The sequence below is a fragment of the Kitasatospora sp. NPDC058048 genome (assembly GCF_042885555.1).
GTDB classification, from domain to species: domain Bacteria; phylum Actinomycetota; class Actinomycetes; order Streptomycetales; family Streptomycetaceae; genus Kitasatospora; species Kitasatospora lactacystinica.
The window spans coordinates 55,781-110,890 of record NZ_JBHVRT010000026.1 but is presented as its reverse complement, the minus strand read 5'-3'; the positions used below and the strand labels follow the sequence as shown (position 1 = coordinate 110,890).

The following is a 55,110-nucleotide window of genomic DNA, read 5'->3' as shown; positions in this document are numbered from 1 at the left end:
GGGAAACGGGTGAGCTCCAAGGCGCCCCACGGGGTGGCCAAGGCGGTGTCCGGCGGGGTCGCGGCGGGCGTGGTCTGGGGATTCATCGTGTTCTCAGGCTATCCGACGGCCCCCGGGAGCGATTACGGACGGATACTGGAAGAGCCCGACCGAGAGGGGTGAGGGCGATGGAGTGGAAACTCGAAGTCGTGGTGGTCCCGGTGTCGGACGTGGACCGCTCGAAGCTCTTCTACGAGGAGCAGGCCGGGTTCACCGTCGACCACGACACCCTGCTGCGGGACGGGATCCGGGTGGTCCAGCTGACGCCCCCCGGCTCGCCCTGCTCCATCGTGGTGGGCAAGGGGGTGATCGACTCCCCGCCCGGATCGGTCAAGGGGCTCCAGCTGGTGGTGCCGGACATCGAGAAGGCGCACGCCGAACTGGCGGCACGGGGCGTGGCGGTCAGCCCGGTCCAGCACTTCGTGGCGGGGGGCCGGGTGGACGGGCACGGCGAGGCGTGGAACAACTTCGTGTTCTTCAACGACCCGGACGGGAACGGCTGGGCGGTCCAGGAGGCGCCGGGCGCCGCCCGGGGCTGACCGGCGGCCGGCCTTGGGTAGGCTCCGGGGATGGCTGAACACGAGGGAAGCGTGCGGCTGGACAGCTGGATCTGGTCGGTCCGGCTGGTCAAGACGCGGGCGCTGGCGGCGGCCGCCTGCCGGGCCGGGCACGTCAAGGTGAACGGCGAGCGGGCCAAGCCGGCCCAGGCGCTGAAGCCCGGGGACGAGGTGCGGGTCCGCGAGGAGGGCCACGAACGGGTCGTGGTGGTGCAGAAGCTGATCCGCAAGCGGGTCGGCGCCGAGGTCGCGGCGCAGTGCCTGGTCGACAACAGCCCGCCGCGGCCGCCGCGCGAGTTCGTCGCGGCGGCCGGGACGAGGGACCGGGGGGCCGGGCGGCCGACCAAGCGGGAGCGCCGCGAGCTGGACCAGCTGCGCGGGACCTGAGCCGCGCGGGCACCGAACCGTACGGGCACCGAACCGTACGGGCGCCGAGCCCCGCGGACACGGAGAGGTGCGGGCACGGACAGGCCCGGAGCCGTTACACGGCAGCGGTGGCGAGCACCTTGGCGAGGAAGCCGCCGAGGTTGCCCACCGTCCGGTCGATCTGCAGCTCCAGCGGCAGCGACTCGTCGGGCCGGGTGACCAGGGTGGACTTCTTCAGCCCGCGCACGTAGAGGGAGCAGGCGAGGTCGGCGCAGATGTAGGTGCCGACCGTGTTGCCCTCGCGCCCGGCCGCCCCGGCCCGGCGGGCGGCGAGCAGCGCGACCCCGGACCCGGCGTGCGCGGTGATGCACAGCGAGCACACGTTGGTCTTGGTCAGGCTGCGCCGGATCACCGGCGAGCGCAGCGTCAGGCCGACCGGCTCGCCCTGGTACGGCGCCACCAGGTACGCCCGGTCGGGCGCGCCCTGGTCCCGCCAGCCGAGGAAGTCCAGGTGGTCCCAGGGCAGCTCCGCCAGGCCCCGGGGCAGGTTGAGCCGGCGGGCCTCGCCCTTGGAGCAGTTGACGAAGGACGCGCGGATCTCGTTCTCGCTCAGGGGTTCCATGTCGCGGAAGCTAACACCGGCCCGCCCGTCGTGTCGCGCCGATTTTCACCCGGTCCGCACCGGGTGGGCGGCCTGGACGGCGAGCCGCCGCGGGGCGTCCTCGCCGATCCGGGTGAGCAGGTCGTCCAGGGCGAGGAAGGCTTCCCAGCGTTCCTGTCCTCCGGCGGCGGCGAGCCGCTCGACCACCAGGTCCTCCAGGTCCGGGACCCGCTTGTTCTTCCAGGCCTTGTCGGCCAGGCTGACCAGCAGTGACTCGACGGTGACGCCGGGTCCGTCCCAGCTCGCGTGGCCGCGGGCGAAGCGGGCGAGGTGCTCGGGGACGCCGCGGGCGAGCAGCAGGGCGTACCCGGCGGGCTCGTGCAGGGAGCCGGGGGCGGAGAGCTCCTCGGGGTGGACGGTCTTGCCGATGTCGTGGGTGGCGGCGCCGTACAGGACGGCCTCGTGGTCGAAGGCCAGGCCCGCGCGGGCACAGAAGCCGACGATCTCCCCGGCCACTTCGTGCACCAGGGCGAGGTGGGCGACCAGGCGGGGCGGGGCGTCGACGGCCCGCAGCAGTTCGGCGACGCCGGGGGGCAGCGGGGGCAGGTCGGTGGTGGTCACGCCGCAGGGTACCCGCGGCGGTGAGGGGCTGTCAGTGGTGAACCCCAGGCTTCGACGGTCCGGTCCCGGCGCAGGAGGGAGGCGCCGGGACCGGACCCCGACGGACGCTCGGGGCTACTTCTTGAAGGCGACACCGGCGTACGCCGAGACGTCCTGCCAGCCCTCGGGGAGTTCGGAGGTGGGCACGTGGCCCGCGACGGGGCGCCAGAGCGGGAGCTGGACGAGTCCGGGGCCGGCGAACTCGAAGTCGCCGAAGAAGGGTTCGACGCCGGACCGCGGGCGCAGCACGAGCGGGGCGCTGGCGCTGCGGTAGATGCGGGTGCCCTCGGAGGCGCTCTCGCGGGAGGCGAAGTCGGGGCTGCCGTGGGAGAGGATCAGCGCGCTGCCCGGGGCGAGCGCGTCGCGCAGGGTGCGGACGATCTGCTGCGCACCCTCCTCATCGCGGATGAAGTGCAGCACGGCGACCAGCATCAGCGCGACCGGCCGGGAGAGGTCGACGGCGGCGGCCAGCGCGGGGTGGCCGAGGATGGCGGCCGGGTCGCGCAGGTCGGCCTCGATCACCGAGGTGTGCCCGGCGGGGTGGCCGGCCAGCAGGGCGCGGGCGTGGGTGGCGACGATCGGGTCGTTGTCCACGTACACCACCCGGGCGTCCGGGGCGACCCGCTGGGCGACCTCGTTGGTGGAGCCGACCGCCGGGATGCCGGTGCCGATGTCGACGAACTGGCGCACGCCCCGGCTCGCGACGAACTCCACGGCGCGGCCGAGGAACTGCCGGTTGGTGCGGGCCAGCAGCGGCAGCGCGGGGTAGGCGGATATCGCGGCCTGGGCGGCCTTGCGGTCGGCCTCGAAGTTGTCCTTGCCGCCGAGGTAGTAGTCGTACATCCGGGCGGTGTGCGGGACGCCGGTGTCCAGCTCGCTCGGGGGCTGCCAGTCCTCGGCTCTGGCCCAGTCCCACTCGGTGTCCGTGCTCCGGCCGGTCGCCGCGCCGTCCTCGTACATCCTGTCCGCCCCCAATGCGCAATGCCGGAAGAGTTTGGCCACCGCCGGTCAACTCGCGGTGCGCGGTGATCGTATCCAAGGACACACCGCGGAAACAGCGGGAGTTCAGGTTTACGCAACACCCGGTCACAGAGTGTGTGCACGTCAAAGCCGGTGCGGGCCCGGTCGGGTCGGATCGCCGGGCGGAGCCGTCCTCTCTATGCTGGCTGCCGATGACTGCCGACCGCCGCACCGTACTGCGCGCCACCGCCCGGATCGCCGCCCTCGCCGCCACCGGCGGCCTGCTTGCCGCCTGCGGCACCGGAACGCTCCGCCGGGCCGACCCGGGGGCACTCGCCGCGCACCCCGGGACCGTGGACCCGCAGCACACCACCGACCCGGCCTGGAACGGCGCGGAGGGCCCGGCCTCCCCCGCGCCCACCACCCCGGCGGAGCCCGGGCCCGACGGTGGGCCGACCGCCGCCGCGGCCGCCGCCCAGCCCTCCGCCCCGCCGGCCCCGCCCGTGCTGCCGCCGCTCGCGCCCGGCACCCCGGCCGAGGTCGCGTACGGGCCGCGCACCGGGAGGAACGTGGCGCTCACCTTCCACGGCAGCGGCGACCCGAAGCTGGCCACCGCCCTGCTGGAGGCCGCCGAGCAGCGCGGCGCCAAGGTGACCGTGATGGTCGTCGGCAGCTGGCTCGACCAGCAGCCGCAGATGGCCCGTCGGATCCTGGACGGCGGCCACGAGCTGGGCAACCACACCCAGAACCACCTCAACATCTCGGCGATGGCACCCGACCAGGCGCGCGCCGAGATCGCCCAGTGCGCCGAGCGCCTGCAGCGGCTCACCGGCTCGATCGGCCGCTGGTTCCGCCCCTCCGCCGCGCAGTACGCCACCCCGATGGTGCGCGAGCAGGCCAGGGCGGTCGGGTACGAGCACGTGCTGTCCTTCGACGTCGACCCGCGCGACTACAACGACCCCTCGGCCGCCGAGCTGCAGCGCCGGGTGCTGAACTCGGTGCGCGGCGGCTCGGTGGTGGCGCTGCACATGGGGCACCAGTGCACGGTGGACGCGCTGCCCGGCATCCTGGACGGCCTGGCCAAGGCGGGGCTGAAGCCGGTGACCGCGAGCCAGCTCTGCGCCTGAACGACCCGGTCAGAGCATCGGGTCGTCGTCCTTGTACGGGCGCAGCCGCAGCGTGCGGGCGTCCGCGGCGCGGATCGCGTCGGCCCGGTTGACCAGTTCCTCCAGGTCGTCCCGGCCGGCGTGGATGAAGCGCCCGTGCAGCCCGTCGAAGCGGCCGCGGGCCGCGTCCACGGTGACCGCGACCATGTACGGGATGGAGCCCCAGTCCGTGGTGCCCTTGAACATCGGCATCCCGGCGGTCATGTCGGTGGCCACCGCGCCCGGGCTGATGTCGAGGACGACGATGCCGTTGCGGGCCAGCGAGTCCGCCATGTTGTCCGAGAGCTGGAGCAGCGCGCCCTTGGAGGTGGCGTACGCGGTGTAGTCGCCGTCCGGGCGCAGCGCGAAGCCGGAGTTGAGGTTGATCACCCGGCCGCGCCGGCGGGCGACCATGCCGGGGAGCACGCAGCGCAGCAGGTTGTAGGGGCCGCGCAGGTTGGTCTCGATCACCTGCCACCACTGGTTGGCGTCGGTCTCCCAGAGCGGCACCTCGGCGCGGTCGACCAGGCCGGCGTTGTTGACCAGCAGGTCGATCGGCCCGAGGTCGCGCTCGACCAGCCGGACCGCCTCGCGCACCGAGCCGGGGCGGGTGACGTCGGCGGTCACGGCGACGCCCCGGGAGCCGCGCCTGACGCACTCCTTGAGGGTGTCGGTCAGTGTCTCGTGGGTGCGGCCGACCAGGCCGACGGACATCCCCTCGGCGGCCAGGCCGATGGCAAGTTCCCGGCCGATGCCCCGGCCGGCCCCGGTGATCAGGGCGACCTGTCCTGCGAGCGATCCCGTCGACACCCCGTACTCCCTTCGCGTGCCCGGCCCTGTCCTCTTCCGCCCCCGGCCCCCGTCTGCGGCATTCTGTCGGGCGCCGGGCGGAGCCGGGCCCGGGCACACGGGTCCGGGGTCGCCGCCTCACTCGTTCGGGGGACTCCCGGCCGTGGCACCCTGCCGGGGAGGGGGTGACCTACTGGCCGGTACGGAGTAGTAACGTCGTCGGGGCGGTGACCGGTGCACCCATTCCGGCACACCGGCCCGTTGTCCAGCAGCTCGCTGGGCCACCCGCTGGCTGGGCGACCCCCAGCACCGTCGAAGGGCAACTGAGTGAGTGACATCGCGCGCGTCGGAGTGATCGGCTGCGGCCTGATGGGGTCGGGAATCGCCGAGGTCTTCGCCCGGGCCGGGCTGGACGTCCTGGTGTCGGAGGCCAGCGGTGAGGCGCTGGAGTTCGGCCGCACCCGGCTGACCAACTCCCTGGAGACGGCCGTCAAGCGGGGCAAGCTGACGCCCGAGGAGCGGGACGAGGCGCTGGCCCGGCTGTCCTTCACCGTCGAGCTGTCCGACTTCGCCGACCGCGACCTGGTGGTCGAGGCCGTCGCCGAGCGCGAGGACATCAAGGTCCGGATCTTCGAGACCCTGGACCGGGTGGTCGAGCGCCGCGACGCGATCCTCGCCTCCAACACCTCCTCGATCCCGATCGTGAAGCTGGCCGCCGCCACCAGCCGCCCGGAGCAGGTGATCGGCCTGCACTTCTTCAACCCGGCGCCGGTGCAGAAGCTGGTCGAGGTCATCCCGACCCTGACCACCTCGGCGACCACCACCGAGCGGGTCGAGGCGTTCGCCTCCCAGGTGCTCGGCAAGGAGCCGATCCGCGCCCGTGACCGGGCCGGCTTCGTGGTCAACGCGCTGCTGGTGCCGTACCTGCTGTCCGCGGTGCGGATGTTCGAGACGGGCGTGGCCACCGCTTCGGACATCGACAAGGGCATGGAGGCCGGCTGCGCCCACCCGATGGGCCCGCTGCGGCTGTGCGACCTGATCGGCCTGGACACCATCGTCTCGATCGCCGAGTCGATGTACGACGAGTACAAGGAGCCGCTGTACGCCGCTCCCCCGCTGCTCTCCCGGATGGTCGACGCCGGCCTGCTGGGCCGCAAGTCCGGCCGGGGCTTCTACGACTACACCGCGAGCGCCTGACACCCGCGGCGGGACGGACGGCGGGGCCCGGCGGCCGGTTCACGGCCGCCGGGCCCTTTCGCCTGCCGGGGCGTCAGCTGTTGATGGCGTAGCTGTCGCCGTAGACCTTCCACTTCAGCGGCGGGTTGAGGTCGAAGTTCTTGGCGTTGAGGAAGACCAGCTGCTCGGTGTCGACCCGGCTGGTGTCCGAGTGCGCCTCCTCCTTCTTCATGACCACCTTGCGGGCGTCCAGGAAGGCCTTGAGGTAGGTGGCCTCGTCGCCGCCCTGGGCGGGCGTCCTGGCCTTCTTCATGGCGGCGGCGCGGATGCCGCCGAAGCTGTCCGAGCTGTTGCCCGGGCCGTGCATGACGATGGCGTCGTAGTAGGCGAACTGGCCGAGCGCGCGCAGGCCGTCGCTCTTCGCCTGGTTGACGGCGGGGTTGAAGTACACCCGGTCGCGCTCGTCGTTCTGGGCCTGCTGGAAGACGGTGTCCTTGGCGGCGGTGGCCCAGTCCTTCTCGAAGGCGGAGCCGAGGCCGGCGTGCGATTCGCTGCCGTTGACCTTCTTCAGGGCCGGCAGGTACTTGGCCAGGATGTTGCCGGGCTTGAGGTCGGTGTAGTGCTGGACCAGGTCCAGCATGTCACCGGTGCCGGAGCAGAAGCCGATGATGCCGGCGGTGTAGCCGCGGCCGTCCTTGATGTCCTCGATGTACTTGTACTGGGCCTTCCAGTCCAGCGACGAGTTCTCCGCGCTGGACACCAGCTGCATGGCGATGTCCTTCTTGTGCGGGTCGTCCAGCCCGACCCCCTTGAACTGGACGGCGGCGGCCGGCGACGGGGCGGCCTGGGCCGCCGAGGTGGCCGCGACGGTCAGCGGCGCGGCCACCAGGGCGGCGGCGAGGGCGATGCGGAGGGCACGACGGGGCTGAGGGCGCATGGGACGCTCCGATTCCTCGTGGGTTAGGAAACTTTCCTAACGAGAAAAAGGAAAAGCCCTGACGCCGCACTCCCGCAAGGGTTTTGACGGAACCTCTTCAAGAGATCTTGACGACCGGGGCTCAGAACGCCCGGCGCCGCACCCACCAGACCGCCGCCGCGCACAGCGCCACCGCGAGCAGGAGCGTCCAGCCGAACTCGATGAACTGGAACGGCCAGAACCTGCTCGCCGGCTGGTACACCTCGTGCGCGGTGTAGCCGCCGTCGCGCACCAGCTCCTGGAGGTGGGCGAAGTCCCCGCCGATGTCGTAGAAGGCGCCGGTCGGGATCCGCTTCCCGGCCGGGTCGGAGAACCAGACGTTCAGCACCCAGCGGTCGTCCAGCGCCATGGGCTTCATGGAGTGCACCGCGTCCTCCAGCGGAGGCAGGTAGTGCGCGCGCACGGAGTGGGCGAGGAACGGCAGCGCGACCGAGGCCGCCAGGCCGGCCCCCACCGCGACCACCGTCCGGCGGAGCACCGCACCGGCCAGCACCGCGGCCCCGAAGGCCACCAGCACCCGTCCGACCAGCACCGGCGGCGTCTGCACGAAGACCTCCGGACTGAACTCCCCGACCCGGAGCGTCAGCGGCCCGCTCCACCAGCGCAGCAGCAGTCCGAACAGCACCGCCACGACGGCCAGCACCGCGCCGCCCATGACCAGGCCGCCCACCGTCCAGCGGGTCCGCCCGGCGCCCTGGGTCCAGGCGAAACGCACCGTGCCGTGCTCGAACTCCCGTGCCAGCAGCGGGCCTCCGAGGAAGGCCCCGAAAGCCCCGCCGAGGACGTAGAACACGGAGTCGAGCGCCAGCAGGCCGTCGCCGTACTCGCGCAGGAACTGCTTGTACATGGCCATGCAGGCGTCGGTGGCCGGGTCGCAGGAGGCGGCGCCGCTGCGGGCCAGGCCGTCGTGCAGGTACCAGCCGTGGACCAGCAGCCCGAGGGAGATCGCGGCCATCACCGTCAGCAGGGTCAGCAGCGCGGGCCGGTGCCGCAGCCCGGCCGCCCGCAGGACGGCGGAGCGGGGCGGGGCGAGGGACAGGGAGCTCACGGCAACAGCACCTTCTCGTTCGGGGGAACGGCCCCGCGCGGGCCGGGGAGGGCGGAGGCGGCCGGCTCGCGCAGATAGGCGAGCACCAACTCCGCCAGCCCGACGCGCTGTTGGTGCCAGGAGCCGGAGACCGGGGCGTCCACGCCGCCGGTGCGGACCAGCAGGTGGGACTGGGCGCCGGCCCGGCGGTCGCGGACCACCGGCAACTGCCCGGCCACCCGGTCGGCCTCGGCGGTCGGGCCGGTGAGCATCCGGTGGCCGGCCAGCAGGTCGTCCACCTCCCCCGCGACCTGGACCCGGCCGGCGCCGAGCACCACCAGGTAGTCGCAGCTCTGCTCCAGTTCGTTGACGGCGTGCGAGGAGAACACCACCGACATCCCGTCCTCGGCCACCGCGGTCAGCAGCACGGCCATGAAGTCGTGCCGGGCGAGCGGGTCGAGAGCGGCCAGGGGCTCGTCCAGCAGCAGGAGTTCGGGACGCTTGGCGAGCGCCAGCGCGAGCGAGACCTGGGCCTGCTGACCGCCGGAGAGGCGGCCGTACTTGCGGTCCAGCGGGATGCCCAGGCCGTCCAGGTGGGTACGGGCCCGGGCGTCGTCCCAGCGGCGGTTGAGGTGACGGCCCATCGCCAGCAGGTCGCGCACGGGCACGCCGGGGTAGAGCGCGGCGTTCTGGGCGACGAAGCCGATCCGGTCCAACGCGCGCGGGGAGCCGGGCAGCTGGTCGCCGAGGACGGTCAGCGCACCCTCGCTCGGCAGGGTCAGTCCGGCGGCCAGGCCGAGCAGCGTGGTCTTGCCGGCGCCGTTGGGGCCGACCAGGGCCACCACGTGCCCGGCGGGGACGGCGAGCCGGCAGTCCCGCAGCGCCCAGGAGCGCCGGTAGCGCTTGCCGAGCCCGGCGCAGTCGATCACCGTGTCCACGGCCATCAGGCCACCACCCCGCCCCGGTCCTCGCGCAGGTCGCGCAGCGCGTCCTCGAACACCGCGGCCATCCCCTCCTCGTCCAGCCCGGCGGTCCGCGCCGAGCGCATCCAGTCCAGCAGCCCGCGGCGCAGCGCGGCCCGCTCGCGCAGCGGCACCACCCCGGCGGGCAGGCCCCGCACGAAGGTGCCCTGGCCCCGGCGGCCGGCCGCGAGGCCGCGGTGCTCCAGTTCGCGGTACGCCTTGAGCACGGTGTTCGGGTTGATCGCCAGCCCGGCCACCACCTCGCGCACCCGGGGCAGCCGGTCCCCCTCGGTCAACCAGCCCATCCGCAGCGCCTGTTCGACCTGCTGCACGAGCTGCAGGTAGGTCGGGACGCCGGAGGCCGGGTCCAGGCGGAACTCGATCGGGGAGGGCTGGCCGGCATCGTCTTTATCTACTTCCATAGGTAAAGAGATAAACGATGGACCGACGCACCGTCAACCCGGGGCAGCGTCAACCCCGGGCAGCGTCAACCCGGGGAAGCGGAAAGGGCCCCGCCCCGGACTCGTGGTCCGGGGCGGGGCCCTCCTGGGTACTACGGTCGCGTCAGACGCCGCGCAGCACCGCGCCGGTGCGGGCGACGGCCTCGGCGACGGCCGCCTCGCGGGCGGCGGTCGCCTCGTCGGCGGTCAGGGTGCGGTCGGTCGCGCGGAAGCGCAGCGCGTACGCCAGCGACTTCTTGCCCTCGCCGACCTGCTCACCGGTGAACACGTCGAACAGCCGGATGGCCTCCAGCAGTTCGCCCGCGCCGGAGCGCAGCGCGGCCTCGACCTCGGCGGCCGGGACAGCGGTGTCGACGATCAGCGCGACGTCCTGGGTCGCCACCGGGAAACCGGAGACGGTCGGGCCGCTGACCCGCTCGGCACCGTCGGCGGTGAGCAGGTCGATGTCGATCTCCATCGCGGCGGTGCGGGCCGGCAGCCCGAGCGCCTTGACCACCCGCGGGTGCAGCTCACCGGCGTGGCCGACCACCCGGTCGGTGCCGGCCACCAGCAGCTCGGCACAACGGCCCGGGTGCCACGGGGCCAGCTGGCCCTGCCGGACGGTCAGCTCGATGCCGGCCGCCCGGGCCACCGTGCGGGCCGCCTCGACGGCGTCCGCCCAGAAGGCCTGGGCGCCCTTGCCCCACCAGCCCGACGGCAGCCGCTCACCCGCGAGGGCGACGGCGATCCGGCGCGGCTGGTCCGGCAGCGCGGCGTCCAGCGCGGCCAGCTCCTCGTCGCTGGGCCGGTGGTCGACCGCCGGACGCGGGGCCACGCTCAGCTCGTCCTTGGGCAGGAAGACGGTGCCGGTCTCGAAGATCGCCAGGTCGGTGTTGCCCCGGCCGACGTTGCGGCGCAGCGCGCCGAGCAGGCCCGGCAGCAGCGTGGTGCGCAGCGCCGGCTCCTCGTCGTTCAGCGGGTTGACCAGCTTCACCGTGCGGCGGCGCCGGTCGTCCGCCTCCAGGCCGAGCGCCTCGAAGGCGGTCTCGCCGAGGAACGGGTAGTTGTTGACCTCGACGTAGCCGGCCCCGGCCAGCGCGACGCCGATCCGGCGGTGCACCCGCTGGGCCTCGGTCAGGCCCTTGCCCGGGGGAACGTCGGGCATCCGGGCGGGGACGTTGTCGTAGCCCTCCAGCCGGATGACCTCCTCCGCGAGGTCGTACGGGTCGGTGAGGTCCGGGCGCCAGGTCGGCGGGGTGACCTCCAGGACGTCGGCGCCGGAGACCGAGCAGCCGATCTCCTGCAGGCGCCGGGTGACGGTCTCGCGGCCGTACCCGGTGCCGGCCACCCGGTCGGGCAGGTCGGCGGCGATGGTGATGGTGCGCACCGGGTGCGGGGCCGCGATGTCGGTGACCCCGGCCTCGGCGGTGCCACCGGCGATCAGGACCAGCAGGTCGACGGCGCGCTGCGCGGCGGCGCGGGCCGCCTCCGGGTCGACGCCGCGCTCGAAGCGCTTGGACGCCTCGGAGGGCAGCTTGTGCCGCTTGGCGCTGCGGGCGATGGCGACCGCGTCGAAGTGCGCCGCCTCGATGATCACCTCGGTGGTGCCCGGCCCCGCGGCCGGGTCGAGGATCTCGGTGGAGGCGCCGCCCATCACACCGGCCAGGCCGATCGGGCCGCTGTTGTCGCAGATCAGCAGGTCCTCGGCGGAGAGCTTGCGCTCGACCCCGTCGAGGGTGGTGAGGCTCTCGCCCTGCTCCGCCCGGCGGACCGTGATCGGGCCCGACACGCGCTGCTTGTCGTAGGCGTGCAGCGGCTGGCCGACCTCCAGCATCACGTAGTTGGTGATGTCGACGGTCAGCGAGATCGGGCGGATGCCCGACTTCTGGAGCCGGCGCTGCAGCCAGATCGGGGACTTGGCGTTCGGGTCGACGCCGACGACCGTACGGGCCACGAAGCGGTCGCAGCCGGTCTGGTCGTTGACCTTCACCAGGTAGCCGAAGGAGTTCGCCGGCGGCACGTCGAGCAGCGCCGGGTCGGCCAGCGGCAGCCCGTACGCGGCGGCGGCCTCACGGGCCACGCCGCGCATGGACAGGCAGTAGCCGCGGTCCGGGGTGACGGCGATGTCGAGCACCTCGTCGACGAGCTGGAGCAGCTCGATGGCGTCGGTGCCGGGCTCGAACTCCGGCGGGAGCACGATGATGCCGTCGTGGTCGTCGCCCATGCCCAGCTCGCGGGCGGAGCAGATCATGCCGGCCGAGGTGTGGCCGTACGTCTTGCGGGCCGCGATCGGGAACGGGCCGGGCAGCACGGCGCCCGGGAGCACGACCACGACCTTGTCGCCGACGGCGAAGTTGGTCGCGCCGCAGACGATCTCCTGCGGCTCGCCGGTGCCGTTGGCGTCGCCGACGTTCACGAAGCAGTGCCGGATCGGCTTCTTGAAGCCGGACAGCTCCTCGATGGAGAGCACCTCGCCGACCACCAGCGGACCCTTGAGGTCCGTGCCGATCTGCTCGACGGTCTCGACCTCCAGGCCGGCCCGGACCAGGCGCTCCGCGACGTCACGGCCGGTCTCGCCGGCCGGCAGGTCGACGTACTCGCGCAGCCAGGAAAGCGGGACGCGCATCAGATCTCCATCCCGAACGGGAGGGTGAAGCGGACGTCACCCTCGACCATGTCGCGCATGTCGGCGACGTTGTGACGATTCATCAGGATCCGCTCCAGGCCCAGGCCGAAGGCGAAGCCGCTGTAGCGGTTGGGGTCGACGCCGCAGGCGACCAGCACCCGCGGGTTGACCACGCCGCAGCCGCCGAGCTCGATCCAGCCCTCGGAGGAACAGGTCCGGCACGGCCGGTCCGGGTTGCCGACGCTCGCACCGCGGCACACGAAGCACTGGAGGTCGATCTCCGCGCTCGGCTCGGTGAACGGGAAGTAGGACGGGCGCCAGCGCAGCTCCAGGCCGCCACCGATCAGCTTCTCGACCAGCACCTCGATGGTGCCCTTGAGGTCGGCGAAGGTGATGCCCTCGTCCACCGCGAGGCCCTCGACCTGCCGGAAGACCGGGGTGTGGGTGGCGTCCAGCTCGTCGGTCCGGTAGACCCGGCCCGGGCAGACCACGTAGACGGGGGGCTCGCGGTCGAGCATGGTGCGGGCCTGGACCGGGGAGGTCTGGGTGCGCAGCACCACGCCGGAGTCGGCGGAGCCGTCCGGGGCCCGGACGAAGAAGGTGTCCTGCATCGAGCGGGCCGGGTGGTCCGGGCCCAGGTTGAGGGCGTCGAAGTTGAGCCACTCGGCCTCGACCTCGGGGCCCTCCGCGACCTGGTAGCCCATCGCGACGAAGGTGTCCTCGATGCGCTCGGCCATGGTGGTCAGCGGGTGCCGGGCGCCGCGCGGGGCGCGGTCGTACGGCAGCGTGACGTCCACCGCCTCCTCGACCAGCACGCGGGCGTCGCGCTCCGCCTCCAGCTCGGCCTGCCGCTTGGCGAGGGCCTGGTTGACCGCCCCGCGGGCCTGGCCGATCAGCTTTCCGGCCGCCGCCTTCGCGTGCGGGGGCAGAGCGCCGATCTCGCGATTGGCGAGCGAGAGCGCGGAGCGGTCGCCGGTGTGGGCGACCTTGGCCTGCTTCAGTTCGTCCAGGGAGCCGGCGGCGGCGAACGCGGCGATCGCCTCGTCCCGCGCCTGCTCCACCACCTCGGGCTTGAGGGCCTCGACCTCGACCGGGTCGTACGACTTGTTGGGTGCCGACATCTCTATCTTTCCCGTGCTCCTGCTCGTCCGTGCTCAAGGTCTTTGGGCCAACGCCAAAGGTCGAGTGTAGTCGCAGCGGGTATCACCGCTGCCGCGAAGCCCGTCCGGGGAGACGACGTCCGGCCTGCTCGGGAACTCCGAGCAGGCGGTGCGCCTGCCGTGCATGCTCCTTCAGAGCATGCCGTGCTCGTCGTTCATGCTCCTTCAGAGCATGCCGTGCTTGTCGTTCATGCTCCTTCAGAGCATGAAGTCGGGCACCCCGGCGGGCAGGATAAATCGGAACCGGGCGCCGCCGCCGGGCGCGCGGTCGACGCGGATCGAGCCGCCGTGGGCCTCCACGATGCCCTTGACGATGTAAAGGCCCAGGCCCGTGCCGCCGCGCTTGGAGCCGCGCCAGAAGCGGGTGAAGACGCGGGGCATCGACTCCTCGGGGATGCCGCTGCCTTCGTCGCTCACGGTGACCGCTGTGCCTTCCACGATGCGGGGCGGGGTGCCGCTGCGCTCCCAGACGGGCGCCTCGACGACCTCCTTGGCCGGTGCCACCTCGATGGTGACAGTTCCCTCGCCGTGCCGCACCGCGTTTTCCAGCAGGTTGGCCAGCACCTGGTCGACCTTGTCCGGGTCGGCCCACAGGACGGTCAGCGGCTCGCCGATCCGGATGTCGAAGCGGTCCTCGGGGATGCCGGTGGCGACCTTGCGCTCGACGTGCCGGCGCACCGCCGCGGCCAGGTCGACCACCTGCTTGCGCAGCTCCAGCCGGCCGGAGTCGATCCGGGAGATGTCCAGCAGCTCGGCGATCAGCCGGGTGACCCGGTCGGCGTCCGCGTCCACGGTCTCCAGCATCAGCCGCTTCTGCCCGTCGGTGAACCGCTCCCACTTGGCCAGCAGCGTCGCCGTGAAGCCCTTGACGCTGGTCAGCGGGGAGCGCAGCTCGTGCGCCACGGTGGCGATCAGCTCGGCGTGGCTGCGCTCGGTGCGGCGCCGGGCCTCGGTGCCGCGCAGGGCGATCACCAGGCGCTCCAGCGGCCCGCACGGCGCGCTGCGCACGTACCGGGCGGAGACCAGCACCTCGCGCCCCCCGGGCAGCAGCAGGTTGCGCTCCGGCTGGCGGGTGCGGGTGGCCAGACCGCCGTACGGGTCGGTCAGCGGCCACCAGCGGCGGCCGTCCAGGTCCTCCAGGGGGAGGACGTCCTCCAGTCCGCTGCCGAGCGCGGCCTGCGGGAGCACGCCGGTGAGCCGGGCCGCGGCCCGGTTGAAGCAGACCACCCGGCCCAGCGCGTCGGCGACCACCAGGCCGTCCGGCAGGTCGTCCGGGTCGAGCTCGGGTCCGCTGCCGACCATGGGTTGCCTCCCCGATTACCCACCGTGCCGTTCCCCCCACCGAGGCAGACCCTAGCGCCTCCCAGGCCCGTGCAGTAGGGCTTGCCGCGTGGATCCTGACGCGCCCCCGGGTGCGTCAGGCGTTCGAACGGCAGCCGCCGGGCGAGCGCTGGGCGCGCGCGGAGGCGTACAGGCAGACCGCCGCCGCGGTGGCCAGGTTGAGGCTCTCGGCGTGGCCGTGGATCGGGACGCGCACGACCTCGTCGGTGAGCGCGCGGGTCTCCTCCGGAAGCCCCCAGGCCTCGTTGCCGAACACCCATGCGCCGGGCGCCCCCAGGGTGCCCTCGTCGAGCTCCTGGTCCAGGTCGCGCTCCCCCGCGCCGTCCGCGGCGAGCACCCGGACGCCGGCCTCGCGCAGCCTGCCGACGGCCTCCTCGACCGGGACCCCGACCGCCACCGGCAGGTGGAACAGGCTGCCCACGGAGGCCCGGACGGCCTTCGGGTTGTAGAGGTCCACCGAGGCGTCGGTGAGCACCACGGCGTCCGCACCGGCCGCGTCGGCGGTGCGCAGCACCGTGCCGGCGTTCCCGGGGTCGCGCACGTGGGCGAGGATCGCGACCAGCTTCGGACGGGCCTTGAGCACCTCGGCGAACGGGGTGTCGATGAAGCGGCAGAGCGCCACGATGCCCTGCGGCGTCACCGTGTCGCAGATCTCGGCGATCACCTCGTCGGTGGCGGTCAGCACCGGCAGTCCCTCGACCAGGGCGGCCTCGACGATGCCGGCGTGCCGCTCGGCGGCCTCCGGGGTCGCGTAGACCTCGACCACGGCGTGCTCGCCGCTGCCCGGCAGCCTGCCGAAGGCGATGGCCTCCCGGACGGCCTGCGGGCCCTCGGCCAGGAAGCGGCGCTCCTTGGTGCGCTGGTTGCGCTTGGCCAGCCGGCGGGCGGCCACGACGCGCGGCGAGCGCAGGGAGGTCAGCAGGGGGGTGTCGGTGCTCGGCATGGTCTCGTTCTCCGGAGGCGCTGAAGGAGGGGGAAAAGCAGGACCGGACCCGCAGGCGAGCCTGCGGGTCCGGTCAGAGCTCAACCGATCTCGGAAGATCAGGCGGCGTCGGCGGCGGCCTTCGGGGCGTTCACGTCGGCCGGCAGCGCCTTCTGGGCGACCTCGACCAGGGAGGCGAACGCACCCGGGTCGTTGACGGCCAGGTCGGCCAGCATCTTGCGGTCGATCTCGACGCTGGCGGCCTTCAGGCCCTGCACGAAGCGGTTGTAGGTGATGCCGTTGGCACGGGCCGCAGCGTTGATGCGCTGGATCCACAGCTGACGGAAGTCGCCCTTGCGCTTCTTGCGGTCGTTGAAGTTGTAGACCAGCGAGTGGGTGACCTGCTCCTTGGCCTTGCGGTACAGGCGCGAACGCTGGCCACGGTAGCCGCTGGCGCGCTCCAGGATGACCCGGCGCTTCTTGTGGGCGTTGACTGCCCGCTTGACGCGTGCCACTTGATTACTCCTTGGATTGGACCACGGACTACTTCACGTGGTCCGTCATTCGAATGGGTCGGGAAGGATCAGCTGCCCCGCTCGCGGCTCGCGCCGGGCGGGAGGGCGATCACTTGCCGAGAAGCTTCTTGATCTTCTTGGCGTCAGCGGGGGCCAGCTCGACGGTCCCGGCCAGCTTGCGGGTCAGCGTCGAGGGCTTGTGCTCCAGGAGGTGGCGGCGGCCGGCGCGCTCGCGCAGCACCTTGCCAGAGCCACTGATCTTGAAGCGCTTGCTGGCGCCACTGTGCGTCTTCTGCTTCGGCATTTCGCCGTATCTCCTCGTCAGTCCCGTCCGCGCCCGCGCGACGTGCGCCGCGCGGGCGTGAACTGGATGGATCTGCGGTGACCGGGCGGGCCGCCCCGTCACCCTGGGGGCCGGTCTCCCGGGCCTCCTGGCCGGTGAGGGCTCAGGCGCCCTGGGAGGCGGCCGGCTGCTCGACCGGAGCGTCGGCCTCGACGGCCGGCGCCTCGGCCGGGGCGTCCTGCGCCTCGGTCGCGACGTCCTCGACCTCAGTCGCGACGTCCTCGACCTCGACGTCCTCGACCTCGACATCGAGGTCGGTCACGACGTCCTCGTCCTCGGTGTCCGCGGCGGCGTCGGAGCCGGCGGTGCGGCCCTGACGCTCGGCCTTGCGGGCGTCCGCGAGGGCGCGGGCCTCGGCCATCGCCTCGGTCTTCTTCTTGTGCGGACCAAGGACCATGATCATGTTGCGGCCGTCCTGCTTGGGCGAGGACTCCACGAAGCCCAGGTCCTGGACGTCGTCGGCGAGCCGCTGAAGCAGACGGAAGCCCAGCTCGGGGCGGGACTGCTCACGACCGCGGAACATGATCGTGATCTTGACCTTGTCGCCCTGCTTGAGGAACCGGACGACGTGACCCTTCTTGGTGTCATAGTCGTGCGGGTCGATCTTCGGCCGGAGCTTCATCTCCTTGATGACCGTGTGCGCCTGGTTCTTGCGCGCCTCACGGGCCTTCATGGCCGACTCGTACTTGAACTTGCCGTAGTCCATGAGCTTGCACACCGGCGGCCGGGCGGTCGCCGCGACCTCGACCAGGTCGAGGTCGTACTCCTGCGCGAGCTCCAGCGCCTTGGCAAGCGGCACGATGCCGACCTGCTCGCCGCTGGGACCGACGAGTCGCACCTCGGGGACGCGAATCCGGTCGTTGATGCGGGGCTCGGTGCTGATGGGGCCTCCTCGGTTGCACCTTCTGCGATGCGGCCGTCGGACGGCGGTCGCACGTAGTGGACTCGACCACTGGGCGGGGCTTCATTCGTGCTGCGCTGTCCGGTACGTACACCGCCACACGAAAAAAGCCCCGCTCGGTACAAGCGGGGCTCCACACAACCGGGGGCGACGCCCGGTGAGGGGCGCTGCGGCGACTCGGCGCCAGGGGCGCCCGTCGCGGACCGGGACCCGTCGACCCGAAGGCCGACCAGGTGGGAGACTTTCGCGGTTGCCCTCTCGGGCCTCCTCAGTGGAGCCTCCACTTGCTGGCCGAGTGCCCATACGGGATCCCGGCCGGTCAGTCTCGAAGCTTACAGCGTCGGGGGGGCGAACGCTATTCCGCCCCCTCGCGCGGCCTCCTCCCAGTGCGGGGAACGGCCGCCTCCCGGCGCGGATACGGCCGCGTCCTGGTACCGAAGGGGCCCTTGTACGCTCCATGGGTACGGACAGACCGACACGATGGAACGAGCCCACCTTGAGCAGCGAGCCCACCCAGAACCCCGGCGCGGACGACGACGCGATCGGCTTCGACGACCTCACCCGCGACATCGCCGAGGTCCCGGCCGTCGAGGTGATCACCACCGTCGCGGTGCACCTGATGAGCGCCGCCGCCGTCAAGTGCGGTCTCGCCGAGGGCGGCGACAAGGACAAGGACCTGGACGAGGCCCGCAAGCTGATCACCGCACTGGCCGGGCTGGTCACCGCCGGCGCCCCGGAGATCAGCAACTTCCACGCCGCGCCGCTGCGCGACGGGCTGCGCTCGCTCCAGCTCGCCTTCCGCGAGGCCTCGATCGTCCCGGACGCCCCGGGCGCGGGCCCGGGCGAGAAGTTCACCGGGCCGGTCTACTCCTGAGACCGCTCGCGGGAGGTCCGGCACGCGCGTGCCGGACCTCCCGCTCCGTCAACGCCTGTAGAGCGGCTCCCCCGGCAGCTCCGCACTCGCCGGCAGCACCGCGAGGTCCAGCCCCCGGTCCAGCCGCACCCGCAGCAGCGGGTCCGCGGCCACCGCCCGCCCGACCCGCTGCGCGGCCGCCTGCAGGCCCGCCTGGTCCAGCGCCGGGTCGAACACCACCGCGAGCAGCCCGTCCGAGCCCTCCGAGCCCGCCAGCAGCCCGGTGACCACCTGCGGCTCCGCCGCCAGCAGCCCGCGGACCGCCTCGCGCACCTCCGGGTCCAGGGCCGGCGGCAGGAACGGACGGTTCTCCGCCAGCGCCCGCAGCCGGGCGCCGCTCAGCTGGAACGGCACCGGCCCGGCCGGGTCGATCAGCAGCGTGTCGGCCCGCTCCGAGAAGGCGACCATCGCGGCCTGCGGGGCCGCCGTCGGCGCCGGACGGGCGTCGGCGCGCCAGCGGGCCAGCGCCTCCAGCGACGTGAAGGCCGGCAGCGCGCGGCGCCCGTCCGGGGCCTCCAGCACCGGGACGGCCATGTCGCTGGTCTTCTCGTGCCGGTGCCCGTGCGCGTCCACCTCGACCTCGCCGAGGATCGCGACGATCGGGACCATCAGCCGGGTGGGGGTCAGCGCCGCCAGCACCTCCGACTTGGCCGCGCCGTCCCGCGACCAGCGCGCGAGGGCCTCGGTGAGCGCCGGGTCGGCGGTGCCGTCGTCGTCGGAGAAGCCGGGATTCGGGATGCTCTTGCCGACGAACGCCGGGTTGGAGAAGTCTTTGCGGTCCACCCGCCCGACCCTATGCCACCGCGCGCGAGCGGCCCCATTTCCCTGCACGTTCCCCGTACGCGGGGCCTACCCACCGGTAGCGCGGTGTGGCACCCTGCGGCCATGGTGATCCTCGACGCACCCGCGACCGCGCCCGCCCCGGTCTCCGACCGCCTCCGGTACGACCGCGCCACCGCCCACCTGGACGGGCCGGTGGCCGTCGTGGACCTCGCCGCGTTCGACGCGAACGCCGCCGACCTGGTCCGCCGGGCGGGCGGCAAGCCGATCCGGCTGGCCAGCAAGTCGATCCGCTGCCGGGCGCTGCTGGAGCGGGCGCTGGCCGTGGACGGCTTCCTCGGGGTGATGAGCTTCACCCTGGACGAGTCGCTCTGGCTGGCCCGCACCGGCGTCCGCGACATCCTGCTCGCCTACCCCTCCGCCGACCGGGCCGGCTTCGCCGAACTCACCGCCGACCCCGGGGCCGCCCGCGAGATCACCGTGGTCCTGGACGACCCCGCCCAACTGGACCTGATCGACCGGGCCCGCGGCGGCGACGCCGAGGTGCGGGTCTGCCTGGAGCTGGACACCTCGCTGCACCTGCTCGGCGGCCGGGTCAGGGTGGGCGCCCGGCGCTCCCCGCTGCGCACCCCCGAGGACCTCGGTGCCTTCGCCGAGCTCGTCCAGCGCCGCCGGGGCTTCCGGGTGGTCGGCCTGATGGCGTACGAGGGGCACGTCGCCGGGGTGGGCGACCGGGTGCCCGGCCGGCCGGTGCGCTCCGGGCTGATCCGGCTGATGCAGGCCAAGGCCCGGGCCGAACTGGCCGAGCGGCGCGCGGCGACGGTCCGGCGACTGCGACAGGTGGCCGACCTGGAGTTCGTCAACGGCGGCGGCACCGGCAGCGTGGAGTCCACCGTGGCCGAACGCGCCGTCACCGAGGTCGCGGCCGGCTCCGGGCTGTACCAGCCGCAGCTGTTCGACAACTACCGCACGTTCCGGGGCCGCCCGGCCGCGCTCTTCGGCCAGCCGGTGGTTCGCCGCCCCGGCCTCGGCGTGGTGACCGTCCTCGGCGGCGGCTACCCGGCCTCCGGCGCGGCCGGCCCGGACCGCTCGCCGGTGCCGTACCTGCCGGCCGGGCTGCGCTACGACCCGATGGAGGGCGCCGGGGAGGTGCAGACCCCGCTGCTCGGCTCCGCGGCGGACGACCTGCTGATCGGCGACCGGGTCTGGTTCCGGCACGCCAAGGCGGGTGAGCTGTGCGAACGCTTCGCCGAGCTGCACCTGATCGAGGGCGACCGGATCGTACGGACCGTGCCGACGTACCGGGGCGAGGGCAGGACGTTCCTCTGACGCTTCGTCCGGCTCTGCCCTACCGTGGTGCCGACACTGAAGCTGGAACCGGGAGGGATCGCATGGATGCCGAGCTCGTGCAGGAGATGGTGAGGTCCGGAGCGGCCTCCGTGGCCGGCCTGATGGCCACGGCCGCATGGAATCAGGCCGGTTCACGGATCGCCCGGCTGTTCGGGCGCGGCGAGCGGGACGAGGAGGCGAGCGCCGAGCTGGAGGTGATCCGCGCCGAGGTGCTGGAGGCCGACGGCGACCAGGAGGTCCTGGCCGACCAGGCCGCGGCCCTGCGCAACCGGCTGCGCACACTGTTCCGGACGGAGCCGCAGGCGGCCGAGGAACTCTTCGAGATCCTCGCGGAGTTCGCCCCCGGACGGTTCAACAAGGTGGGCGGGACGTACATCATCAACACCATCGACGGGAACTCGACCGTCAACAGCGACCTCGTGATCCAGGCCGGCATCATCCACGACATGCGGCGCTGACCTTTCCGGAGCCTTAACGGGGCCCGATGGAACGGCTAACCACGGCCGTCCGTCGGGCCTTTGCGCTGCTCGGGGGCCTACAGTCCGTCAACAAGCACAGTACGCGCGGCTATTGCCATCTGGTCCAGACCAATCCTACGCTCTGGCCGGGGGCCGTGCGCCGGGCCGGCGGCCCCCGAACGGGCAGGCGTGCCCGCTCCTCCCCCACACGTGCCCGGAACGACGGTCAAGGAGTCCCCACCCCATGTCCATCAAGCGCAATGCCCTGTCCGTCGGCGTGATCGGCGCCGCGCTCCTCGCGGTGGCCGGTGCCACCGCCGGCACCGCCAGCGCCCACGGCACGATGACCAACCCCGTCAGCCGGGTCGCCGCCTGCTACGCCGAGGGCCCCGAGCACCCGGTGTCCCAGGTCTGCAAGGACCTCGTCGCCGCGAGCGGCACCCAGCCGCTGTACGACTGGAACGAGGTCAACATCGCCAACGCCAACGGCAACCACCAGGCGCTGATCCCGGACGGCAAGCTCTGCTCGGCCAACCGCGACAAGTACGCGGCGCTGGACTGGCCGCGCACCGACTGGCCGGCCACCGCGGTGAAGGCCGGCTCCTTCACCTTCCAGTTCCGCACCACCGCGCCGCACGTCGGCACCCAGACCGTCTACATCACCAAGGCGGGCTACGACCCGACCAAGCCGCTGAAGTGGTCGGACCTCGACCCGGCCCCGGTGGCCAAGGTGCAGGTCGACCGCAACGCGGTCAACGGGTTCTACACCTACTCCGGCGCCCTGCCGCAGCGCACCGGCCGCCAGGTCCTCTACACGGTGTGGCAGCGCAGCGACAGCCCGGAGGCCTTCTACTCCTGCTCCGACGTCGACTTCGGCGCCTCCACCACGGCCGTGTCGGCGCTCGCCGCCCAGGCCCCGGCCGCTCCCAGCGACGCCCAGATCGCGGCCGACGCGTCCAAGTCCACGGTCGCCCACCACGGCCACGGCGGGGACCCGAACTCCCCGGCGGGCCAGGTGATCCCGACCGCCTCCGCGGCCGTGGGCGGCACCTCGGCCACCGGTCCGCTGCTGCTCGCGGGCGCTGCCGCGATCGGTGTCGGCTGGGCCGGCATGGTGCTCCGGCGCCGTCGCGTCGAGGCTGTTCGACGCGACTCCTGACGCCGGGCACGGGAGCCGGGCCGGCACACCCCCGTCCGGCCCGGCTCCCGTGGCACCGCCCGTACGACGACGAACGGCGGCCCACCCGGAGGGTTCCCTCCCGGGTGGGCCGCCGCCGTGTGAGGAGCGCGGTGCTCAGGTGGTGGTGCCTCCGACGCCGCCGTCCGCACCGGACCCGCCGGAGCCGGAGCCCGTCCCGGGCAGCCCGGGGATGCTCGGCAGCTTGCCCTTGTAGACGGAGATGCCCTGGACGACGGTGTCCATCACCGCGACGTCGGGCGACTTGTCGGCGATGTCGAAGCCGAAGTGCACCGAGACCAGCGACTTCCCGTCGGCGGACGGGAAGACCACGGTCTGCACGTAGCCGTTGTTGCCCTTGGGCGCGTCCACCTTCCAGCGGACCAGGTAGCCGTCCTGGCCGTTGACCTTCACGGCCTCGGACTTGAGCTCCTGGTGCCCGGTGACGTCGCCGTACGCGTCCTTGGCGGCCGTCGCGATGTCGGCCTTGGCCGCCGCCTGGGCGTCGGTGCCGCCGCCGCTGATCCGGCCGGTGTTCACGCCGCCGAGGGAGCAGCTGCCCTTGCCGTCCGCGCAGGTGTACGTGCCGACGCTGAGCGAGGCGTAGCCGTCCTGGGTGGTGCCGGCCTCCCAGCCGTCCGGGACCGGCAGGGTGAGCCGGTTGACCACGTCGATCGCCTTGTCGGCGTTCGGGCTGGTCCGGCCGCCGCCGTTGCCGCCCCCGTTCCCGCCCTTGCCGCCGTTCCCGCCCTTGCCGTTCCCGCTCCCGCCGTTGCCGCCGTTGCCGGGGTCCCCGAAGTCCGGGGCGCCGCCCCACGGGCCGTAGCCGCCCTGCGGGGCCGGGCGGGCGCTGCGCGGGGCGCGGTCCCCGTGGCCGTCCGTCGCGAGGTAGGTGACCCCGGCGCCGACGCCCAGGCCGAGCAGGGCGGCGACGGTGGTCGCCAGCACCAGCTTGGAGGGCTTGCGCCGGGCCTTGCGCGGCGGCCCGCCGGGCGTGCCGTAGGCGGCGCCGAAGGGCGGCGGCTCCGGGTAGCGGACGGTCGGGCCGCTCTCCAGCACCTCGCCCTCCAGCACCGTGGGCTGCTCGGCCGCGCCCGGCGCGGGGGTGTCCGACGCGGGGGCGTCCGAGGGTGCGGGCCGGGTGTCGGCCGTCCAGCCCTTGCCGTCCCACCACCGCTGCGGCCTCGGGTCGCTCGTGGTGTCCTTGGGATCCGGGTACCACCCGGCGGGAATCTGCTCGCTCACAGAAGAGAATCTAAAGGCAGCCGGATAAACGCGAAATCAGCGCAGCCGGGAATTCCCGCCGTTTTCGATGAGATTCCGGTGAGAACCCCGTCCGGCACGGCCGGCGCGGCCGGGATTCCCACCGGCGGCGGCTACAGCGGGGTGACGTACGCCCCGGAGATGCCGCCGTCCACCAGGAACTCGCTCGCCGTGATGAAGGAGGAGTCGTCGCTGGCCAGGAAGGCCACCGCGGCGGCGATCTCCTCGGCCCGGGCGAACCGGCCGAGCGGGATGTGCACCAGCCGGCGGGCGGCCCGCTCCGGGTCCGCGGCGAACAGCTCGCGCAGCAGCGGCGTGTCCACCGGTCCGGGCGAGAGCGCGTTGACCCGGATGCCCTCCCGGGCGAACTGCACGCCCAGCTCGCGGGACATCGCCAGCACCCCGCCCTTGGAGGCGGTGTAGGAGATCTGCGAGGTGGCCGCGCCCATCCGGGCCACGAAGCTGGCGGTGTTGATGATCGAGCCGCGCCCGTGCCGGCGCATGTACGGCAGCGCGGCCTTGCAGCACAGGTAGACCGAGGTCAGGTTGACCTCCTGGACCCTGCGCCAGGCGTCCAGGCCGGTGGTCAGGATCGAGTCGTCCTCGGGCGGCGAGATGCCCGCGTTGTTGAACGCGACGTCCACGCTGCCGCAGGTCTCGTACGCCTCGTCGAACAGCGCCTCCACCATGTACGGGTCGGTGACGTCGGTGTGCACGAACAGTCCGCCGACCTCCTTGGCGGCGGCCCGCCCGGTCTCCTCGTCGAGGTCGGCGCAGACCACCTTCGCCCCCTCCGAGGCGAGCCGGCGGGCGGCGGCCAGGCCGATCCCGCTGCCCGCGCCGGTGACCACGGCGGTGCGGCCGACCAGCCGGCGGCAGACGGCCTCGTCCCGCGCGGCGTGCTTCTCGCTCATCGGGCTGTCACTCCTCGCTGTGGATGAAGACGTTCTTGGTCTCGGTGAAGTGGCGCAGCGCGTCCGGGCCCAGCTCGCGGCCCACCCCGGACTCGCCGTAGCCGCCGAAGGGCGTCCAGTAGCGCACCGAGGAGTGCGAGTTGACCGACAGGTTGCCCGCCCGTACGCCGCGGGCCAGGCGCAGCGCCCGGCCGACGTCCCTGGTCCAGATCGAGCCGGCCAGGCCGTAGCGGGTGGCGTTGGCCAGGCGCAGCGCGTCGGCCTCGTCGGTGAACGGCAGGACGGCGGCGACCGGGCCGAAGATCTCCTCGGTGACGGCCGGGACCTGCGGGTCCTCGGGGCCGACGACCGTCGGCGGGTACCAGTAACCGGGCCCGTCCGGGACCTTGCCGCGGGCCAGCACCGGCAGGTCGGGGGTGAGGTAGGAGGCCACCCGGCGGACCTGGGCGGCCGAGATCAGCGGGCCGAGCTCCGTCTGCGGGTCGGTCGGGTCGCCGGTGCGCAGGCTCTCGACGGCGGGCAGCAGCAGGGCGAGGAAGTCCTCGTACACCTCGCGCTGGACCAGGATCCGGCTGCGGGCGCAGCAGTCCTGGCCGCTGTTGTCGGCGAAGGACATCGGGTCGGCGGCGCGGGCCAGGTCGGCGTCGGCGAAGACGACGCTGGGGCTCTTGCCACCGAGTTCCAGGGTGACCCGCTTGGCGCGGGCGGCGCAGCGGGCGGCGACCTCCTTGCCGACGACGGTCGAGCCGGTGAAGACGATCTTGCGGACGGCCGGGTGGTCCACCAGGGCCCGGCCGGTGGTGGTGCCTGCGCCGGGGACGACCTGGAACAGGCCCTCGGGCAGGCCCGCCGCGAGGCCGAGTTCGGCCAGCCGCAGGGCGGTCAGCGGGGTGGCCTCGGCGGGCTTGAGCAGGACGGCGTTGCCGGCCGCGAGGGCGGGGGCGAAGCCCCAGGCGGCGATCGGCATCGGGAAGTTCCACGGTGCGATCACCCCGACCACGCCGACCGGCTCGTGGAAGGTCACGTCCAGGCCGCCGGCCACCGGGATCTGCCGGCCGGTCAGCCGCTCCACTCCCCCGGCCGCGTACTCCAGCAGGTCCCGGACGTTGCCGGCCTCCCAGTGGGCGTTGGCCGGCAGGTGGCCGGCCTCCGCCACCTCCAGGGCGGCCAGCTCGGGGACGTGCGCCTCGACCTGGTCGGCGAACCGGCGCAGCAGCCTGGCACGTTCGCCGGGGGCGAGCGCCGCCCAGCCGGTCTGGGCCCTCACCGCCAGCCGGACGGCCGCGTCCAGCCGTTCGGGGGCGGTGTCGGGGACGGTGGCGAGCACCTCGCCGGTGGCGGGATTGCGGACGGTGCTGCTCCCGGCGCTCGCGTCGGGCTCGGTCATGCGTCACATCCGTTCGAAGGATCGGTAGCGCTCCCAGTCGGTGACCGCCCCGTCGTAGGCGGCCTGCTCGACCCGGGCCATGTTCAGGTAGTGCTCGACCACGTCGTCGCCGAAGGCCTCGCGGGCCAGTGCGCTCTCCGCCCACAGCTCGGCCGCCTCGCGCAGCGATCCGGGCACCCGGACGTACTCCTCGACCGCGTAGGCGTTGCCGAGGCAGGGCGCGGGCAGGTCCAGCTTGCGCTGCAGCCCGTGCAGGCCGGCCGCGATCATCCCGGCCACCGCGAGGTACGGGTTGACGTCGCCGCCGGGCACCCGGTTCTCCATCCGCAGGCCGGGGCCGTGGCCGACCACCCGGTAGGCGCAGGTGCGGTTGTCCCGGCCCCAGGCGACGGCGGTCGGGGCGAAGGAACCGGGGCGGTAGCGCTTGTAGGAGTTGATGTTCGGCGCGTACAGCAGGCTGAACTCGCGCAGCGCGACCAGCTGGCCGGCCAGGAAGTACCGCATGGTGTCCGTCATCCGGCCGTCCCGGTCGGCGAAGGCGGGGGCGCCGACGGCGTCGCGCAGCGAGAGGTGGATGTGGCAGCTGTTGCCCTCGCGCTCGTCGTACTTGGCCATGAAGGTGAGCGCGCAGCCGAGCTGGGCGGCGATCTCCTTCGCGCCGGTCTTGTAGACGCTGTGCTGGTCGCAGGTGGTGAGGGCGTCGGTGTAGCGGAAGGCGATCTCGTGCTGGCCGAGGTTGCACTCGCCCTTGGCGGACTCCACCACCAGGCCGGCGCCGGCCATCTCGGTGCGGATCCGGGACAGCAGCGGCTCGACCCGGGCGGTGCCCAGCATCGAGTAGTCCACGTTGTAGAGGTTCGCCGGGGTCAGGCCGCGGTAGCCGCCCAGCCAGGCCTGCTCGTAGGTGTCGCGGAAGACCAGGAACTCCAGTTCGGTGCCGATGTCGGCGGCCAGGCCGTGCTCGGCGAGCCGGGCGAGCTGGCGGCGCAGCAGCTGGCGCGGGGCGGCGTCCACCGGGTGGCCGCCGTGCCGGGCGAGGTCGGCGGTGACCTGGGCTGTGCCGGGCTGCCAGGGGGTCAGCCGCAGGGTGCCGAGGTCGGGGCGCATCGCGAAGTCGCCGTAGCCGGTGGCCCAGGAGGAGAAGGCGTAGCCGTCCACGGTGTTCAGGTCGACGTCGACGGCCAGCAGGTAGTCGCAGGCCTCGGCGCCGTGCTCGGCGACCTCGTCGAGGAAGAACCGGGCGGCGAAGCGCTTGCCCTGGAGGCGGCCCTGCATGTCGGTGAAGGCGAGCGCGACGGTGTGCACCTCGCCGGAGTCCACCAGGGTCCGCAGCCCGTCCAGGGTCAGCGGCGGCCGGGCCGGCGAGCCGGCGGCGGCCTGTTCGGGCAGTTCGGACATGCCGAACCCTCCTCCTCGATCACTCTTCGAGATCAAGCGGTCACAGCGAACCGTACGGCCTGCGACTCGCGGGGCGGAAGAGGGCGGGTGGGTGTCGGGTGCCCGTGGCGCGCCGACGCGCGTGGCTGACGGTGGATCAGGTGCCCCGGGGGGAGAATGCCCGCCATGGATCGCAGGCCTTTGATCGGCGTCAGCACCTACCTGGTGGACGCGAGTTGGAGCGATTGGCGGGGCCGCCGGGTGGCCCTGCTGCCCGAGCGGTACACCGCGCAGGTCCGGGACTCGGGCGGGATCGCGGTCCTGCTGCCGCCGGACGTCCCGGAGCGCGCCCCGGAGGTGCTGGCCCGGCTGGACGGCCTGGTGATCGCGGGTGGGCCGGACATCGACCCGGCGTACTACGGGCAGCCGGCCCATCCGGCGACCGAGATCGAGTCGCCGGAGCGGGACGCCTGGGAGGTCGCGCTGCTGCGGTCGGCGCTGGCGGCGGGGATGCCGCTGCTGGCGGTCTGCCGGGGCATGCAGATCCTGAACGTGGTGTGCGGCGGGACGCTGGTGCAGCACCTGCCGGACGTGGTGCCGGTGGACGTGCACGGCGGCTCGCCCGGGCTCTACGGCTCGCACCCGGTGCGGCCGGTGCCGGGGACGCTGCTGGGCGGGCTGCTGCCGGAGAGCGAGCTGGAGGTGCCGACCTTCCACCACCAGGCCGTCGACCGGCTGGGGGCCGGTCTGCGGGTGAGCGCCCACGCGCCGGACGGGACGGTGGAGGCGGTGGAGGGTCCGGGGTTCACGCTCGGGGTGCAGTGGCATCCGGAGCAGGGGGACGACCTTCGGCTGATGCGGGCCCTGGTCCGGGCGGCCACCGCGGCGGTCCTCGACTCGCTGGCGCTGGGGTAGCGCAACTGGGCATGAGGGAACGGGAGTTCGGCCCGTCGGGCGGCTGCGGAGTGCGCCGGGTCCGGCCGCCCGGACGGGAACGACAACGGTCACCAGTACAACCTTTGGATCTTTGTCGATTCTGCGGTTCACTTCGGTTGCGGGGCGGTCGCGCCGCGCCCCCTTTCCCACCCGTGCGCCCAGAGAGGACCTCCATGGCCGGGCACGAGCATTCGCACGATGATCATGCGCATGACCAGAAGCACTCGCGCGGTTCCGGCGGACACTCCCACGCCCCCGGAGGGCACGGGCACGGCTCCGGAGGACACGGGCACGGCGGCCACTCGCACGGCGTAGCCGCCGACGCGGACCGCCGCTGGCTGCTCAGCGCCCTCGTCCTGATCGTCGTCTTCATGGCCGGCGAGGTCGTGGTCGGCTTCGCCGCCCAGTCCCTGGCGCTGATCTCGGACGCGGCCCACATGCTCACCGACGCCGCCTCGATCGTGCTCGCGCTGATCGCCATGCGGCTCGCCGCCCGCCCGGCCCGCGGTGGCTACACCTACGGCCTCAAGCGCGCCGAGATCCTCTCCGCGCAGGCCAACGGGGTCACCCTGCTGGTGCTGTCGGCCTGGCTGGGCTACGAGGCGATCACCCGGCTGCTCGAACCGCCGGAGGTCACCGGCTCACTGGTGCTGATCACCGCACTGGTCGGGATCGTGGTCAACCTCGCCGCCACCTGGTGCATGTCCAAGGCCAACCGCAGCTCGCTGAACGTCGAGGGCGCCTTCCAGCACGTACTGACCGACCTCTACGCCTTCATCGCCACCGCCGTCGCCGGTGCGATCGTCCTGACCACCGGCTTCGCCCGGGCCGACTCGATCGCCTCGCTGATCGTCGTCGCGCTGATGCTCAAGGCCGGCATCGCGCTGGTCCGGGACTCCGGGCGGATCTTCCTGGAGGCCGCCCCGGCGGGGATCGACCCGGACGCGGTGGCCGACCGGATGGTCACCGAGCCGCTGGTCGAGGAGATCCACGACCTGCACATCTGGGAGATCACCTCCGGTCAGCCGGCCCTGTCCGCGCACATCCTGGTCACCCCGGGCGGCGACTGCCACGCGGTGCGGCGCTCCCTGCAGCGCCGGCTCTCGGAGGAGTACGGCATCACCCACTCCACCCTCCAGGTCGACCACGTCGGCGAGGACGAGGCGGGCGCGCTGCTGCAGATCACCACCCCGGCCGACTCCACCGTCGAGCACTGCGCCGACGCCCACGGCCCGGTCCACCGAGCCGGACCGCACGAGCACTGACAGCACCCGTCCGTCACCGCGGTGCGGCATGATGCTGAGTCGTGACCGCACCGCGACTGATGCTGCTCGACTCCGCCAGCCTGTACTTCCGGGCCTACTTCGGCGTACCGGACACCCTGCGCTCGCCGCAGGGTGAGCCGGTCAACGCCGTCCGTGGGCTGCTGGACTTCATCGCCAGACTGGTCCACGACCACCGGCCCGACCAGTTGGTGGCCTGCATGGACGCCGACTGGCGCCCCCAGTGGCGGGTGGACCTCATCCCCTCCTACAAGACCCACCGGGTCGCCGAGGCGGCCGAGGACGGCGAGGAGGAGGTGCCCGACACGCTGGCCCCGCAGGTCCCGGTGATCGAGCAGGTGCTGGACGCGCTCGGCATCGCCCGGGTCGGCTCCCCCGACTACGAGGCGGACGACGTGATCGGCACGCTCACCGCCCGCGCCGCCGGACCGGTGCAGATCGTCACCGGCGACCGCGACCTCTTCCAGCTGGTGGACGACGCCCGCGGGATCACCGTGCTCTACCCGGTCAAGGGCATGGGCAACCTCCAGGTCACCGACGACGCGCTGCTGCTGGAGAAGTACGGCGTGCGCGGCGCCCAGTACGCCGACATGGCCGCCCTGCGCGGCGACCCGTCGGACGGCCTGCCCGGCGTCAAGGGCATCGGCGAGAAGACCGCCGCCCAGCTGATCAACGAGTACGGCGACCTCGCGGCCATCCGCACCGCCGCCCTCGACCTCGGCTCCAGGCTCACCCCGGCCCGCCGCCGCAACATCGTCGAGGGCGCCGGCTATCTCGACGTCGCCCCCAAGGTCGTCCGCGTCGCCGACGACGCCCCACTGCCGGACTTCGACCCGGCCCTCCCCCGCGAGCCGCTCTACCCGATGACCCTGGAGGAGCTCTCCGCCCGCTGGGGCCTCGGCACCTCCCTGGACCGCGTCCTGGAGGCCCTCGCCACCCGCTGAGCCCGAATCCTCTCAGGGGCCCGCACGTTCGACGCGAACGTGCGGGCCCCTCGGCGTTCCCGGGGCCCGCCGGCCCCAAGTGCCCTTGACCGCAGCTCACTTTGCGATGCAAAGTTCATGGCACAGCAAAGCGATCGCGCGCGACAAGGGGTGGAACATGACGACAGAGCACCGGCCCGGCCCGGCCGAACTCCTCGCCGAGACGGAAGGGCTCCGGGCCCGGGCCCGGACCCGGCTGCGCGGCTCGGGAGTCCCGCTGCTCGGGTTCGGCCTGCTCGCCCTGGCCGCCGTGCCGATCTCCAGCCAGGCCTACAACTTCGGCGCCAACGGGCGGTCCGTCACGTCCTATCCGCTCTTCGCGTACTCCGAACTCATCGGCCTCTGCGTCCCGCACGCACCGGACGCCCCGTGCCTCGCCGGCGAGTTCGACGGAGCCGTCCTCCGCTTCCTGGCCTGGGGCGTCTGGTACGCGCTGCTCCCGCTCGCCTGGCTGCTGCTGTCCCGCTGGTACCGGCGGCGCGGCGAGGCCCGCGGGATCGTCCCGCGCCGCGCCGGCCTGCTCGCCACCACGGTCGGCGCCGGCGTCCTGGTCGCCGCCGTGCTGGTCGCCCTGCTGTCCGTCCGCCGGGTGCCGTTCGTGCTCGACATGCTCGCCAACACGTACGCCTCACCCTGGTACGCGGTCGGAGCCGGCCTGATCGTCCTCGGGCTGACCGAGCGCAGCCCCCTGGCGGCCTCCGCCGGACTCGTCCACACGGCGCTGCTCACCGCCTACCTCGCGGCACCCTGGGAGAGCGGCTGGCTGCCGTGGCTCGACCGGGGCGACGGCGGCTGGGCCGACGGCCCGCAGCCGAAGGCCTTGCTGCTCGCGGCGGTCCTGCTGGCCGCCGGGCTGGCGCAGTGGACGGCGGCCCGCCGCGCACCGGGAGCATCCCGTACGGTCGCCTCTTGACTTCCTCCCCCCTAAAGGAGGGGCTTCCCCTCAGCCTCGCGGCTGAGCCGCTGCGCGTGAGCGCGGCGGTGGGACGACTTCCTGCTTCACCGACGACCGCCCGCCCGGAGTGCTCCGTTGAGGTCTTACACCGTCTCCACAGGCTGCTGCCGCCAGCCCGGCGGCCAGGATGTTCTCAGCTGCGTTCACGTCCCGGTCGTGGGTCGTCCCGCAGCCGCACGTCCACTCGCGGACGTTCAGCGGCATCCTGCCCTGCAGGGTGCCGCAGGCCGAGCACAGCCTGGAGCTGGGGAACCACCGGTCGACGGCGATCAGCTCGCGGCCGTACCACTGGGCCTTGTACTCCAGCATGGACCGCAGCTCGGTCCACGAAGCGTCGCTTATGGAGCGGGCGAGCTTGCGGTTCTTGAGCATGTTGCGGACCGTCAGGTCCTCGATCACGACCGTTTGGTTCTCACGGACGAGTCGGGTGGTGAGTTTGTGCAGGAAATCGCGGCGCCGGTCGGCGATCCGCGCGTGGACACGCGCGACCTTCTTGCGGGCCTTCTCGCGGTTGGCCGAGCCCTTGGCCTTGCGGGACAGTTCCCGTTGAGCCTTGGCCAGGCGCCGGCGGTCACGGCGTTCGTGTTTCGGGTTGGTGATCTTCTCCCCCGTGGAGAGCGTCACGAGGCTGGTGATCCCGGCGTCGATCCCGACCGCGGCATTCACCGGGGCCGGCATCGTCGGCCGGTCGTCGCACAGCATCGAGACGAACCAGCGTCCCGCGCTGTCCTGCGACACGGTCACCGTGGACGGGACCGCACCCTCCGGGAGCGGCCTCGACCACACGATGTCCAGCGGCTCGGCCATCTTCGCCAAGGTCAGCACGCCGTCTCGGTAGCGGAACGCGGAGCTGGTGTACTCGGCAGACCTGCGGGACTTCTTCCGGGACTTGAGCGTCGGGTACTTCGCCCGCTTGAGCCAGAAGTTGGCGAACGCCCCTTGCAGGTGCCGCAGAGCCTGCTGCAACGGAACGGACGAAACCTCGGACAGATAGGACAGTTCCTCGGTCTTCTTCCACGCCGTCAGCATCGCGGAGGTGGCGTTGTAGTTGATCCGCTCCTGGCGCAGCGTCCACGCCTCGGTCCGGGCCTGCAACGCCATGTTGTAGACCTTGCGCACGCATCCGAACGTACGCGACAGCTCGGCCGCCTGCGCACCGGTCGGGTAGAAGCGGTACTTGAACGCCCGCTTCACATGGTTCGCGGTCACACTCACAACCTAGCGCGATCACTTGTAACGATCGAATCTCCCGGTCAGAGCGCTACGGTCCGCCCAACGGCGAAACGCGGCCCGTTGCCCTGCTCCGCAGGAGATCCATTTCCTCCCCCGGCTGAAGCCGGGGGCATCCATGGAGGTCTCCGATGAGCGTTGCCGACGAAGCCGAGGAGCCGCACCCGACCCTGGTACTGGACGACACCGTCCACCAACGGGTCCGGCTCGGCATCCTGACTATCGCCCGCGAGGCCGACCGGGTCGAGTTCGGCTTCCTCAAGGAGCAATTGGGCGCCACCGACGGCAACCTGTCCCGCCACCTCAAGGTCCTGGAGGACTCCGGCCTCGTCGCCGTCGCCAAGGGCTACGTCGGACGCCGCCCCCGCACCTGGGTCTCCCTCACCGCCCACGGCGCCGAAGCCCTGGACCGCGAACTGCGCGCCCTGCGCGAACTCGTCCGCCGCCTCGACGCCGCCGGGCCCCGACACCCCCGGACGTAGGACGTCGGCCGGGCCGACTTCCCACGAGCCGCCCCCGCCATCCGACGCTGCGCCGAACCTTTCCGCCGCGGCAGCAGGGCGCTAAGCTGCGGCCTTCCGAGCCGGCACCCGACGAGCCGTGCCCGGTCGGCGCTTCGGGCCGCCCCTCACCCGGATCCCGCCGACCGCGGTGTGCCCCGTCCTCCTGGGTGCCGGGAACTCTGAAAGGGATCTGATGGAGGGGCGAATGGAGTCGCATCTCGCACGCGCCGTGCGGACGGGCAGACGCCGGGCCGAGGACTTCTCCCACGGCTACCGGCGGGTGGCCCCCGGAGTCCTGCGGGTCAGCGTCGGGGCGGTGTACCTCTGGTTCGGGGTACTCAAGTTCATCCCCGGGGCCAGCCCCGCCGAGGACCTCGCCACCCGCTGCATGAGCCGGCTGACCTTCGACCTGGTACCGCCCGGCGTCTCGCGACCGCTGCTGGCCCTCATGGAGGTCGCCATCGGGGCCGGACTGGTCACCGGGCTGCTGCTCCCCGTCGTCCTGGCGGTGTTCTTCGTGCACATGGCCGGAGTGTTCGCGACGCTCGTCCTGCTGCCGGACGACGTGTGGGTGCACGGCATCCCGCCCGTCCCGACGCTGGAGGGGCAGTACATCCTCAAGAACATCGTGCTGATCGCGGCCTGCCTGACCGTCGCCACCCGACGGGAGGACCGGCCCGACCCGGCCCCGCGCGACGGCCACCTCACCGGCACCGGCCCCCGGGCCGAACACCGGGCGATGACGGGCTGACCGCGCCACCGGGCCGCGGCCTCGCCCAGGTCGAGCGAGGCCGCGACAACCCCGCCGCCGGAGCCCGCCGCTCAGGCGGCGGCGCCGTACCTTCTGCTGCGTGGGAAGTCGGCCGGGCCGACCTCCCACGCAACACCGTGAGAGCCGAAGCGGCGAGGCGAAGCCGAGGCCGCACGGGGTGGGGCGGGGAAAGCGAAGGGGCCCGCGCGCTCGGGTGAGCGGGCGGGCCCCTTCGGGTGTCCGGCTAGCCCACGGAGGAGTAGGCGATGATGCCGCGGCGGAGGCCGTCGACGGCCTTGCGGGCGGTCCGGCGGAGTTCGACGTCCTCGCCGGCGGCGTCCTGGATCTGGCCGAGGACGTCGATCAGCTGCTTGGTCCAGCGGACGAAGTCGCCGGCCGGCATGTCGGCGTCGCGCAGGACCTGGTCGAGGTTGTGGCCGAGCGCCCAGCGGTAGGCGACCCAGGCGAAGCCGAGGTCGGGCTCGCGCTGGCCGACGCCCTCCGCGGTGTTGATCCGGTGCTGCTCCTCCAGGGCGTCCAGGTGGCCCCAGATCCGGACCATCTTGCCGAGCGCCTCCTTGGCCGCGCCCTCCGGCACCCGGGGGGCGCCGGCGTCGTCGGACTGGCGGGCCTCGTACACCAGCGCCGAGGCGCAGGCGGCGAGTTCGGCGGCGGCCAGGCCGCTCCAGACGCCCTCGCGGATGCATTCGGAGGCGAGCAGGTCGAGCTCGCCGTACAGCCGGCCGAGGCGCTTGCCGTCGTCGGTGACGGTGTCTCCGCTGAGGTAGCCGAGGTCGGTGAGCAGTCCGCAGACCCGGTCGAAGGTGCGGGCGATGGTGTGGGTGCGCGAGCGCATCCGGCGTTCCAGCAGCTCGGTGTCGCGGTGCAGCCGGTGGTAGCGCTCGGCCCAGCGGGCGTGGTCCTCGCGGTCGGAGCAGCCGTGGCAGGGGTGCTGGCGCAGTTCGGTGCGCAGCCGGGTGATCTCCGGGTCGTCGGCGGCCGCCGCGCGGCCGCGCCGGAACCGCTCGGGCTCCAGGTGGCCGGCCTTGGTGCGCAGGGCCGAGGCGAGGTCGCGCCGGGACTGCGGGCTGCGCGGGTTGAAGGACTTGGGGATGCGCAGCCGTTCGATCGCGACGACCGGGTGCGGGAAGTCGATCATGGCGAGCCGCTTGACCTGCCGCTCGGCGGTGAGCACCACCGGGCGGGGGCCGTCCTGGTAGTCGGGGTGGCGCGGGCCGCCCCGGCCGGAGCGGTTGACCGGCGGCAGGCCCGGGTCGAGGACCAGGGCGAGGCCGGCGAACTTGCCGGTGGGCACGTGGATGACGTCGCCCGGCTTGAGCTGCTCGATGGACTCGACGGCGGCCGCACGGCGCTGGCTGCTGCCCTCGCGGGCCATCTCGTTCTCGCGGTCCTTGAGCTTGCGGCGCAGCTCCATGTACGCGTCGAAGTCGCCGAGGTGGCAGGTCATCGACTCGCGGTAGCCCTCCAGCCCCTCCTCGTTGCGCTGCACCTGGCGGGCGATGCCGACCACCGAGCGGTCCGCCTGGAACTGGGCGAAGGAGGTTTCCAGCAGCTCGCGCGAGCGGTGCCGGCCGAACTGGGAGACCAGGTTGACGGCCATGTTGTAGGAGGGCCGGAACGAGGACTTCAGCGGGTAGGTGCGGGTGCCGGCCAGGCCGGCCAGCGCCTCGGGGTCGAGGCCGCGCTGCCAGAGGACCACGGCGTGGCCCTCGATGTCGATGCCGCGCCGCCCGGCCCGGCCGGTGAGCTGGGTGTACTCGCCGGGGGTGATGTCGGCGTGGGTCTCGCCGTTCCACTTGACGAGCTTCTCCATGACCACCGAGCGGGCGGGCATGTTGATGCCGAGCGCCAGGGTCTCGGTCGCGAAGACGGCCTTGACCAGGCCCTTCACGAAGAGCTCCTCGACGACCTCCTTGAACCGGGGCAGCATCCCGGCGTGGTGGGCGGCGATGCCGCGCTCCAGCCCGTCCAGCCACTCGAAGTAGCCGAGGACGTGCAGGTCCTCGTCGGGGATGTCGGCGCAGCGCTCCTCGACGATCGCCCGGACCCGGGCGCGGTCCGCGTCCTTGTTGAGCCGCAGGCCGGAGCTGAGGCACTGCTGGACGGCGGCCTCGCAGCCGGCCCGGCTGAAGATGAAGGTGATCGCGGGCAGCAGGCCCTCGGCGTCGAGCCGGTCGATGACGTCCACGCGGCTCGGCGTCCAGACCCGGCCCGGCCGGCCGTTGGGCATCGAGCGGCCCCGGCCGCGGCCGAAGCGGTCGCGCGGGTTGCGGTCGAGCTCGGAGCGGGCGAGCCGGACCAGCTCGGGGTTGACGGCCTTGCCGGGGTTCTTCAGGTTGTGCTTGGGGCGGCCGTCGCGGTCGGGGTCGGCGAACAGGTCGTACATCCGGTTGCCGGCCATCACGTGCTGCCACAGCGGCACGGGGCGGGTCTCGGAGACGATCACCTTGGTGCCGCCGCGCACGGTGTCCAGCCAGTCGCCGAACTCCTCGGCGTTGGAGACGGTCGCGGAGAGCGAGACGAGGGTGACCGACTCGGGGAGGTGGATGATGACCTCCTCCCAGACTGCGCCGCGGAGGCGGTCGGCGAGGTAGTGCACCTCGTCCATCACGACGTAGCCGAGGCCGTCGAGGGTGCTGGAGCCCGCGTAGAGCATGTTGCGCAGCACCTCGGTGGTCATCACCACCACGGGTGCGTCGCCGTTGACGGTGTTGTCGCCGGTGAGCAGGCCGACCTTGGCGGCACCGTAGCGCTTGACCAGATCCCCGTACTTCTGGTTGGAGAGCGCCTTGATCGGCGTGGTGTAGAAGCACTTGCGGCCCGCGGCCAGGGCCAGGTGCACGGCGAACTCGCCGACGATGGTCTTCCCGGAGCCGGTGGGGGCGGCGACCAGGACGCCGGAGCCGGCCTCCAGCGTCTCGCAGGCCTCCAGCTGGAAATCGTCCAGCGGGAAGTCGTACAGCTGCTGGAAGCCGTACAGGGCGGTGGCCTGCTCCTTGGCCCGGCGACGGCTGGCCGCGTACGCCTCGGCGGGGCCGAGCTCCTGGTCGTCCTGGGGCTCTGGATCGGGGGTGTTCATCGCCGTCCGGGTGTGGTTGGTGTGATCTCGCATCTCAGCGAGAGGTTACCCGGGAGGAGTGACATCGATAGCACCGTTTTTCCGTGACCTGGACGACCGGGACCACCGGGACCACCGGGACCACCGGGACCACCCCGGCCCCGGCCCCGGGGCTCAGCCCTTCAGCAGTTCCACCAGCCCGTCCGCCAGCCGCTCGTACTCCTCCGGCCGGTTGTACAGCTGCGCGCTGACCCGCAGCACCCCGCCGCCGGCCCACGGGCGGACGGCGATCCGGGTGCCGAGCCGGTGCCACACCTCGGCCATCAGCGCCTTCACCTGGGGCTCGGTCTCGCCGAACCCGTCCGGCAGCCGGACGGTGCTCATCCAGACCCCGGGGGTCGCGGGCAGCGGCGCCAGTCCGGCCCGCTCGGCGAGCACCCGGCGGCCGTACGCGGCGAGGGCGGTGTTGTGGGCGGCCACCTCCGCGTGGCCGAGGTCGCGCAGCAGCTGGAAGCCGGCCGGGGCGGCCAGCCAGGGGGTGTAGTCGCAGGTGCCGCGCCACTCCACGTTGCCCGGGAAGCCCTTGTCGTGCTCCCAGGACAGTGCCAGCGGGCGCACCCGGGCGGTCCACTCGGGGCGGACGGCGAGCACGCCGGTGGCGCGCGGGGCGAAGGCCCACTTGTGCAGGTTGCCGAACCAGAAGTCGGCGTTCGGATCGATCGGGGCGGGCAGCATGCCGGGGGCGTGGGCGCCGTCCACCACGGTGGTCACGCCGCGGGCGCGCAGGTCGGCGAGCAGGGCCGGGCCGGCCACCAGGCGGGCGGTGGGCGAGGTCAGCTGGTCCAGGATCGCGACGGTGGTGCGTCCGTCCACGGCGGCGAGCACCGCCTCCCGGACGGCCTGCTCGTCCGGGGCGTCCAGCGGCACCTCGACGACCGCCACGTCGGCTCCGGTCTCGGCGGCCTTGCGGACCGCGGCCCGGGTCACCGCGCCGTAGCCGTGGTCGGTGACCAGGATCCGGTCGCCGGGGGCGAACGGGATGCTGTCCAGGGCGATCGCGACCGCCTCGGTGACGTTGGCGACCAGCGCGAGCCGGTCCGGGTCGGTGTCCAGCTCGGCGGCGAGAAGGGCGCGGGCGGCGGCGATCCGGGCGGGGAGGTCGGCGAAGAAGCCGTCCGGGTCCCGTTCGTGCTCGGTGCGCAGCCGCTCCTGCGCCCGCTGCACCGGGACGGGCACGGCGCCGAACGAGCCGTGGTTCAGGTGCGCGGTCTGCGGGGACACGCTGAACAGCCGGTCGGCGGCGGGCAGGGGGGCCGGGGGTTCGGCGGTCCGCAGGTCCTCGGTCACGGTTTCCTCCGCTGGCCGGCGCGCCGGTGGTCGGCGCGCCGGTGGCTCGACGTCTCGGCGGGCCGGTCGGCACCGGCACGCACTGATGTGTGACATTTCACATGACAGACTACTGGTCGGGGCCCACACCTCGCGACCACCATCGGGCCGTGACCAACACCGACGCCTTCCTTGCCCTCAGCGCCCGTACCGGCCGGTTCGCCTTCGGCGCGCCGCGTGCGTACACCCTCGCCGAGGACGGTACCCGGCTGCTGCTGCTCCGCTCCACCGGTCCGGAGGATCCGGTCGACCGCCTCCACCTGCTCGACACCGCGACCGGCGAGGAGCGCCTGGTCGCCGACCCGGCCGCGCTGCTGCCCGGCCGCACCGGCCGCCGCGACGACCTGCCCGTCGTCGAGCGCCGGCTGCGCGAGCGCACCCGGCTGGTCGCCGCCGGCATCGGCACGTACGCCGCCACCGCCGACCTCGCCACCGCCGTCTTCACCCTGGACGGCCGACTGTTCCGCACCGACACCACCGCCGGCACCAGCGACGAACTCCCCGTCGCCGGGCCCGCGTTCGACCCCCGGCCGGACGCCACCGGGCAGCGCGTCGCCTACGTCGCCGAGGACGCCCTGTACGTCACCCCGGCCCTCGAACCGTTCTCCCCCGCCGACGGCGCCCGCTGGGGCGTCGCCGAATTCGCCGCCGCCGAGGAGCTCGGCCGCTCCCGCGGCCACTGGTGGCGCCCGGACGGCGGCGCGCTGCTGGCCGCCCGGGTGGACGAATCCGCCGTCCCCCGGCGCTACTTCGCCGACCCGGCGCACCCCGGCGAGGCCCCCGAGGACTTCGCCTACCCGCAGGCCGGCGGCCCCAACGCGGACGTCCAGCTCTGGGTGCTCGGCCTGGACGGCACCCGGGTCCGACTGCGGTGGGACGCCGAGGAGTTCCCGTACGTCTGCGCCGCCTCCTGGGCCTCCACCGAGGAGGTGCTGCTCACCGTCGCCGACCGCCTGCAGCAGAACGTGCTGCTGCTGAGCGCCGACCCGGCCACCGGCACGAGCACCGAACTCTCCCGCACCACCGACGAGTTCTGGGTGGACGACCTGCCCGGCACCCCCGCCCGGCTGGCCGACGGCCGGCTGCTCACCGTCCACGACACCCCGCAGACCCGCGGCCTCGCGCTGGACGGCAAGCCCCTGGACACCACCGGCCTGCAGATCCGCCGGGTCGTCGGCCGGCTGAACGGCCGACTGCTCTGCGAGACCGGCGAGGGCGACCCCTTCGACCAGTACGTCCACCTGGTCGACCCGGACGGCGGCGCCCCCGAGCCGCTCGCCTCCGGCCCCGGCACCCACACGGCCCTCGCCGCCGCCGACACCCTGCTGCTCACCTCGGCCGGCCCGGAGGGCGTGCGGCGCGTCGTCAGCCGCGACGGCCGCGAGCTGCCGCTCACCGACCACAGCGCCGCGCTGCCCCACCGGGTGGAGCCGCGACTCGCCCGGGTCACCGGGCGCTCCCTGCCCAGCGCCGTGGTCTACCCGCGCGACCACGTCCCGGGCCGGCGGCTGCCCGTCCTGCTGGACGTCTACGGCGGGCCCGGCTACCAGGCGGTGGCCAACGAGCCGCGCCGCTGGCAGCTCAAGCAGTGGTGGGCCGACCAGGGCTTCGCGGTGGTCACCGTCGACAACGGCGGCACCCCGTTCGTCTCCCCCGAGTTCACCCGCACCATCTTCCGCCGCTTCTCCCAGGTGGCGCTGGACGACCAGGTCGACGCCCTGCACGCGCTCGCCGAACAGCACCCGGACCTCGACCTCGGCCGGGTGGGCGTGCGCGGCTGGTCCTACGGCGGCTACTTCGCGGCGCTCGCCGTCCTGCGCCGCCCGGACGTCTTCCACGCCGCCTGCGCGGGCGCCCCGCCCACCGACTTCCGGCTCTACGACACCGCGTACACCGAGCGCTACCTCGGCCTGCCGCAGGACAACCCCGAGGGCTACGCCGACGACTGCCTGATCACCGACGCGCCCGCCCTGACCAGGCCGCTGCTGCTGATCCACGGGCTGGCCGACGACAACGTCCACCCCTCGCACACCCTGCTGCTCTCCCAGGCGCTCACCAGGGCCGGCCGGCCGCACAGCGTGCTGCCGCTGCCGGGGGCCACCCACATGACCCCGGGCGGGCTGATGGAGCAGCTGGCCGAGGCCGAACTCGCCTTCCTGCGGGCGTCCCTGGGGTAGTCCGTTGCACCGCCCGGGCCGGGCTGCGACACTCCGCACGATCGCCGCCCGGTCCGGGCGGGCCAGTACGACGGGGAGAACGCGGATGAGGATCGACCGACCCGGCCCGGTCGGGCAGCGGCAGTGGACGCCGCTGACCGCGGGCAACGCCGGACTCGCCTTCGGGCTGGAGCTCGCCCTGCTGGCGTCGCTCTGCTACTGGGGCTTCCGGGCCGGCCCGAACACCGGCCTGCGGCTGCTGTTCGGGCTCGGCGCGCCGGCCCTGGCGGCCGGCGTCTGGGCGCTGTTCCTGGCCGCGGGCGGGCCGGCCGTCCGGCTGCCGGTCGGTGCGGAGATCGTGGTCAAGCTGCTGGTCCTCGGCACCGGCGCGCTCGCCCTACACGCCACCGGGCGGAGCACCCTCGCGCTGGTGTACGGCGTACTGGTGGTGGTCAGCGTGGCCCTGGAGTACACCACCGGCTGACGGTCCGGCAGGCGAAGGGCGTCGTACCTCCTGGTGCGGCGCCCTTCCGCTTGCTCCACACCTCTTCCACGTGACCCGTCACATGTGAAATATTACCTGCGCTTCACCGACTGATGACCTGAAGGACCCCCATCCCCCCGAAAGGACCGGTCAGTTGCGCAGACTGTCCGCCGCCCTCGCCGCCGCGCTCACCACCGGCGCGATAGCGGCCACCCTGCTGGGCACCCCCGCCCAGGCCGCACCCCCGGCCCCCGCCACCCTCGCCGCGGCCCGGGCCGACGCCGAACAGGGCGCCGAGGCCCCGCCCGCCCCGCTGGCCCCCCAGGAGCGCGAGCGCCAGGCGCTGCGCGGCAAGGCCCTGGAACAGCTCAACAAGGGCTCCGTCGCCAAGAGCGCCGGCAAGCGGGCCCCGGCGAAGGTGAAGATCGGCAACGACTACGTCCAGCTCGCGCACCAGCGCACGGACAAGGTCTTCGTGATCCTCGCCCAGTTCGGCGACGCGGTGGACAACACCACCCAGTGGAACGGCCGGCCCCGCTACGGCGGCACCCCCGGCCCGGCCCACAACCTGATCCCCAAGCCGGGCAAGGACGACAACCACACCCTGTGGTCGCAGGACTTCAACCGCGACTACTACCAGAAGCTGTTCTTCGACGACTCGCCCGGCGCCGTGTCGATGCGCAACTACTACCGCACCCAGTCCTCCGGCCGGTACGACGTCGAGGGCACCGTCAGCGACTGGGTCACCCTCCCGTACAACGAGGCCCGCTACGGCAGCAACAAGGGCCCGCAGGGCTCCGGTGCCTGGACCCAGGGGCAGGAGTTCGTCCGGGACGCCGTCAAGGCCTGGTACGACGGCGAGATCGCCAAGGGCCGCTCCGCCGCCGACATCAAGGCGCAGCTCGCCCAGTACGACGTCTACGACCGCTACGACCACGACAAGGACGGCGAGTTCGCCCAGCCGGACGGCTACCTGGACAACGTCGTCGTGGTGCACGCGGGCGTGGACGAGACCTGGGGCGGCGGCGCCCAGGGCGCCGACGCACTGTGGGCGCACCGCAGCTGGACCTTCCCGGACGCGACCGGACAGACCGGCCCGGAGGGCAACAAGATCGGCGGCGCCCCCGTCGGCGACACCGGCCTGTACGTCTACGACTACGTCCAGGGGGGCGAGAACAGCGGCGTCGGCCTGTTCGCCCACGAGTACGGCCACAACCTCGGCCTGCCCGACCTCTACCCCACCAACGGCGGTGACAACAGCGTCAACTTCTGGTCGCTGATGTCCTCCGGCTCGTACCTGGGCAAGGGCCCGAACACCACCGGCGGCTACCCCGGCGACCTCGACGCCTGGAGCAAGCTGCAGTTCGGCTGGCTCGACTACGACGAGGCGCAGGCCGCCACCCGCTCCACCCACGCCCTCGGCGTGAGCAGCTACAACACCGACCAGGCCCAGGCCGTCCTGGTCCACCTGCCGGACGGCACCACCCGCACCGACCTCGCCGACCCGTACGAGGGCGCCAGGCAGTGGTGGAGCGACACCGGCGACAACCAGGACAACTCCCTGGCCCGGGACGTCGACCTGCGCACCGCCGCCGGTCCGGCCGTCCTGGACGCGGCGGTCTGGTACGACACCGAGCAGGACTACGACTTCCTGACCGTCGAGGCCTCCACCGACGAGGGCAAGCACTGGACCGCCCTCGGCGGCACCGTGGACGGCGCCCCGATCGGCAACACCAGCGCCAACACCCCCGGGCTGAGCGGCGCGTCCGGCGCCTACAAGCAGCTGCACATCCCGCTGGACGGCTACCTCGGCCGGCAGGTCCGGCTGCGCTTCCACGTCACCTCGGACAGCAACACCCACGGCCGGGGCGTGCTGGTGGACGCCGTCAAGGCCACCGCCGGCGGCGCCGAGCTGTTCACCGACGGTGCCGAGAACGGCGCGAACGGCTGGACCACCAACGGCTTCACCGCCATCGACGGCCGCACCGCCGTCAAGCAGCACCCGCGCGCGTACCTCGCCGAGAACCGCCGCTACACCGGCTACGGGGCGTTCCTGAAGACCGGCCCGTACAACTTCGGCTACAGCGGCGTCGCGGGCAAGGCCAACGTGGTGGACAACTACCCGTACCAGGAGGGCGTCCTGATCTGGCTGTGGGACACCTCGTACGGTGACAACAACACCAAGGACCACCCCGGCGGCGGGCTGATCCTGCCGATCGACGCCCGCCCGGCGCCGATCCGCTTCGCCGACGGGACGCTGGTCAACGGGCGGGCGCAGACCTACGACGCGACCTTCTCGCTCAAGCCGACCACGCCGTTCACCCTGCACAAGGGCGGCGTCGCGGTGCGCATTCCGTCGAAGCCGGCCGTCCCGGTCTTCAACGACCGCACCGGGGTGTACGGCGACCCGGCCACGCCGCAGCTGACGGTGAAGGTGCCGGACACCAACACGAAGATCGAGGTCGTCCGGGAGTCCCAGGGCGGGAAGATCACCACCGTCCGGGTGGGCCCGGCCTCCTGAGCCGGGAAGCCCCGTGGAAGAGGCCCCGGATCCCCCCGACGAAAAGGGATCCGGGGCCTGCTCGTGCCGCCACGGCGGGGCCGCCCGTGCCCGCCGCAGGGCCGCTCGTGCCGCCTCGGCTCAGCGCCCGAGGCTGCGGGCGGTGCGCGCGGCGGTGGCCACCCCGAGGGCGGTGATCGCGGCGATCCCCAGGGTCATGTACCGGGCCGAGTCGACCGGGGTGTCCCCGCCCAGGTTGACCAGGGTGCCGGCCAGCGCCGAGGTCACCGAGAAGGCGATCAGCTGGGTGGTGTTGATCGCCGCGGCCGCCTTGCCGCCCTCCGCCGGGTCGCCGCTGCTGCGCATCGCGGCCACGCTCAGGTGCGGGAAGGCCAGGCCTATCCCGGTGCCGGCGGCGAAGAGCGCCACCGCCCACAGCAGCACCCGCGGCCCGGAGGCGTGCCCGGTCTGCGTCAGCCCGTGGACCAGCAGCCCGCCGACCAGCACCAGCGGTGCGGTGCGGATCGCCAGGGCCCGGCCGCGGGCCGTCCCGATCCCGACGCTGAACAGCTGGGCGGTGGTCCAGCCGGCCGAGGTCGTGGCCCCGAGGAACCCGGCCACCAGCGGGGAGAGGCCGCCCAGCTGCTGGCCGAACAGCGGGATGAAGTTCTCCGTCACCACGCCCGCGCAGAGCACCGCGACGGTCAGGTAGAGCCACTTCAGCGGGTTGCCGGCCCGGTAGGTCTGCTGCGGCAGCACCGTGGCCGCCCCGCGCCGCTCGGCCGCCACGAAGCCCACCAGCAGCGCCAGTCCGGCGAGCAGGCACAGGGCCGTCGGCCAGCCGCTCGGCACCGTCGAGCTGACGCTGAAGGCGGCCGCCGCCAGGGTGAGCAGCAGCAGCGAGGCCAGCGGCACCGGGCCACTGCCGTGCCCCGCGCCGGGGCGCCCGGGCAGCACCCGGCGGGCCAGGACCGCCAGCACCAGCGCGGCGACCAGCAGCAGGACGTACGCCCCGCGCCAGGCGCCGATCTGGGCGAAGAGCCCGCCCAGCGACGGTCCGACCAGCGTTCCGACGCCCCACATCGCGGAGACCAGTCCGGCCGCGCGGGTCCACAGCCGCTCCGGCAGGGCACTGCGGATCACGGCGTAGCCGAGCCCGGCCACCAGCCCGCCGCCGAGGCCCTGCACCACCCGGCCGAGGATCAGCGCCGCCATCGACGGGCTGAGCGCGTTGACCACCGCGCCGGCGCCGAAGACCAGGAAGCCCAGCACGTAGGCCCGGGCGGCGCCGAGGCGGTCCAGCAGCCGGCTGACCAGCATCGAGGCGATGACGGCGGCCATCAGGAAGCCGGTGGCCACCCACGCGTAGTACCGCTCGCCGCCGATGTCGGCGACGATCGAGGGCATCAGGGCGGCGGTGAAGTAGAGGTTCATCGCGTACAGCGCGACGCCGCCGGCCAGGATGGAGGCGGAGGCGGCGTAGCGGCGGGAGAAGAGTTCGCGCCACCCGCCGGGGGCTGCCGCGGACGGCGAATCCGACGGGCAACTGTCCAGCTCGGCAGTGGTGGTGTCGTTGTCGACGGCAGCTGATTCGGTCACGTCCGGTACGCTAGGACTTCAAGAGAACTTGAAGTCAAGGAGCCGCCATGACCACCGCGCCGGTCGATCTGCTGAGCGTCGGCGAGGTGGCCCGGCGGGCCGGGATCGCCACCTCGGCAGTGCGCTTCTACGAGGACCAGGGGCTGATCTCCTCCGAGCGCACGACGGGCAACCAGCGGCGCTACCGGCGGCACGTGCTGCGCCGGATCTCGCTCATCCTGGTCGCCAAGCGGCTCGGCATCCCGCTCTCCGAGGTCGCCGAGGTGTTCACCGGCCTGCCCGAGGACCGGATGCCCGGCAAGCACGACTGGGAGCGGATCTCCCGGCGCTGGGCCGAACAGCTGCGCGCCCGCCGGGCCGAACTGGAGCGGCTGGAGGACGAACTGACCGGCTGCATCGGCTGCGGCTGCGTGTCGCTGCGCCGCTGCCGGGTGCTCAACCCGGGGGACGAGCTGGCCGCCGAGGGGCCCGGCCCGCGCCGGCTGCTGCCGGAGGAGGGCCTGCTGCCCGCCGAGGAGTGAGCGGGCAGCAGGAGCGGGCGCGGAAAGTGGGCGGGGAAAGGGTGGAACCCGGCCGGACGCGGCCCTCGCAGGGTTCCCCGCCGCGTCCGACCGGGGGCTTGTGCGGCCTCAGGCCTCCGGGAAGTGGCAGGCGGCCTGCCGCTCGCCGGGCCCGGCGATCCTCAGCAGCGGCCGCTCGGTCCGGCAGATGTCCTGGGCCTTGGGGCAGCGCGGGTGGAAGGTGCAGCCGGGCGGCGGGTCGGCCGGGCTCGGCGGGTCGCCGAGCAGCACGATCCGCTCCCGGTTGCGCTCCGCCTCCGGGTCGGGCAGCGGGACGGCGGACAGCAGCGCCCTGGTGTACGGGTGCGCGGGGCTGCCGTACACCTCGGCCTTGTCGCCGATCTCCACGATCCGGCCCAGGTACATCACCGCGACCCGGTCGCAGACCCGCTTGACCACCGAGAGGTCGTGCGCGATGAACACGTACGCCAGCCCCAGCTCCTTCTGGAGCCGCTCCATCAGATTGACCACCTGGGCCTGGATGGAGACGTCCAGCGCGGAGACCGGCTCGTCGGCGATCACCAGCCGCGGCGAGGTGGCCAGCGAACGGGCGATGCCGATGCGCTGGGCCTGGCCGCCGGAGAACTCGTGCGGGTAGCGGTCCAGGTGCTCGGGGATCAGCCCGACCAGCTCCATCAGCTCACCGGCCCGCTTGCGCGCGTCCGCCGCGCTCCCGCCCTGGACCAGCAGCGGCTCGGAGATGATCCGGGCCACCGTCTGGCGGGGGTTGAGCGAGGAGTACGGGTCCTGGAAGACCATCTGGAGGTCGCGCCGGTGCGGGCGCAGCCGGGCCTGGGAGAGCCCGCCGATCTCGGTGCCGTCGAAGGTGACGGTGCCCGAGGTCGGGTCGAGCAGCCGGACGATCATCCGCCCGGTGGTGGACTTGCCGCAGCCGGACTCGCCGACCAGGCCGAGCGTCTCGCCCGCGCCGACGTCGAAGCTCACCCCGTCCACCGCCCGGATCGGCGCCCCGGGCCGGCCGGTGCGGCCGCGCCGGCCGGGGAAGGTCTTCACCAGGTCCCGGACGGACAGCAGCGGCGCGGTCGCGCCCTTCGTCGACGGTGTGGTCATCACAGCACCCCTTCCGGCACCAGCGGCAGGTGGCAGGCGGCCTGGTGGCCGGGGGCGAGCCGGTCGAGCACGGGGCGCTCGGCCAGGCAGCGGGTGTGCTCCTCGGCGGACGCCGCGGTGGTGCGGGCGCAGCGCGGGGCGAAGGAGCAGCCGGGGGCGGGGGCGATCAGCGACGGCGGGCTGCCGGGGATGGCCCGCAGCGGGGCGTCGTCGGCGTCGTCCAGGCGCGGCAGCGAGTCCAGCAGGCCGCGCGTGTACGGGTGCGCGGGCTGCGCGAACAGCCGGTCCACCGGGGCCTGTTCGGCGGCCCGGCCGCCGTACATGACCAGCACCTCGTGGGCGACCCGGGCGACCACGCCGAGGTCGTGGGTGATCATCACGACGCCCAGGCCGCGCTCCTGCTGGATCCGGGCGATCAGGTCGAGGATCTGCGCCTGGACGGTGACGTCGAGGGCCGTGGTCGGCTCGTCGGCGATCAGCAGCTCGGGCTCGCAGGCGAGCGCCATGGCGATCATGACGCGCTGGCGCATGCCGCCGGAGAACTGGTGCGGGTACTCGTCGACCCGGCGGGCCGGCTCCGGGATGCCGACCTCGGCCAGCATCTCCACCGCCTTGGCCCGCCCGGCCTTGCGGTTGGCCTTGAAGTGCACCCGGTAGTGCTCGGCGATCTGCTCCCCGACGGTGTAGAAGGGGTGCAGGCTGGACAGCGGGTCCTGGAAGATCATCGCGATCCGGCGGCCCCGGACGGTGCCCAGCTCCCGCTCCCCGAGCCCGTTCAGCTCCTGCCCGTTCAGCCGGATCGAGCCGGTGACGGCGGCGCCGCGGTGCAGGCCCATGACGGCGAGCGAGGTGACGGACTTTCCGCTGCCCGACTCGCCGACCAGCCCGAGGGTGCGCCCGGCCTCGACGGCGAAGGAGATCCCGTCCACCGCGCGGACGGTGCCGCGCGGGGTGTCGAAGGCGACCTTGAGGTCCTCGACCTCCAACAGCCTGGTCATCAGTACCTCACTCTCGGGTCGACGAACGCGTAGAGCAGGTCGACCAGCAGGTTCGCCGCGACGATGAAGAAGGCCGCGAGCAGGGTGACCCCGAGGATGACGGGCTGGTCGGAGCGGGCCAGGCCGTCGTAGAACAGCCGGCCGACGCCGGGCAGGCCGAAGATCGACTCGGTGATGACCGCGCCGGCCAGCAGGCCGCCGAGGTCCATGCCGAAGATGGTCAGGATCGGCGTCATCCCGGCGCGCAGCCCGTGCTTGACGGTGACCGTCCGCGGCGGCAGGCCCTTGGCCCGGGCGGTGCGGATGTACGGCTCGGCCATCGCCTCGATCATCGAGTTGCGGCTCTGCCGGGCGTACATGGCCGCGTACAGCAGGGCCAGCGCGATCCACGGCAGCAGCAGGTTGGAGCCCCATTCGAAGGGGTTCTCGGTGAACTTGTGGTACGAGGGGTAGGGCAGCAGCCCGGCCGTCCTGACGACGCCCCAGATCAGCATGATCGAGGTGAAGTAGACCGGCAGCGAGGCGGCGCCGACGGACAGCACCATCAGCGTCTTGTCGACCGGTCGGCCCTTGCGCAGCGCCGAGGTGACGCCCGCGCCGAGGCCGAGGAGCAGCCAGAGCACGGCCGCGCCGAGGGCCAGCGAGACGGAGACCGGCAGCCGGTCGGTGAGCAGGTCCCAGACCGGCAGCCCGTACTCGTAGGAGTAGCCGAGGCAGGGGAAGCCGCAGTGCACCGCGCTGGGGCCGGAGCCGTAGTCGCGGCCGGCGAAGATGCCGCCGAGGTAGGCCAGGAACTGCTCCCAGACCGGCTTGTCCAGGCCCATCGCCGCCTTGACGTCGGCGAGCCGCTCGGGGCTGCAGGTCTTTCCGCAGGCGGCCGCGGCCGGGTCGTTGGGCAGCAGGTAGAAGATGGTGAAGGTGATGGCGCAGATGGCGAGCAGGATGCCCGCCACACCGAGCAGGCGGCGGCCGAGGTAGAGGATCACGACCGGCCTCCCCGGGGGTCGAGGATGTCGCGCAGCGCGTCCCCGAGCAGGGTGAAGGCGAGCACGGCGACGAACAGGAAGGCGGTCGGGATCAGGAAGTAGGTCGGGTCGGTCTCGTAGTGCACGATGCTCTCGGCGATCATCTGGCCCCAGGACGCGGTCGGCGGGCGGACGCCCACGCCGAGGTAGCTGAGCGCGGCCTCGGTGGCGATCATGCCGGGGACGAGCAGGGTGGTGTAGGCGATGATCGGGCCGGAGACGTTCGGCAGGATCTCGCGGGTGAGGATCCGCCAGGAGCGCGCCCCGCCGACCTTGGCGGCCTCGACGTACTCGCGGTGCTTGAGCGAGAGGGTCTGGCCGCGCACCACCCGGGCGATGCCGGGCCAGGTGAACAGCCCGATCACCAGGGTGATCAGCAGGATCCGGTTGACGTCCTTGGCCACCGACATCATCGCGATCATGAAGATCAGCGAGGGGAAGGACATCGTGAGGTCCATCAGCCGGGACAGCAGCGTGTCGACGCGGCCGCCGAAGTAGCCCGCCGCGATGCCGGCCAGGGTGCCGGTGACCACGACGACGGCGGTCGCGGTGAAGGCGATCAGCAGGGAGACCTGCCCGCCGTGCAGCACCCGGGCGAACAGGTCGCGGCCGGTGCCCGGCTCGACGCCCAGCCAGTGCCGGGCGCTGATGCCGCCGAAGTCGCCCCTGGGCACGCCGCCCAGGTACGGGTCGATGGCGCGCTTGTCGAACTCCTCGGGGGTCCAGCCGCCGAGCGAGCTCAGCGGGCCCGCCAGCGCGGTGACCAGGACCAGCAGGCCGACGGTGATCAGCCCGAACCGGGCCGGGCCCTTGGCCCACAGCTGGTCCCAGACCAGCCGCCAGGGCCCGCGCCCGGCACTCTTCTTGGCGCCCCCCGCCGTGGCGTCGGCCACGGCGGGGGGCTCAGTGGTGGTACTCATCGCTGCCGGTCCCTCACTTGCCCTTGGCGGGGTCCTTGAGGCCGACGGCACCCAGGTCGATCATGCCGGCGAAGCCCGAGTTGCCGAACGCGCCGGCCACGTTGGTGCCGACCAGCAGGGGGCGGCGCTGCCAGATCAGCGGGACGGCCGGGGCCTTCTTCGCCAGGTCCTGGTCCAGCTGCTGCCAGGCCTTGTTGGCCTCGTTGACGTCCGTCATGGCCGCGATCTGGTCCATCCGGTCCATCGTGGCCTGGTCCTTGAACTGGCTCAGGTTGCCCTGGTTGCCCTTCTCCTTGATGGTGCGGCCGTCGAACTGGAACGGCAGGAAGGTCGCACCGGAGGGGTAGTCCGGGCACCAGCCCTGGATGGTCAGCTCGGGGGCGTTCTTGATGTCGCCGACGGTGTCCTGGAAGGCGGACGGGTCGGTGGTGTTGATGGTGACCTGGACGCCGGCCTTGGACAGCGACTGCTGGATCGCCTCGGCCCGGGTCTTGTCGCCGAGCGAGACGGTGAGCGAGACCTTGAGGTCGGTCTTGCCGGCCTCCTGGAGCAGCTTCTTGGCCTTCTCCTGGTCGCCGGTCGGCGGGATCTTCAGCGGGTCGGACTTGACGCCGGCGGTCAGTGAGGGCGGCAGGTAGGAGGTCGCCACGTCGGCCATCGCCGGGCCGCCGAAGGCCGTCACCTGCGCGTCGCGGTCGACCGCCCACATCATCGCCTCGCGCACCTTCGGGTCGTCGAAGGGGGCCTTGGCGGTGTTCAGGTACAGCATGTCGGTACAGCCGGTGACCTCGGCGGCCATCCGGGCCTTGACGTCCGGCTTGGGCAGCACCTTGGCGACGGTCTCGTGCTGCATCCACGGCATGTTGATGGCGTTGGCGTCGGCGCCGTCGCTGGCGATGATCCGGTCGTCGGCCTGGCCGCCCTTGATGCCCTGGGTGACCACGACCTTGTCCGGGTAGGCCTTGCGGACGGTGTCGGTGGCCGGGTCCCAGTTGGTGTTGCGGACCAGCACCAGCTGCTTGCCGCGGTCGTAGGTCTCGATCTTGTACGGGCCGGAGGAGAACGGCCGGGCGTCGTACTGGGTGCCCTTCTCCTGGGACTGCGGCACCGGGGAGAAGGTCGGCAGCGAGACGGTGGAGGAGAACTCGGCGACCGGGCGCTTCAGGTGGAAGACGATCGTCCTGTCGTCCGGGGTCTCGATGCTCGCCAGGTGCTCGCCGTTCAGCGGGCCCTTGTAGTTCTCGCCGCCGGCCAGGTACTGGATCGCGTAGTCGGGGCCGCCGGTGAGGTCCGGGGAGTAGGACCGCTCGACGTTGTACTTGATGTCGGCGGACTTGATCGGCGTGCCGTCCTCGTACTTGAGGCCGTCCTTGAGGGTGAAGGTCCACACCTTGCCGCCGTCGGAGGACTTGCCCAGGTCGGTGGCGAGGTCCGGGACGATCTCGCTGCCGGTGGCGCCGGGCTCGGACTTGAAGGTGGTCAGGGTCCGGTAGAGCAGCCGGGTGCCGAAGTCCATGTGCGGCACCACCCAGTTGCGGGCCGGGTCGAGGTGCGCGAAGTCCTGGTTGGTCAGGACGGTGAGGGTCCCGCCCTTGACGGGGGTGCCGCCGATGATCGAGCCGGACGCGGCGCCCGGGCCCTTGCTGTCGGAGGGGGCGGCGTCGCTGCCGCTGTCACTCTTGTCGTTGGAGCAGGCCCCGAGGCCGAGGGTGAGGGTCGCCGCGAGGGCCGCCGCGAGGGCGGCGTGGGTGCGCCTGGTCATGTGCAACTCCGCTGTGGGGGGCCCGATCCGCCGGATCTGGCCGCTGCGCTGTGTGACCCGTAACATAGTAATGTGAAATTGCACTGCACAAGAGGTGACGGCTCCCGTTACCGAGCTGTGTCCGTGCCAGGCATCTCCCCAGCCCCACCAAGGAGTTCACCGGTGACCCTTCCCCCGACCGGCCTCAACACCGGGAGCCACGACCTCCCGGTCTCCCCCGCCCTCGCCTCGTTCATGGGCACCCGGTGGGCCGCCACCCCCATTCCCACCGACCTGCGCGTCCCCGGCCACGACCGCTTCCCCGGCCGCCGCGCCCGGCTCTCCGCCGCCTTCCCCGGCGAGCGGCTGATCGTCCCGGCCGGCCGGCTCAAGGTCCGCTGCAACGACCTCGACTACCGCTTCCGCCCGCACAGCGCGTACGTCTGGCTCACCGGCCTCACCGGCGAGGACCAGGCCGACCACGTCCTCGTCCTCGAACCGGCCGGCCCCGAGGGCCACGAGCCGGTGCTCTACCTGCGCCCCCGCTCCCCGCGCGACGGCGGCGAGTTCTACCGCGACCGCCGCTACGGCGAGTTCTGGGTCGGCGCCCGGCCCGACCTCGCCGAGGCGGCACAGCTCACCGGGGTGCGCACCGAACACCTCGACGACCTCGGCAAACTGCTCACCGGCCCCCAGCCGCCCACCCGGGTGCTGGCCGGCACCGACCCGCTGGTCGACGAGGCCACCGGGCGCCCGAACGGCGACCACCGGGACAGCGAACTGGCCGCCGTCCTCTCCGAGTTGCGCCTGGTCAAGGACGAATGGGAGATCGGACAGCTGCAACTGGCCGTCGACCACACCACCACCGGCTTCGAGGACGTCGTCCGCGCCCTGCCCACCGCACTGCGCCACCACCGCGGCGAGCGCTGGATCGAGGGCGTCTTCGACCTGCGCGCCCGCGCCGAGGGCAACGGCACCTCCTACACCACCATCGCCGCCTCCGGCGCCCACGCCTGCGTGCTGCACTGGATCCGCAACGACGGCGCCCTCGACCCGAACTCCCTGCTCCTCCTGGACGCCGGCGTCGAGACCGACACCCTCTACGCCGCCGACATCACCCGCACCCTCCCGCTCAGCGGCACCTTCACCCCGGTCCAGCGCCAGGCCTACGACCTCGTCCTCGCCGCCCAGAGCGCCGGCATCGCCACACTGCGACCGGGAGCCCGGTTCCGCGACTTCCACCGCGCCGCCATGCGGGTCATCGCCGAAGGCCTCGCCGACTGGGGCGTCCTGCCCGTCTCCGCCGAGGAGGCCCTCGCCGAGGACAACGGCCTCTACCGCCGCTACACCCTCTGCGGCAGCGGCCACATGCTCGGCCTCGACTACCACGACTGCGCCAAGTCCCGCGCCGACCGCTACCTCGACGGCACCCTGGAGGAGGGCATGGTCCTCACCGTCGAGCCCGGCCTCTACCTCCAGCCCGACGACGAGACCCTCCCCGCCGAACTCCGCGGCCTCGGCATCCGCATCGAGGACGACCTGGTCATCACCGCCGACGGCGCCCACCTGATGTCCGGCGCCCTCCCCCGCACCGCCACCGACGTCGAATCCTGGATGGCGGACCTGCTGGCGTGAGAAGGCAGCGGACGATCAAGCCACCTTGATCGTCCGCTCCCCCCGCCGAATCGTCACCTCGACCTCGCCGCCGATCGCCGCCGAATACGCCCGCAGGTTGTCCAGGCTGTCCACCTGCCCGTGCTCGATCTGCGACACCCGCGCCTGACTCACACCCATCAGCGCCGCCACCTCCTTCTGGGTGAGGTTGGCCGCCTTCCGCATCTCGGCCAGCTCGTAGCCGCGAATCCGGGCCAGGTTCTCCTTCCGGATCCGAGCCCGGTCGGCCTCCGCCTCCGGCGAGGCCAACCAGGGGTTGATCCGCTGCGCCTCAGCCCACACCTCGGTCCAACTACGACCCTTCACGCTCACGCTCCCTTCTCCTTCTCCTCGACGTACTGCTCGTAGCGAGGGACAACACGCCGAGTCCTGCGCGCCCCCGACGCACTACCCCCGCGCCGCCTGCCACAGCTCCGCGACGATCTGCTCCGCAGGCCCCGTGCGGGCCAGGTGGTGGGCGGTACCGGCCCAGAGGTGCATGGCGTCGGTGTCGCCGCGGCGGGCGGCGGCGGCGCGCAAGGGGGTGGTGAGGCGATTGACCTCGGGGTAGGCGGGCGGGGCGTACGGGCCGTGGCGGTCGATGAACGCGTTGCGCAGGCCGCGGGCCGGGCGGCCGGTGAAGGCGCGGGTGACGACCGTCTCCGGCAGCTCGACGAGCGCGGCCCGGTGGGCGGCCGCGGCCCCGGACTCGTCCGACCGCAGCAGGGCCGTGCCCAGCTGCACCGCCACCGCTCCCGCCCGCAGCGCCGCCGCGACGGCCGGGCCGTCGCCGAGCCCGCCCGCGGCGATCAGCGGCAGCGCCGTCACCTCCCGCACGGCGGGCAGCAGGTGGAGCAGCGGCAGCTCCCCCGGCTGGTCCGTCACCCGGTGGGTGCCGCGGTGGCCGCCCGCCTCCGGGCCCTGCACGCACAGCGCGTCCATCCCGACCGCCTGCGCCGCCCGCGCCTCCTCCGGCGTGGTGACGGTGCCGACCTGGGTCGTCCCGGCCGCCCGCAGCGCCGCCGCCTCCTCGGCCGTCGGCAGCCCGAAGGTGTACGAGACCACCGGCACCGGGTCCGCGAGCAGCGCGGCCAGCTTGGCCTCCCAGTCGTCCCGGTCCGGCCCGTCCTCCTCCGGCAGCGTCACGCCCCACCGCTCGGCCTCGGGCCGCAGCCGCTCCCGGTAGGCGGCGACGGCCGCCCGGTCCCCGGGCGTGCCCGGCACGAAGAGGTTCACCCCGTACGGCCGGTCGGTCGACGCCCGCACCGCGGCGATCTGCTCGGACATCCCGGCGGCGGTCCTCATCCCGGCGGCCAGGAAGCCCAGTCCGCCGGCCCGGTTCACCGCCGCGACCAGTGCGGGCGTCGAGGGCCCGCCCGCCATCGGGGCGGCGACCACGGGGACGGCGAGCTCGTCGAGCCGGACGGTCATCGGGCGCTCCTCACACTGCTGCGGGTACGGAACACCCCCACCCTACGCTCGGCGGATCAGCCCCCGCCGCCGTGCCTCGCGCACCGCCGCCGTGCGCGAGTCCACGCCCAACTTGGTGTAGATGTGCACCAGATGGGACTTCACCGTGGCCTGGCTCAGGTGCAGCCGCTGGCTGACCTGCTGGTTGGTCAGCCCGTCCGCGACCAGCCCCAGCACCTCGGTCTCCCGGGCGCTGAGCGCCGCCGCCGGCGTCCGCATCCGCTCCAGCAGCCGGTCCGCGACGCTGGGCGCCAGCGCGCTGCGCCCGGCCGCGGCGGACCGTACGGCCTGGGCGAGCTCCTCCGGCGGGGCGTCCTTCAGCAGGTAGCCGGTGGCGCCCGCCTCCAGGGCCGGCAGGGTGTCCGCGTCGGTGTCGTACGTGGTGACCACCAGGACCCGCGGCGCGCCCGCCCGGGCGGTGATCGCCGCGGTGGCCTGCGCCCCGTTCATCACCGAGCCCGGCCCGAACTGGAGGTCCATCAGCACCACGTCCACGCCCGGCTCCGCCGCCAGTTCGACGGCCCGCTCGGCGGTGGCCGCCTCCGCCACGATGGCGAAGTCCGGCTCGCACTCCAGCACCGCCCGCAGCCCGGCCCGCACCACCGGGTGGTCGTCCGCGATGAGCAGCCTGATCACGGGCCGGCCTCCGGGGTGACCGGCAGCTGCACCGCCACCGTGGTGCCCTGTCCGGGCGCCGACTCC

Annotated in this window: 53 protein-coding genes (2 of these 53 only partly in view); 19 read left to right on the top strand and 34 right to left on the bottom strand. The window is 73.1% G+C overall.

Going from position 1 to position 55,110, the window contains the following annotated elements; translation table 11 throughout:
• Positions 1-41, bottom strand: the start of a protein-coding gene (locus ACFVVA_RS26005; RefSeq protein ID WP_387693158.1) for a methyltransferase. The gene continues 1,126 nt to the left of window position 1, outside the view; 41 of the gene's 1,167 nt are visible here — the first part of the coding sequence; the start codon lies at positions 39-41; its stop codon lies off the left edge, out of view.
• Between the two features lie 126 nt (positions 42-167).
• Here ACFVVA_RS26005 and ACFVVA_RS26000 point away from each other — a divergent pair, with 126 nt between their 5' ends.
• Together ACFVVA_RS26000 and ACFVVA_RS25995 are read left to right on the top strand one after the other, a co-directional pair.
• Positions 168-578, top strand: a complete 411-nt coding sequence (locus ACFVVA_RS26000) for a VOC family protein (protein ID WP_387693118.1) — start codon at positions 168-170, stop codon at positions 576-578.
• 30 nt (positions 579-608) lie between these two features.
• Positions 609-983, top strand: a complete 375-nt coding sequence (locus tag ACFVVA_RS25995) for an RNA-binding S4 domain-containing protein (RefSeq protein ID WP_387693116.1) — start codon at positions 609-611, stop codon at positions 981-983.
• A gap of 94 nt (positions 984-1,077) precedes the next feature.
• On the opposite strand, the gene ACFVVA_RS25990 is transcribed toward ACFVVA_RS25995, so the two are convergent.
• From ACFVVA_RS25990 to ACFVVA_RS25980, 3 genes are all read right to left on the bottom strand, one after another.
• Positions 1,078-1,584 (bottom strand): FBP domain-containing protein, encoded by a 507-nt coding sequence (locus ACFVVA_RS25990; RefSeq protein ID WP_387693114.1) that lies wholly within the window; start codon positions 1,582-1,584, stop codon positions 1,078-1,080.
• 45 nt (positions 1,585-1,629) lie between these two features.
• The gene (locus ACFVVA_RS25985; protein ID WP_387693113.1) at positions 1,630-2,184 is read right to left on the bottom strand and encodes an HD domain-containing protein; all 555 of its coding nucleotides are present in this window, start codon (positions 2,182-2,184) and stop codon (positions 1,630-1,632) included.
• Between the two features lie 114 nt (positions 2,185-2,298).
• On the bottom strand, positions 2,299-3,183 hold the full coding sequence (locus ACFVVA_RS25980; RefSeq protein WP_387693111.1) for an SAM-dependent methyltransferase: 885 nt from the start codon (positions 3,181-3,183) through the stop codon (positions 2,299-2,301).
• A gap of 212 nt (positions 3,184-3,395) precedes the next feature.
• Between ACFVVA_RS25980 and ACFVVA_RS25975 the strand changes: the two genes are divergently transcribed.
• Positions 3,396-4,310 carry a polysaccharide deacetylase family protein gene (locus tag ACFVVA_RS25975; protein WP_387693109.1) on the top strand — a complete coding sequence of 305 codons (915 nt, stop codon included), beginning with the start codon at positions 3,396-3,398 and terminating at the stop codon, positions 4,308-4,310.
• A 9-nt stretch (positions 4,311-4,319) separates the two neighbouring features.
• Here ACFVVA_RS25975 and ACFVVA_RS25970 read toward each other — a convergent pair whose 3' ends face one another.
• Complete coding sequence (locus tag ACFVVA_RS25970; RefSeq protein ID WP_387693107.1) at positions 4,320-5,138, bottom strand: SDR family NAD(P)-dependent oxidoreductase; 819 nt, start codon at positions 5,136-5,138, stop codon at positions 4,320-4,322.
• 306 nt (positions 5,139-5,444) lie between these two features.
• On the opposite strand from ACFVVA_RS25970, the gene ACFVVA_RS25965 reads away from it, so the two are divergent.
• The gene (locus ACFVVA_RS25965) at positions 5,445-6,314 is read left to right on the top strand and encodes a 3-hydroxybutyryl-CoA dehydrogenase (protein ID WP_359905942.1); all 870 of its coding nucleotides are present in this window, start codon (positions 5,445-5,447) and stop codon (positions 6,312-6,314) included.
• A 73-nt stretch (positions 6,315-6,387) separates the two neighbouring features.
• On the opposite strand, the gene ACFVVA_RS25960 is transcribed toward ACFVVA_RS25965, so the two are convergent.
• The 11 genes from ACFVVA_RS25960 to infC all read right to left on the bottom strand — a co-directional run bounded on the left by ACFVVA_RS25960 (position 6,388) and on the right by infC (position 17,488).
• Positions 6,388-7,230 carry a chitosanase gene (locus tag ACFVVA_RS25960; RefSeq protein WP_359905939.1) on the bottom strand — a complete coding sequence of 281 codons (843 nt, stop codon included), beginning with the start codon at positions 7,228-7,230 and terminating at the stop codon, positions 6,388-6,390.
• A 121-nt stretch (positions 7,231-7,351) separates the two neighbouring features.
• Positions 7,352-8,317: an ABC transporter permease subunit gene (locus ACFVVA_RS25955; RefSeq protein WP_387693104.1), complete on the bottom strand. Its 966-nt coding sequence runs from the start codon at positions 8,315-8,317 to the stop codon at positions 7,352-7,354.
• A complete protein-coding gene (locus tag ACFVVA_RS25950) occupies positions 8,314-9,240 on the bottom strand; it encodes an ATP-binding cassette domain-containing protein (protein WP_387693102.1) in 927 nt (308 codons plus the stop codon). The genes ACFVVA_RS25955 and ACFVVA_RS25950 overlap by 4 nt, the downstream gene beginning before the upstream one ends.
• Entirely contained in the window at positions 9,240-9,680 is a 441-nt protein-coding gene (locus tag ACFVVA_RS25945; protein WP_387693100.1) for a GntR family transcriptional regulator, read from the bottom strand. Before ACFVVA_RS25945 ends, ACFVVA_RS25950 begins: the two co-directional genes overlap by 1 nt.
• Positions 9,681-9,822: 142 nt before the next feature.
• A complete protein-coding gene (gene pheT / locus ACFVVA_RS25940; protein ID WP_387693098.1) occupies positions 9,823-12,324 on the bottom strand; it encodes a phenylalanine--tRNA ligase subunit beta in 2,502 nt (833 codons plus the stop codon).
• Positions 12,324-13,445: a phenylalanine--tRNA ligase subunit alpha gene (gene pheS / locus ACFVVA_RS25935; protein WP_387693095.1), complete on the bottom strand. Its 1,122-nt coding sequence runs from the start codon at positions 13,443-13,445 to the stop codon at positions 12,324-12,326. Before pheS ends, pheT begins: the two co-directional genes overlap by 1 nt.
• A gap of 237 nt (positions 13,446-13,682) precedes the next feature.
• Positions 13,683-14,786 (bottom strand): ATP-binding protein, encoded by a 1,104-nt coding sequence (locus ACFVVA_RS25930; RefSeq protein ID WP_387693093.1) that lies wholly within the window; start codon positions 14,784-14,786, stop codon positions 13,683-13,685.
• Between the two features lie 115 nt (positions 14,787-14,901).
• Positions 14,902-15,768, bottom strand: coding sequence for an RNA methyltransferase (locus tag ACFVVA_RS25925; protein WP_359905921.1), 867 nt, complete (start codon positions 15,766-15,768; stop codon positions 14,902-14,904).
• A gap of 98 nt (positions 15,769-15,866) precedes the next feature.
• Positions 15,867-16,262, bottom strand: coding sequence for a 50S ribosomal protein L20 (rplT, locus tag ACFVVA_RS25920; RefSeq protein WP_030055649.1), 396 nt, complete (start codon positions 16,260-16,262; stop codon positions 15,867-15,869).
• 109 nt (positions 16,263-16,371) lie between these two features.
• The gene (gene rpmI / locus ACFVVA_RS25915) at positions 16,372-16,566 is read right to left on the bottom strand and encodes a 50S ribosomal protein L35 (RefSeq protein WP_030055648.1); all 195 of its coding nucleotides are present in this window, start codon (positions 16,564-16,566) and stop codon (positions 16,372-16,374) included.
• Positions 16,567-16,708: 142 nt separating this feature from the next.
• Entirely contained in the window at positions 16,709-17,488 is a 780-nt protein-coding gene (infC, locus tag ACFVVA_RS25910; RefSeq protein ID WP_387693155.1) for a translation initiation factor IF-3, read from the bottom strand.
• Positions 17,489-17,963: 475 nt separating this feature from the next.
• Between infC and ACFVVA_RS25905 the strand changes: the two genes are divergently transcribed.
• Complete coding sequence (locus ACFVVA_RS25905; RefSeq protein ID WP_380352725.1) at positions 17,964-18,380, top strand: DUF1844 domain-containing protein; 417 nt, start codon at positions 17,964-17,966, stop codon at positions 18,378-18,380.
• Positions 18,381-18,428: 48 nt separating this feature from the next.
• On the opposite strand, the gene ACFVVA_RS25900 is transcribed toward ACFVVA_RS25905, so the two are convergent.
• Complete coding sequence (locus ACFVVA_RS25900) at positions 18,429-19,202, bottom strand: SseB family protein (RefSeq protein WP_387693090.1); 774 nt, start codon at positions 19,200-19,202, stop codon at positions 18,429-18,431.
• Between the two features lie 102 nt (positions 19,203-19,304).
• Here ACFVVA_RS25900 and ACFVVA_RS25895 point away from each other — a divergent pair, with 102 nt between their 5' ends.
• The 3 genes from ACFVVA_RS25895 (at position 19,305) to ACFVVA_RS25885 (ending at position 22,166) form a co-directional block, all read left to right on the top strand.
• Complete coding sequence (locus tag ACFVVA_RS25895; protein WP_387693088.1) at positions 19,305-20,528, top strand: amino acid deaminase/aldolase; 1,224 nt, start codon at positions 19,305-19,307, stop codon at positions 20,526-20,528.
• Between the two features lie 62 nt (positions 20,529-20,590).
• Complete coding sequence (locus ACFVVA_RS25890; protein ID WP_380552978.1) at positions 20,591-21,007, top strand: hypothetical protein; 417 nt, start codon at positions 20,591-20,593, stop codon at positions 21,005-21,007.
• 244 nt (positions 21,008-21,251) lie between these two features.
• Positions 21,252-22,166: a lytic polysaccharide monooxygenase gene (locus ACFVVA_RS25885; protein WP_387693086.1), complete on the top strand. Its 915-nt coding sequence runs from the start codon at positions 21,252-21,254 to the stop codon at positions 22,164-22,166.
• Between the two features lie 135 nt (positions 22,167-22,301).
• Here the strand turns inward: ACFVVA_RS25885 and ACFVVA_RS25880 are convergent, their stop codons facing one another.
• From ACFVVA_RS25880 to ACFVVA_RS25865, 4 genes are all read right to left on the bottom strand, one after another.
• Complete coding sequence (locus ACFVVA_RS25880; RefSeq protein WP_387693084.1) at positions 22,302-23,429, bottom strand: DUF2510 domain-containing protein; 1,128 nt, start codon at positions 23,427-23,429, stop codon at positions 22,302-22,304.
• Between the two features lie 131 nt (positions 23,430-23,560).
• Positions 23,561-24,361 carry a 3-oxoacyl-ACP reductase gene (locus ACFVVA_RS25875; protein ID WP_359905904.1) on the bottom strand — a complete coding sequence of 267 codons (801 nt, stop codon included), beginning with the start codon at positions 24,359-24,361 and terminating at the stop codon, positions 23,561-23,563.
• 7 nt (positions 24,362-24,368) lie between these two features.
• Entirely contained in the window at positions 24,369-25,748 is a 1,380-nt protein-coding gene (locus tag ACFVVA_RS25870) for an aldehyde dehydrogenase family protein (protein ID WP_387693080.1), read from the bottom strand.
• A 3-nt stretch (positions 25,749-25,751) separates the two neighbouring features.
• Positions 25,752-27,146 carry a glutamine synthetase family protein gene (locus ACFVVA_RS25865; protein ID WP_387693078.1) on the bottom strand — a complete coding sequence of 465 codons (1,395 nt, stop codon included), beginning with the start codon at positions 27,144-27,146 and terminating at the stop codon, positions 25,752-25,754.
• A 165-nt stretch (positions 27,147-27,311) separates the two neighbouring features.
• Here ACFVVA_RS25865 and ACFVVA_RS25860 point away from each other — a divergent pair, with 165 nt between their 5' ends.
• From ACFVVA_RS25860 to ACFVVA_RS25845, 4 genes are all read left to right on the top strand, one after another.
• Positions 27,312-28,040, top strand: coding sequence for a gamma-glutamyl-gamma-aminobutyrate hydrolase family protein (locus ACFVVA_RS25860; protein WP_387693076.1), 729 nt, complete (start codon positions 27,312-27,314; stop codon positions 28,038-28,040).
• Between the two features lie 194 nt (positions 28,041-28,234).
• On the top strand, positions 28,235-29,326 hold the full coding sequence (locus tag ACFVVA_RS25855; RefSeq protein WP_387693074.1) for a cation diffusion facilitator family transporter: 1,092 nt from the start codon (positions 28,235-28,237) through the stop codon (positions 29,324-29,326).
• Between the two features lie 59 nt (positions 29,327-29,385).
• Entirely contained in the window at positions 29,386-30,288 is a 903-nt protein-coding gene (locus tag ACFVVA_RS25850; RefSeq protein WP_387693153.1) for a 5'-3' exonuclease H3TH domain-containing protein, read from the top strand.
• A gap of 157 nt (positions 30,289-30,445) precedes the next feature.
• Complete coding sequence (locus ACFVVA_RS25845) at positions 30,446-31,240, top strand: hypothetical protein (protein WP_387693072.1); 795 nt, start codon at positions 30,446-30,448, stop codon at positions 31,238-31,240.
• A 30-nt stretch (positions 31,241-31,270) separates the two neighbouring features.
• Here ACFVVA_RS25845 and ACFVVA_RS25840 read toward each other — a convergent pair whose 3' ends face one another.
• Positions 31,271-32,497, bottom strand: a complete 1,227-nt coding sequence (locus ACFVVA_RS25840; protein WP_387693070.1) for an RNA-guided endonuclease InsQ/TnpB family protein — start codon at positions 32,495-32,497, stop codon at positions 31,271-31,273.
• A 146-nt stretch (positions 32,498-32,643) separates the two neighbouring features.
• Between ACFVVA_RS25840 and ACFVVA_RS25835 the strand changes: the two genes are divergently transcribed.
• Together ACFVVA_RS25835 and ACFVVA_RS25830 are read left to right on the top strand one after the other, a co-directional pair.
• Entirely contained in the window at positions 32,644-32,994 is a 351-nt protein-coding gene (locus ACFVVA_RS25835; protein ID WP_387693068.1) for a winged helix-turn-helix domain-containing protein, read from the top strand.
• A gap of 226 nt (positions 32,995-33,220) precedes the next feature.
• Entirely contained in the window at positions 33,221-33,766 is a 546-nt protein-coding gene (locus ACFVVA_RS25830; protein WP_387693066.1) for a DoxX family protein, read from the top strand.
• A gap of 244 nt (positions 33,767-34,010) precedes the next feature.
• Here ACFVVA_RS25830 and ACFVVA_RS25825 read toward each other — a convergent pair whose 3' ends face one another.
• Both ACFVVA_RS25825 and ACFVVA_RS25820 read right to left on the bottom strand, forming a co-directional pair.
• A complete protein-coding gene (locus ACFVVA_RS25825) occupies positions 34,011-36,866 on the bottom strand; it encodes a DEAD/DEAH box helicase (RefSeq protein WP_387693151.1) in 2,856 nt (951 codons plus the stop codon).
• 153 nt (positions 36,867-37,019) lie between these two features.
• Positions 37,020-38,192, bottom strand: a complete 1,173-nt coding sequence (locus tag ACFVVA_RS25820; protein ID WP_387693064.1) for an aminotransferase class V-fold PLP-dependent enzyme — start codon at positions 38,190-38,192, stop codon at positions 37,020-37,022.
• 149 nt (positions 38,193-38,341) lie between these two features.
• Between ACFVVA_RS25820 and ACFVVA_RS25815 the strand changes: the two genes are divergently transcribed.
• The 3 genes from ACFVVA_RS25815 (at position 38,342) to ACFVVA_RS25805 (ending at position 43,392) form a co-directional block, all read left to right on the top strand.
• Positions 38,342-40,408, top strand: a complete 2,067-nt coding sequence (locus tag ACFVVA_RS25815; RefSeq protein WP_387693062.1) for a prolyl oligopeptidase family serine peptidase — start codon at positions 38,342-38,344, stop codon at positions 40,406-40,408.
• A gap of 85 nt (positions 40,409-40,493) precedes the next feature.
• Positions 40,494-40,871: a YrdB family protein gene (locus ACFVVA_RS25810; RefSeq protein ID WP_387693060.1), complete on the top strand. Its 378-nt coding sequence runs from the start codon at positions 40,494-40,496 to the stop codon at positions 40,869-40,871.
• A 154-nt stretch (positions 40,872-41,025) separates the two neighbouring features.
• Positions 41,026-43,392 carry an immune inhibitor A domain-containing protein gene (locus tag ACFVVA_RS25805; protein WP_387693058.1) on the top strand — a complete coding sequence of 789 codons (2,367 nt, stop codon included), beginning with the start codon at positions 41,026-41,028 and terminating at the stop codon, positions 43,390-43,392.
• Positions 43,393-43,512: 120 nt separating this feature from the next.
• On the opposite strand, the gene ACFVVA_RS25800 is transcribed toward ACFVVA_RS25805, so the two are convergent.
• Positions 43,513-44,970 (bottom strand): MFS transporter, encoded by a 1,458-nt coding sequence (locus tag ACFVVA_RS25800; protein WP_387693055.1) that lies wholly within the window; start codon positions 44,968-44,970, stop codon positions 43,513-43,515.
• 47 nt (positions 44,971-45,017) lie between these two features.
• Between ACFVVA_RS25800 and soxR the strand changes: the two genes are divergently transcribed.
• Positions 45,018-45,491, top strand: coding sequence for a redox-sensitive transcriptional activator SoxR (soxR, locus tag ACFVVA_RS25795; RefSeq protein ID WP_387693053.1), 474 nt, complete (start codon positions 45,018-45,020; stop codon positions 45,489-45,491).
• Between the two features lie 108 nt (positions 45,492-45,599).
• Here the strand turns inward: soxR and ACFVVA_RS25790 are convergent, their stop codons facing one another.
• From ACFVVA_RS25790 to ACFVVA_RS25770, 5 genes are read right to left on the bottom strand one after another with little or no spacing between them, the layout of a single operon-like run.
• Entirely contained in the window at positions 45,600-46,601 is a 1,002-nt protein-coding gene (locus ACFVVA_RS25790; protein WP_387693051.1) for an ABC transporter ATP-binding protein, read from the bottom strand.
• Positions 46,601-47,599, bottom strand: a complete 999-nt coding sequence (locus tag ACFVVA_RS25785) for an ABC transporter ATP-binding protein (protein ID WP_380544636.1) — start codon at positions 47,597-47,599, stop codon at positions 46,601-46,603. The genes ACFVVA_RS25790 and ACFVVA_RS25785 overlap by 1 nt, the downstream gene beginning before the upstream one ends.
• Entirely contained in the window at positions 47,599-48,585 is a 987-nt protein-coding gene (locus ACFVVA_RS25780; protein ID WP_387693049.1) for an ABC transporter permease, read from the bottom strand. The genes ACFVVA_RS25785 and ACFVVA_RS25780 overlap by 1 nt, the downstream gene beginning before the upstream one ends.
• Complete coding sequence (locus ACFVVA_RS25775; RefSeq protein WP_387693047.1) at positions 48,582-49,544, bottom strand: ABC transporter permease; 963 nt, start codon at positions 49,542-49,544, stop codon at positions 48,582-48,584. Before ACFVVA_RS25775 ends, ACFVVA_RS25780 begins: the two co-directional genes overlap by 4 nt.
• 13 nt (positions 49,545-49,557) lie before the next feature.
• Complete coding sequence (locus tag ACFVVA_RS25770) at positions 49,558-51,306, bottom strand: ABC transporter substrate-binding protein (RefSeq protein WP_387693045.1); 1,749 nt, start codon at positions 51,304-51,306, stop codon at positions 49,558-49,560.
• A gap of 162 nt (positions 51,307-51,468) precedes the next feature.
• Between ACFVVA_RS25770 and ACFVVA_RS25765 the strand changes: the two genes are divergently transcribed.
• Complete coding sequence (locus tag ACFVVA_RS25765; RefSeq protein ID WP_387693043.1) at positions 51,469-52,920, top strand: aminopeptidase P family protein; 1,452 nt, start codon at positions 51,469-51,471, stop codon at positions 52,918-52,920.
• A gap of 15 nt (positions 52,921-52,935) precedes the next feature.
• On the opposite strand, the gene ACFVVA_RS25760 is transcribed toward ACFVVA_RS25765, so the two are convergent.
• From ACFVVA_RS25760 to ACFVVA_RS25745, 4 genes are all read right to left on the bottom strand, one after another.
• Positions 52,936-53,271 (bottom strand): helix-turn-helix domain-containing protein, encoded by a 336-nt coding sequence (locus ACFVVA_RS25760; RefSeq protein WP_387693041.1) that lies wholly within the window; start codon positions 53,269-53,271, stop codon positions 52,936-52,938.
• A gap of 75 nt (positions 53,272-53,346) precedes the next feature.
• Complete coding sequence (locus tag ACFVVA_RS25755) at positions 53,347-54,369, bottom strand: nitronate monooxygenase (protein WP_387693039.1); 1,023 nt, start codon at positions 54,367-54,369, stop codon at positions 53,347-53,349.
• A gap of 42 nt (positions 54,370-54,411) precedes the next feature.
• Positions 54,412-55,044 carry a response regulator gene (locus tag ACFVVA_RS25750; RefSeq protein ID WP_387693037.1) on the bottom strand — a complete coding sequence of 211 codons (633 nt, stop codon included), beginning with the start codon at positions 55,042-55,044 and terminating at the stop codon, positions 54,412-54,414.
• A protein-coding gene (locus tag ACFVVA_RS25745; protein ID WP_387693035.1) for a sensor histidine kinase crosses the window boundary here: on the bottom strand, positions 55,041-55,110 show its end. 1,139 nt of this gene lie beyond the right edge of the window; only the last 70 of its 1,209 coding nucleotides appear in the window; the start codon falls outside the window, past its right edge — the gene reads right to left on this strand; it ends in the stop codon at positions 55,041-55,043. Before ACFVVA_RS25745 ends, ACFVVA_RS25750 begins: the two co-directional genes overlap by 4 nt.

Coding starts and splice junctions, on each gene's coding strand:
- ACFVVA_RS25835 (WP_387693068.1), top strand. CDS start 32,644: ATGAGCGTTGCCGACGAAGCCGAGGAGCCGCACCCGACCCTGGTACTG.
- ACFVVA_RS25945 (WP_387693100.1), bottom strand. CDS start 9,680: ATGGAAGTAGATAAAGACGATGCCGGCCAGCCCTCCCCGATCGAGTTC.
- ACFVVA_RS25830 (WP_387693066.1), top strand. CDS start 33,221: ATGGAGTCGCATCTCGCACGCGCCGTGCGGACGGGCAGACGCCGGGCC.
- ACFVVA_RS25950 (WP_387693102.1), bottom strand. CDS start 9,240: ATGGCCGTGGACACGGTGATCGACTGCGCCGGGCTCGGCAAGCGCTAC.
- ACFVVA_RS25855 (WP_387693074.1), top strand. CDS start 28,235: ATGGCCGGGCACGAGCATTCGCACGATGATCATGCGCATGACCAGAAG.
- rpmI (WP_030055648.1), bottom strand. CDS start 16,566: ATGCCGAAGCAGAAGACGCACAGTGGCGCCAGCAAGCGCTTCAAGATC.
- ACFVVA_RS25975 (WP_387693109.1), top strand. CDS start 3,396: ATGACTGCCGACCGCCGCACCGTACTGCGCGCCACCGCCCGGATCGCC.
- ACFVVA_RS25875 (WP_359905904.1), bottom strand. CDS start 24,361: ATGAGCGAGAAGCACGCCGCGCGGGACGAGGCCGTCTGCCGCCGGCTG.
- ACFVVA_RS25990 (WP_387693114.1), bottom strand. CDS start 1,584: ATGGAACCCCTGAGCGAGAACGAGATCCGCGCGTCCTTCGTCAACTGC.
- pheS (WP_387693095.1), bottom strand. CDS start 13,445: ATGTCGGCACCCAACAAGTCGTACGACCCGGTCGAGGTCGAGGCCCTC.
- ACFVVA_RS25790 (WP_387693051.1), bottom strand. CDS start 46,601: ATGACCACACCGTCGACGAAGGGCGCGACCGCGCCGCTGCTGTCCGTC.
- ACFVVA_RS25770 (WP_387693045.1), bottom strand. CDS start 51,306: ATGACCAGGCGCACCCACGCCGCCCTCGCGGCGGCCCTCGCGGCGACC.
- ACFVVA_RS25885 (WP_387693086.1), top strand. CDS start 21,252: ATGTCCATCAAGCGCAATGCCCTGTCCGTCGGCGTGATCGGCGCCGCG.
- soxR (WP_387693053.1), top strand. CDS start 45,018: ATGACCACCGCGCCGGTCGATCTGCTGAGCGTCGGCGAGGTGGCCCGG.
- ACFVVA_RS25860 (WP_387693076.1), top strand. CDS start 27,312: ATGGATCGCAGGCCTTTGATCGGCGTCAGCACCTACCTGGTGGACGCG.
- ACFVVA_RS25850 (WP_387693153.1), top strand. CDS start 29,386: ATGCTGCTCGACTCCGCCAGCCTGTACTTCCGGGCCTACTTCGGCGTA.
- ACFVVA_RS25775 (WP_387693047.1), bottom strand. CDS start 49,544: ATGAGTACCACCACTGAGCCCCCCGCCGTGGCCGACGCCACGGCGGGG.
- ACFVVA_RS25925 (WP_359905921.1), bottom strand. CDS start 15,768: ATGCCGAGCACCGACACCCCCCTGCTGACCTCCCTGCGCTCGCCGCGC.
- ACFVVA_RS25870 (WP_387693080.1), bottom strand. CDS start 25,748: ATGACCGAGCCCGACGCGAGCGCCGGGAGCAGCACCGTCCGCAATCCC.
- ACFVVA_RS25810 (WP_387693060.1), top strand. CDS start 40,494: ATGAGGATCGACCGACCCGGCCCGGTCGGGCAGCGGCAGTGGACGCCG.
- ACFVVA_RS26000 (WP_387693118.1), top strand. CDS start 168: ATGGAGTGGAAACTCGAAGTCGTGGTGGTCCCGGTGTCGGACGTGGAC.
- ACFVVA_RS25980 (WP_387693111.1), bottom strand. CDS start 3,183: ATGTACGAGGACGGCGCGGCGACCGGCCGGAGCACGGACACCGAGTGG.
- pheT (WP_387693098.1), bottom strand. CDS start 12,324: ATGCGCGTCCCGCTTTCCTGGCTGCGCGAGTACGTCGACCTGCCGGCC.
- ACFVVA_RS25895 (WP_387693088.1), top strand. CDS start 19,305: ATGGTGATCCTCGACGCACCCGCGACCGCGCCCGCCCCGGTCTCCGAC.
- ACFVVA_RS25785 (WP_380544636.1), bottom strand. CDS start 47,599: ATGACCAGGCTGTTGGAGGTCGAGGACCTCAAGGTCGCCTTCGACACC.
- ACFVVA_RS25905 (WP_380352725.1), top strand. CDS start 17,964: ATGGGTACGGACAGACCGACACGATGGAACGAGCCCACCTTGAGCAGC.
- ACFVVA_RS25825 (WP_387693151.1), bottom strand. CDS start 36,866: ATGAACACCCCCGATCCAGAGCCCCAGGACGACCAGGAGCTCGGCCCC.
- ACFVVA_RS25845 (WP_387693072.1), top strand. CDS start 30,446: ATGACGACAGAGCACCGGCCCGGCCCGGCCGAACTCCTCGCCGAGACG.
- ACFVVA_RS25995 (WP_387693116.1), top strand. CDS start 609: ATGGCTGAACACGAGGGAAGCGTGCGGCTGGACAGCTGGATCTGGTCG.
- ACFVVA_RS25960 (WP_359905939.1), bottom strand. CDS start 7,230: ATGCGCCCTCAGCCCCGTCGTGCCCTCCGCATCGCCCTCGCCGCCGCC.
- ACFVVA_RS25755 (WP_387693039.1), bottom strand. CDS start 54,369: ATGACCGTCCGGCTCGACGAGCTCGCCGTCCCCGTGGTCGCCGCCCCG.
- ACFVVA_RS25890 (WP_380552978.1), top strand. CDS start 20,591: ATGGATGCCGAGCTCGTGCAGGAGATGGTGAGGTCCGGAGCGGCCTCC.
- ACFVVA_RS25865 (WP_387693078.1), bottom strand. CDS start 27,146: ATGTCCGAACTGCCCGAACAGGCCGCCGCCGGCTCGCCGGCCCGGCCG.
- ACFVVA_RS25930 (WP_387693093.1), bottom strand. CDS start 14,786: ATGGTCGGCAGCGGACCCGAGCTCGACCCGGACGACCTGCCGGACGGC.